This is a genomic window from Pseudomonas putida (assembly GCF_022627325.1).
Taxonomy (GTDB): Bacteria; Pseudomonadota; Gammaproteobacteria; order Pseudomonadales; family Pseudomonadaceae; genus Aquipseudomonas; species Aquipseudomonas putida_X.
The window spans coordinates 515,408-572,732 of record NZ_JAETZZ010000001.1 but is presented as its reverse complement, the minus strand read 5'-3'; the positions used below and the strand labels follow the sequence as shown (position 1 = coordinate 572,732).

The following is a 57,325-nucleotide window of genomic DNA, read 5'->3' as shown; positions in this document are numbered from 1 at the left end:
AACCTGCCCAGCGTGCTGATCGGCGCGCTGTCGATCGAGGCCAGCGAGGCGCAGGGTGTGGTGCGCGAGGCGATGATCTATGCCAACGTGATCGGCTGCGACCTGGGGCCGAAGATCACCCCGATCGGCAGCCTGGCTACGCTGTTGTGGCTGCATGTGCTGGCGCGCAAGGGCGTGAGCATCGGCTGGGGGTATTACTTCAAGGTAGGGGTGCTGTTGACGGTGCCGGTGCTACTGGTGACCTTGGCAGCGTTGGCGTTGCGCCTGAGCCTGTGAAAACGCTGTCGCCGTCTATCCTGACCAGGTGACTGTGCGGCGCACGCAGGTCGAACAACGCCCCCCGCGGGATGGGATGTTGGGACCCCGATTGCGTCGGTCGCGTGCACGCCATATCGACCAATGGGGGGACATGCCATGTGCGGACGCTTCGCCCAGTATCAGGGCCAGGCCGATTACCTGCGTGAACTGGCGGCCGGGCAGGAGGTGATAAGCGGTTACGACAACGTGCCCATTGGCCGTTACAACGTGGCCCCTGGCAGCCGCGTACTGGTTATGCACAACCCGGGCAATGGCCTGCGCATCGACCCCTGCCATTGGGGTTGGGCACCGTTCTGGGCCAAGGGCTCGCAACCTGCGCCGACTAACGCACCGGTAGAAGCCGTGACCACCGGCACGTTTCTCAAGGCGTTCTGGCCTCAAGGGCGGGCACTGGTCATGGCCGACGGCTGGTATGAATGGGTGAGCGACCCGCACGACCCCGAGCGCAAGCAGCCCTATTTCATTCGCCTGCAAAGCCAGGCACCGATGTTCATGGCTGCGCTGGCTCAGGTACGTGCAGGATCGGAGCCGAACGAAGGGGATGGGTTCGTCATCGTGACCGCAGCGAGTGAAGCGGGAATGGTCGACAGCCACGACCGCCGGCCATTGGTACTGGCGCCGGCGGATGCATGGACGTGGATCGACCTGCAAGTGCCTGCCGAGGAGGCCGAGCGGCTGGCACGGGAGCGGTGCCTGCCGGTGGAGGCCTTTGAATGGTTTGCGGTAGGCAAGGACGTGTCGGATGAGCGTGATGAAGGGCCGCAGTTGATCGTGATGCAGGCCTGAACAGAATGCGGGCCGCCTAGACCTGCAATTCCACCTCCGGTTTCTGCTCCAGCAGCGACCAACCGCCCTGCCCGTCCACTTCCAGCCTGTGGGTATGGAACCCGGCCAACGTGCTGCGATGGCCGACACTCACCAGCAAGGTCTGCGGCATCTCATTGCGCAGCAGCGAATACAACGCATGTTCCAAGCCTTCATCCATCGCCGAGGTGGATTCGTCGAGGAACACCACCTGCGGCCGGTTGAACAGCACCCGCGCAAACGCCAGCCGCTGCTGCTCACCCACCGACAGGATATGCGACCAGTCGCAACTGACCGCCAGCCGCTCAGCCAGGTGGGCCAGGTTGACCTGGCGCAGCGCCTGCTGCATGCGCACTTCGTCCTCAGGCTTGCTGTCGGTTGGGTAGGCGATGGCGGTCCGCAGGTCGCCCAGGGGCAGGTACGGGCGCTGCGAGAGGAACAGCGCCTCGGTAACGGTGGGCCGCCTGACCTCACCCTCGGCGTACGGCCAAAGCCCGGCCAAGGCGCGCAGCAAGGTGGTTTTACCACTGCCCGAAGGGCCTTTGATCAGCAGCGCCTGGCCGGCCTGCAGGCGCAAGTCGAGGTCGGCGATCAGCGCGTAGCCATCGGGGCGCATCACCTGCAACCTCGAGATATCCAGGGCATGCGCCTGCTGCTGGGTGCTGACCCGCGGCAACGTGCTGGCCTGCTGATTGGCATCGAGAAAACCGGTCAGACGGTCGAGCGTGGCGCGGTACTGGGCAAAAGTGTCGTAGGACTCACGGAAGAACGACAGCGCATCCTGCACCTGGCCAAACGCTTGGGAGGTTTGCATGACATCGCCCAGCTTGATCGCGCCACTGAAGAAGCGCGGTGCCTGGAGGATGAACGGGAACACCACTGCCACCTGGCTGACGCCCAGGTTGAAACCGCTGAACTTCAGGTTCCGGAACACCAGTGCCCAGACATTGACGATCAATGCCCCGAAGCGCCCCAGCAAGGTCCCCCGCTCCACGTGCGCACCCTGGTAGAACGCGATGTTCTCAGCGTTTTCCCGCACGCGCATCAGCGCATAACGGAAGTTGGCGGTGAGTTTTTCGTTGAGAAAATTCAGGCGGATCAACGGCTGTCCGAGGCGAAAGGCAATCCAGGTGGCGATCAGCACGTAGACATAAACGGCGAACACCATGGCCCGGGGGATTTCCACACCCGCTACCGCCAGCGGCGCCGACAGGCCCCAGAGGATGGCGGTGAAGGCCACCAGCGACACCAGCGCGCTGACCGCGCCCAGCGCCAAGGTTACCGAGTGGGTGACGAAGGCGGTGACGTCCAGTTCGATGCGCTGGTCGGGGTTGTCTACAGGCTCGGCGAGAAACTGGCCGCGGTAATAGGCGTCACCGTGCAGCCAGTCATTGGTCAGGCGCTCGGTCAGCCAGACCCGCCAGCGGATGCTGAACGCCTCAGTCACGTAGAAGGTGAACAGTGAACGAAGCACGTGAAGGGTGGCCAACACCGCGAACACGCCCAGCAAGTACCAGAAGGCGGTCTGGTCGAGGGCCTGCAGGGCACTGTAGAAGCCGTTGTACCAGAACGAGAACAGCACGTTCATGCGTACCGAAAACAGGGTCAGCACCAGCAGTGCGGCAAACACCAGCAACGGCCGCCAGCTGCGCCTGAAGCTGAAATAGGGCCCGGCAAGCTGCCAGAACTGGCTGCCCCAGCGCGTGTAGCGCACAGCCAAGGCAGCGGCGGCAGTGAAGCCGATCAGGGTGATGAGTGAAGCGATTGCAAGCCAGCTCAGGCTCTCTTGCAGGGCCTGGTGCCAGTTCATGTCCATGGTGCGTACCCGTGACGAGTGTTTCCGCGAGCGTAGCATTGCGCAGGCAGTCGTCAGGCATTCATGACGGACATTTCATGTTGTCGGCACTGCCCCTATCACCGGCAAGCCGGCCCCCCCAGGGGTGCAGGCGCTTGCTAGCGACGGGGCCGCGCAGACGAACGCTAAGCCAAGGCTTCCATCACCTTGGGGTCCAAGCCCTCACCGGCATGGGCCTGGGCCCATTCCCCCAACTGCCTGCGCATCGCTGGGGTCCAGAAGTTCTGCAAGTGCTGCTGCACCCCTTTCACCGCCAACGCATGATCAGGCTCGCTGTCGAAGTAATGAGCAATCTGGTTGGCCATCTTGACCAGGTTTTCGCTGCTCATCGGCGCACCTCGGCCTGTTCAGGCTTGCCGGCCGTGCGCCGCTCCTTGAGCAGGCGCCGCTGTTCATCGCTGAAGTCCTGGTAGCGCTTTTGCCACTGCGACGGGTGGAACACCTTGACCACCTCCACCGCCGTTACCTTGTATTCCGGGCAGTTGGTGGCCCAGTCGGAATTGTCGGTGGTGATCACGTTAGCGCCGGACTCGGGGAAGTGGAAGGTGGTGTACACCACCCCCGGTGCCACACGCTCACTGATTTTGGCGCGCAGTACCGTCTGCCCTGCACGGCTGCCGATGCCGACCCAATCGCCGTCATGGATGCCGCGGCTTTCGGCGTCAGTGGGGTGCAGTTCCAGGCAGTCGGCAGCATGCCAGGCGACGTTGGCGGTGCGCCGGGTCTGGGCGCCGACATTGTACTGGCTGAGAATGCGCCCGGTGGTCAGCAGCAGGGGGTAGCGGCTGTTGACCTTCTCGTCGGTGGGCACATAGCCGGTGAGCATGAAGCGCCCCTTGCCCCGCACGAACTGATCGATGTGCATGGTCGGCGTGCCGTCGGGCGCGGCTTCGTTGCAGGGCCACTGCAGGCTGCCATGGCGGTCGATCTCGGCGTAGCTGACGCGGTGGAAGGACGGCGTCAGGCGGGCGATTTCGTCCATGATCTCGGACGGATGGCGGTAGCTCATCGGGTAGCCCAGGGCATTGGCCAAGGCGACGGTGGCCTCCCAGTCAGCCTTGCCGGCCAGCGGCTGCATCACCTTGCGTACCCGCGAAATGCGGCGCTCGGCATTGGTGAAGGTGCCGTCCTTTTCCAGGAACGAGCTGCCCGGCAAGAACACGTGGGCGAACTTGGCCGTCTCGTTGAGGAAGATGTCCTGCACCACCACGCACTCCATGGCCCGCAGCGCGGCCGTGACGTGCTGGGTGTTGGGGTCGCTCTGGGCGATGTCCTCACCCTGGCAGTACAGCGCCTTGAAGCTGCCGTCCAGCGCCGCTTCGAACATGTTGGGGATGCGCAGGCCCGGGTCGGGCTGCAGGCTCACGCCCCAGGCCTGCTCGAACTCGGCACGCACGGCCTCGTTGGAGATATGCCGGTAGCCTGGCAGCTCATGGGGGAACGACCCCATGTCGCACGAGCCCTGCACGTTGTTCTGCCCCCGCAGGGGGTTTACGCCCACCCCTTCACGGCCGATATTGCCGGTGGCCATGGCCAGGTTGGCGATGCCCATCACCGCGGTGCTGCCCTGGCTGTGTTCAGTCACGCCCAGGCCGTAGTAGATCGCCGCGTTGCCGCCTGTGGCATACAGCCGGGCGGCGGCGCGGATCTGCTCGGCGGGCACGCCGCACACGGGGCCCTGCACTTCAGGGGCGTTTTCCGGGAGGCTGACGAAGTCGCGCCAGCGGGCGAAGGCCTCACCCTCGCAGCGTTCGTCGATGAAGCGCTGGGCCAGCAGCCCCTCGCTAACGATCACATGGGCCAAGGCGTTGAGCATGGCCACGTTGGTACCCGGGCGCAGTTGCAGGTGCAGCTCGGCACGGGCGTGGGGCGAATCCACCAGGTCGATGCGCCGCGGGTCGATCACGATCAGCCGCGCGCCTTGGCGCAGGCGGCGTTTGAGCTGCGAGCCGAACACCGGGTGGGCGTCGGTGGGGTTGGCACCGATCACCAGGATCACGTCGGCCTGCATGACCGAATCGAAACTCTGGGTGCCCGCCGACTCACCGAGGGTCTGCTTGAGACCGTAGCCGGTGGGCGAATGGCACACCCGCGCGCAGGTGTCGACGTTATTGTTGCCAAACGCCGTGCGCACCAGTTTCTGCACCAGGTAGGCTTCTTCGTTGGTGCAACGGCTGGAGGTGATGCCACCGATGGAATCGCGCCCGTACTTGAGCTGGATGCGGCGGAACTCGCTGGCCGCGTAGGTGACGGCCTCATCCCAGCTGACTTCCTGCCACGGGTCATCCAGGTGCTTGCGGATCATCGGTTTGGTGATTCGGTCAGGGTGGGTGGCATAACCCCAGGCGAAGCGGCCCTTGACGCAGGCGTGGCCGTGGTTGGCGCCGCCGTTCTTGTCCGGGACCATGCGGACCAGTTGGTCACCCTTCATTTCGGCACGGAACGAGCAACCCACGCCGCAGTAAGCGCAGGTGGTGATCACCGCGCGTTCCGGCTGGCCGATCTGCACCAGGCTTTTTTCGGTCAGTGTGGCCGTCGGGCAGGCTTGCACGCAGGCACCGCACGACACGCATTCGGAGGTGAGGAAGTTGTCACCACCGGCTGCCGCCACCCGCGACTCGAAGCCGCGCCCGGTGATGGTCAGGGCGAAGGTGCCTTGGATATCCTCGCAGGCACGCACGCAGCGGCTGCAGACGATGCACTTGCTGGGCTCGTAATCGAAGTACGGGTTGGACTCGTCCTTCTGCTCGGCCAGGTGGTTGGCGCCGTCATAGCCGTAGCGCACCTCCCGCAGGCCGACTTGGCCGGCGACCGTCTGCAGTTCGCAGTTGCCGTTGGCCGAGCAGGTCAGGCAGTCGAGCGGGTGGTCGGAAATGTACAGCTCCATGACGTTGCGGCGCAGGTCGGCCAGGCGTGGCGTTTGGGTGCGCACCACCATGCCTTCGCTGACAGGCGTGGTGCAGGACGCCGGGTACCCGCGCATGCCATCGATCTCGACCATGCACATGCGGCAGGAGCCGAAGGCCTCCAGGCTGTCGGTGGCACACAGTTTGGGGATGCTGGTACCCAGCAGGGCTGCGGCGCGCATCACTGAGGTGCCCGCCGGTACGCTGACACTGCGCCCGTCGATATTCAGGCTGATCTGCACATCACTGTGGCGTTCAGGGGTACCCAGATCGGTCTCGGGGTCGAAGTAATTGATCACTGCGCGGCCTCCGTGGTGGTCAGCCCGAAATCGGCCGGGAAGTACTTGAGGGCGCTGGCCACCGGGTAGGCGGTCATACCGCCCATGGCGCACAGCGAGCCGTACTGCAGGGTGTCGCACAGGTCGCGCAGCAGCAGCGCCTGGTCATGGCGCTCGGTGAGGTCGCTGCTGGCAATCAGGCGGTCGACCACCTCCATCCCGCGGGTAGAACCGATGCGGCAGGGCGTGCACTTGCCGCAGGACTCTTCGGCGCAGAACTGCAGGGCAAAGCGCGCCATGCTGGCCATGTTCAAGGTGTCGTCGGCCACCACCACGCCACCGTGGCCCAACATAGCCCCCATGGCGGCGAAGGCCTCGTAGTCCAGTGGGGTGTCAAAGTGACTGGGCGGCACCCAGGCACCCAATGGCCCCCCGACCTGGGCGGCCTTCAGCGGCCGGCCACTGGCGGTGCCACCACCGTAGCCTTCCACCAGGTCCCGCAGGGTCAGGCCGAAGGCGCGCTCTACCAGGCCGCCGTGGCTGATGTTGCCGGCCAGCTGGAACGGCATGGTGCCAAGCGAACGCCCCATACCGAAATCGCGGTAGAACGCCGCACCCTTGGCCAGAATGGTGGGCACCGAAGCCAGGGTGAGCACGTTGTGCACCAGCGTCGGCAGGCCGAACAGGCCCTGCAGGGCCGGTAGTGGCGGCTTGGCGCGGACAATGCCGCGCTTGCCCTCGATAGATTCGAGCAGCGCGGTTTCCTCACCGCAGATATAGGCACCGGCACCCACCCGTACTTCCAGGTCGAAGGCCTGACCGCTAGCGGCCACGTCGGCACCGAGATAACCGGCGTCGCGGGCAATGACCAAGGCCTGATCGAGCACGCGGATCGCGTCGGGGTATTCCGAGCGCACGTAGATATAGCCCTTGTCGGCACCCACCGCGAGGCCGGCGATGACCATGCCTTCGATCAGCAGGAAGGGGTCACCTTCCATCAGCATGCGGTCGGCAAAGGTACCGGAGTCGCCTTCGTCGGCGTTGCACACCACGTACTTCTGCCCTGCCCCGGCGTCACGCACGGTGCGCCATTTGATACCCGCCGGGAACGCTGCACCGCCACGGCCGCGCAGGCCGGAATCGAGCACGGCGGCCACCACGTCGGCGCCGCCCAGCGCAACGGCTTGCTCAAGGCCGGCAAAGCCGCCGTGGGCGCGGTAGTCATCCAGGGACAATGGCCGGGTGATGCCGGCGCGGGCGAACAGCAGACGTTGCTGGGTCTTGAGGTAAGGGAGCGCTTCCACGGGCCCGAGCGCCAGCGAATGGCTGCCGGGGTCGGCCGCCAATGCATCGAGCAGCGCAGGCACATCCTCAGGGGTGATCGGGCCGAAGCCTTGCCGCCCATCAGCGCGCTCGTACTCTACCAGTGGTTCGAGCCAATACAGGCCACGCGAACTGGTGCGCTGAATGTCCAGCGCCACCTGCCGTTGCTCAGCCTCGCGCAGCAACGCCTCGACAACCTGGTCGGCACCCACGGCGCGGGCCACCGAGTCGCAGGGGATGAACAGCTTCAGCATGCTGTGTCCTCCAGGCAACCGTTGACCAGCGCGCGCAGGCGCTCAGGGGTCAGGCGCGCATGCACCTGGCCATCGAGTTCAAGGGCCGGCGAGCAGGCGCACGCGCCCAGGCAGTACACCGGGCGCAGGCTGATGGCGCCGTCGGCGCTGGTGCCATGGTCGTCCAGTGCCAGCTGTGCACGCAGCTGTGCGGCCAGTGCCTCGCTGCCACGGCTCTGGCACGATTCGGCGCGGCACAAACGCAGGGTATGGCGTGCCGGCGGCGCGGTACGGAAATCGTGGTAGAAGCTGATCACCCCGCGCACCTCGGCCAGGCTGAGGTTGAGGGCATGGGCAATGTCGGCGACGGCGGCATCAGGGATGAAACCGATGCTTTCCTGCACGGCATGCAGGATCGGCAAGAGTGCACCAGGGGTGTCCTGGTGGCGGCTCAGGATATCGTGGATAACGGGCAGGTGAAGCAATTGATCAGGCATACAGCGGACCTCGGCATCACGGCCCCCGCCAGATTGTTGTAGTAGGCAGGTGACCGGCGTGTTCTGCTGCGGCACACCGCCCACGTCACGGTCGCGTGGTTGTCGGTGGCCTCCTTGCCGCTGGCCGTGCGTCTGCGCGCACTGGGCTCAAGGGCATTTCACAAGCATGGCACTTGTGGCGCCGAACGGATGCACGCGAACGACCAGGCGCATCCTGAAACCGACCAGAGGGGCGGTCAGCCCAAAACTACATGCGGCAAGAAGCGTGAACTGTCCTTGGTGATCAGCGAATCATCTTCACGAATGCCAAGCCCTGAGGCCTTGTCGCCGATCACCCACGAACCAATCAGCGTGTAACTGTCTGCGAACTTCGGCAAAGGTGCAAAAGCCTGCAGAATATAGGGCGCATCGTCATAGGGCCCGTCTGCAAAGACCCGCCGCCCATCCTCGGTGTGGATATCCACGTTGGCGCCCTCACGGGAGAAGTACGGCTTGCGCACCCAGCCCTTGGGCACCCGGGCCTGTGGATTGTCGTCGACAAAGGCCGGCAGCAGGTTCGGATGGCCTTCGAACCACTCCCACAATAACGGCAGGATGCCTTTGTTGGAGATCAGTGCCTTCCAGGGCGGCTCGACAAACTGCGTGTCGCAGCCGGTAATCGCCTGGCCGAAATCCTCATGGAAGATATGCTCCCACGCATGCAGCTTGAACAGGCGCTGGATGGGCTGGCTTTGGAGGTCGACGAACCGGCCATTGTCGTGCAGGCCAATGTCTTCCAGGTCAATATGCCGCGTGCGGACACCCGCATGCTCGGCCATCCTGCGCAGGAAATCAGTGGTGCCACGGTCCTCCAGCGAGCCTGAGATGGTCGAAAAATAGAACGTCCCCTGCCCCGGCATCGCCGCAAACGCCTGCACCAGGTCTTCGGCCAGGGTATTGAACTGGCTGGCGTGCGCAGGCAACAGCCCGCGCGCTATCTGCTCCTCCAGCCAGATCAGCTGGAAGGCGGCCGCCTCGTAAAGTGAGGTTGGCGTATCGTAATTGGCTTCGATGAGCTTCGCCGGGCCATTGCCGTCGTAACTGAAGTCAAAGCGCCCGTACAGGTGCGGCTGTGCCTGCTTCCAGGACCTACGCACCAGGTCGAAGAATGCCGGTGGGATGGCCAGGCGGGCCATGAGCGCTTCGCTGTCGACGATGCGCCCGACCGCTTCCAGACACAGGGCGTGCAGCGCTTCGGTCGGCGCTTGCAGGTCTCGAACCACCTGAGCTTCGCTGAATTGGTAGTAGCCGCTCTCGTCCCAGTAACGCTGGCCTTCGATGGTGTGGAAGGCGAAACCCTCACGCTCGGCAGTCGCGCGCCAGTCGGGGCGCTCTGCCAGCTCTACCTTGCGCATGCTCACCCCCCGAAAAAGCTACCGGACTTGCCACTCCAGCCGCTACGGGCTGTGGCCTGGCTGCCAAAGCCACCCCGGGTGATCGACCCTGATGAGGCTGCGTGAGGATCCTTGCGACTCCACCTGCCGCCACCGCCGGACGAACCTGCGCTGCTTTGTTCATCCTCCCTGGCACGCTGGATTTCACCCAAGGCCCCATTGTGCAGCCCAGGGCGCGTTGCACTGCCGTTGGCGTACACAGGCTGTGCGCGGAAACGACGGTCGCGGCTCCGGGCCTGCCCGAGCAGCATACCGGCCACCGCGGCGCTGGCAATATGCCCATAGCCCCCACCCTGAGCGTAGCCAGCATCCAGTTGTGACTGGGTCACCTCAACGGCACTTTCCAGCTCGAACCCGTTCATGCGGGGCATGTAGCGCCCATCGACGGTGGTCAGGCAATTGTCTGCACCGAACTGCGCCTCACACGCGCTCTGGAACGCGAACGTTGGCGCCTGGCGAAGGTAGTCGTTGTGCGCCTGCTGGTAGGCGTCGGTACAGACAGCGATGGGCATATAGTCATTTACGCAGGCAGCAACGGTGTCGTAATTGGTCTTTTGGCTGACCGTATACAATTCTTCCTGCGGACCACAGGCCGTCAGCGCCAGTGGTAACGAACCGGCCAGTACCAGCTTGAAGGAACTGCGTTTCATCGGCGATTTCATTGGCACCCTCCTGCTCAGGCCGAAGGTGTCATGCAGGCCGAGTTCAGAAAGCCGACGCTGATGGCCACGCTTGCGGCGTAGATGGCAGCTGCAAGCTCGCCCTGGGCGATGCGCTGGGACAGGCCACGCAGCACCAGGCTGGTCAGGCCGAAGGCGATCAACTGCACCACCGCTGCGATCACCACCCAGGCGACAAAGTCGAGAATGCTGACGCTGTAGGCGATGATGTTGCTGGCCGGCAGCGAAAAACCGATCAGCGAACCACCCAGAGCAATAGCGGCTGCAGGGTTGTTCTGGCGGATCAGGGCGAACTCGCGGTGCGGCGTAAGGCGGGTGTAGATGAACTGGAACAGCCAGAACATCAGCAGGGCCACACTGATATAGAGGATGAAGCCAGTCACCGCCGTGGCGTTGAGGGACAGGCGCAAAGCGTCGAGCATGGGAAATCCTTGTCAGGTTATGTGAAAGTCCGTGGGGAATAGGGTCACACCCAGCGAGGTGGTGTAGGTAAGCGCACCGTACTCATCTTCTTCGACCGACAGCAGCAGAAATTCGCGCCGGTACGGCAAACCGGTGTCACGGGCATAGAGCATGCACAGGTGCTGGATGCGGTACCGTGCTTCGGGGCTGGTAACCGCCTCGCACAGCGCAACCCATTCGGCGAGCCCCGCTTCGCGACCCCATTGCCGGGAATACAAATTACCTTCGTGTTCGAAGATCGGCATGCCGGCCTTTGCTGCGCTACCGGTCAGGCTTTGCAGGTGCTCCTGGTCATTGACGGCGACTGCGCTGTGGTAGCCGAACAGCACGATATCGCCCGGTTCGGCGCCGTTCATCAGCACCTGTAACCAGTAGTCTTGGTTGTCCAGGTAAAAACGCACCAGGCGCACCGATTGGCCGAGGTCGACCTCGCCAACGGCCCAGACTGTTTCCGGGCCAGGTACCTGCAGCGCTGAGATGCCGTCCAGCAACGGTTTCAGTGAAGGGGCAGGTGTGAAGGTGCTGCCACTGCGCAGGCCAAATGGCAGGCTGGCCTGGTGTAAAAGCGACATAGAAAGCTCCCTGGGGTCGCGGCTATCCTTGCTGAGGGCGGCACATTAGCGGGTTTCAGTGCCAAGACCAAGGCTGACCCTGTGAGGAGGTTTGACGCTCGTGATGCGTGGGGCCTACTGGTCTCATCGCTGGGTAGCGGTCAAATCCAAGTTCGGGCTTGCAGGCCCGGCCGCAGTTTTTGCAGCGGCCCAGCGAGACTAGGGAGCTCGGATTTCCATTGCAATGGGTCAAGGGTGCTGAAAGGGTGATTCAGAAACGGACTACAAGCCAGCATCCCGTATCTGTAGGAAACCGTTAAAAACCATCCTGCGGGAAGACGGGCAGAGACCTTTCATATTGTTAACTCACGCTTTCCGCGCCCCTCACTTGCCTAGGAACAGGCGAACATCCAGCGCTCTTGGTAAACTAGGACATCCTTTTTATGAGGCTGGTATTGACGGGGTAGCTCACCGCCACATCGGCCTTGTTCCTTGCTTGTATTCCTTGCCATTTTTTTCGGTGCTGCTCAGGTGAATGAGGCTGATTCACAGCAAAAGCCCGAACAAATTGGTATAAAAATGCGTAGACCTGAATGCTCCTAGATACTGCAACCCCACAAACTTCTCGCCCTGAGCCTTCCCGCCGCTTCAGCGTTGCGCCGATGATGGACTGGACCGACCGCCACTGCCGGTTCTTCCTGCGCCTGCTATCCCGGCACACCTTGCTCTACACCGAAATGGTCACCACCGGTGCCCTGCTGCACAACGACGCGCACCGCTTCCTGCGCCACGATGTGTCCGAACATCCGCTTGCCCTGCAGCTGGGCGGCAGTGTGCCGGCCGACTTGGCGGCCTGCGCGCGCCTGGCCGAACAAGCGGGCTACGACGAGGTGAACCTCAACGTCGGCTGCCCCAGCGATCGGGTGCAGAACAACATGATCGGCGCTTGCCTCATGGCCCACCCGGCGCTGGTGGCCGATTGCGTCAAGGCCATGCGTGATGCGGTGTCGACGCCGGTGACGGTGAAGCACCGCATTGGTATCAATGGCCGTGACAGCTATGCAGAACTGTGCGACTTCGTCGGGCAGGTACGGGACGCCGGGTGTCGCAGTTTCACCGTGCATGCGCGCATCGCGATTCTCGAAGGGCTTTCGCCCAAGGAAAACCGTGAGATCCCGCCGCTGCGCTACGACGTGGCTGCGCAGCTGAAAGCGGACTTTCCGGACCTTGAGATCGTGCTCAACGGTGGCATCAAGACCTTGGCCGAGTGCCAGATGCACCTGGAGACGTTCGATGGGGTGATGATGGGGCGCGAGGCGTACCACAACTCGTATGTGCTGGCTGAGGTGGATCAGCTGCTATTTGGCAGTGCTGCGCCGGTGGTCAGCCGTAGCGAGGCGATGGCGCAGTTGCGGCCGTATATCGTGGCGCATATGGAAAGTGGCGGTGCGATGCATCACGTCACCCGGCATATTCTGGGGTTGGGCCAGGGCTTCAAAGGGGCGCGGCGGTTCCGGCAGTTGCTGTCGGCGGATATTCACAAGGCGCCTGAGCCGCTGGCGGTGTTCGACCAAGCGGCGGAGTTGTTGCAGGGGCGGTAAGGTGGCCTGGCGGGCCCTATCGCCGGCAAGCCGGCTCCCACCGGGACCGTGCAGTTTTCGAGCGCTGCGCTGTAACTGTGGGAGAAAATGGATTGAAGCCCAGATGCCATTCAGTCGAGCGATTTGCGGCCCATCGCCGGCAAGCCGGCTACCACAGATCGCGGGTGAAGCTTTCAAGGTGATGGGGAACCTCGTGCTGGCGGGTGACTCGAATCATCACCCAGACAATTCGCCACCGCCCCACTGGCCCCTTGAGCGGCCGTCGGGGCTCGGGTAATGTCGAGACATCGCACAGGACAGAGCACGCCATGACTTCCAAGCTGGAACAACTCAAGCAGTTCACCACCGTGGTCGCCGACACCGGGGACCTGGACGCCATCACCCGCCTCAAGCCGGTCGATGCCACCACCAACCCGTCGTTGCTGCTCAAGGCTGCCGCCATCCCGGGCTATGCCGACCTGCTCAAGCAGGTCAAAAGCGATGCCAAGGGCAATGTCGACCTGGCGTGCGACAAGTTCGCCGTGGCGGTGGGCGCGGGCATTCTGAAAGTGATCCCTGGGCGCATCTCCACCGAAGTGGATGCACGCCTGTCGTTCGACGAACCGGCACTGCTGAGCAAGGCCCGCCAACTGATCGAGCTTTACCAGGCCGCCGGCATCTCCAAAGACCGCGTACTGATCAAGCTGGCCTCCACCTGGGAAGGCATTCGCGCCGCCGAGCAGCTGGAGAAGGAAGGCATCCAGACCAACCTGACCCTGCTGTTCTCCTTCGCCCAGGCACAGGCGTGCGCCGATGCCGGGGTGTTCCTGATTTCCCCGTTCGTGGGCCGTATCTATGACTGGTACAAGAAGAGCACCGGCCAAGAGTACGTGGGCGCCGATGACCCGGGCGTCCAGTCGGTCACACGCATCTACAACTACTACAAGGCCAACGGCTACGACACCGTGGTCATGGGCGCCAGCTTCCGCAACATCGGCCAGATCGAGCAACTGGCTGGTTGCGATCGCCTGACCATCAGCCCGGAGCTGCTGCAGCAACTGAGCGATGACCAGGGCGAGCTGCCGCAGGTACTCAAGCCGGGCAATGCCGGCGAGGCCAAGCAGGTGCTCAGCGAAAGCCAGTTCCGCTGGGCGATGAACGAAGACGCCATGGGTACCGAGAAACTGGCCGAGGGCATTCGCCAGTTCGCCCGTGACCAGGAGAAGCTGGAAAAGCTGATGGCTGACAAAGCCTGATACATTTTAGGTTTGCCAGGCGGGCGGTGAATGTTCAGCATTTTCCGCCCGCTTTGCTTTAGCCTTGCAACAAGCGTTCTGAATTCAAGGGCCTGTTCGCGACGGTTCGCAGTGACTGGGCCGATTAGCCACCAGAGCTGTCCATGACTTCCTCCCTTTTGCCCCTTGTTCTCGCCGGCCCTGTACTGCGCCGCCTGGAGCCTCAGCGCCTGGCCATCTGGCTGGTCGGCAGCCAACCCTTGCAGCTCGCGTTCACCTTGGACGGCGCGGCCAAGGTGGATTGCCAGGTCGTACCGATCGGCGAGCATGCCTTTATCCACCTGTTGGACATCGACTTTGCCCAACCGCTGCCCTGCAACGTCGAACTCGAATACGACCTGCTGATCGACGGCCAAGGTATCGCTGACTGGGCGCCGCACCTGCTCTACCCAGGCCGCCAGCGGCCAAGCCTGGTGCTGCGCGACCGCCTGGACCAGTTGCTGCACGGCTCTTGCCGCAAACCGCACCACCCCGCTGCCGATGGCCTGCTCTGCGCAGACAGGCTGCTACAGGCCTGTACGCGCCCGGAAGAGCGCCCGGCCGTGCTGTTGATGACCGGGGACCAAGTCTACGCCGATGATGTAGCAGGGCCGATGCTTCGGGCCATTCATGCGCTGATCGAGCGCCTAGGCCTGTTCGATGAACACCTGGACGGCGCAGTCGTGGCCGACAGCAAGTCGCTGTATGACCACCCGGCCAGCTATTACCATCGTGCCGACCTGCTGCCGGCCCAGGAACGTAACGAAACCCTGCGCGAGCGATTCTTCGGCGGCAAGCGCAAACCCATCTTCTCCTCAAGCAATGCCGACAACCATCTGGTGACGTTCGCCGAGGTCATGGCCATGTACCTGCTGGTCTGGTCACCCACCCCTTGGCAACTGGTAGCGCTCGACATGCCTGCGGGCCTTGCCGACCCGCACCAGGCGCGCTACCGCAAGGAACTGCCGCTGATCCGGGCGTTCGCCGACAACCTGGGCCAGGTGGCGCGGGTGATGGCGCACTTACCTTGCCTGATGATCTTCGACGATCACGACATCACCGATGACTGGAACCTGTCGGCGCAGTGGGAAGAAACAGCCTACGGCCACCCATTCTCGCGACGCATCATCGGCAATGCCCTGCTCGGCTACCTGCTGTGCCAGGCCTGGGGTAACGACCCGCAAGGCTGCAAGGCGATGGTCGGGCAGTGCCAGGCGCTGGCCAGCCCACAACTGGACAGCCAGCAACACGACCACCTGATCGGTGAACTGCTGCGTTTTCAGGGCTGGCAGTTCAACCTGCCGAGCAACCCGCCCCTGCTTGTGCTGGACACCCGCACCCGGCGCTGGCGCAGCGAAAGCGACCTGGCCAAGCCTTCCGGCCTTCTGGACTGGGAGGCGTTGTGCGAACTGCAGCAAGCGTTGCTCGACCACCCTTCGGCGATCATCGTGTCACCGGCGCCGATCTTCGGGGTAAAGCTGATCGAGACGGTGCAGAAAGTGTTCAGCTGGCTGGGCCACCCGCTGCTGGTAGATGCCGAGAACTGGATGGCCCACCGCGGTGCCGCCCAGGTGATCCTGAATATCTTCCGCCACTCGCGCACGCCGGGGCACTACGTGATCCTGTCAGGGGACGTGCATTATTCGTTCGTGTACGAGGTGCTGATTCGTCAACGCCAGCGCAGCCCGCACTTGTGGCAGGTCACCAGCAGCGGGATCAAGAATGAATTCCCACGCCGCTTGCTGGACGTGCTGGACCGGCTCAACCGCTGGCTTTACTCGCCGCGCTCGCCGCTGAACTGGTTTACCCGGCGGCGCGAGATGGAGGTGGTGCCGCGCACGCCCAGCCAGAGCAAGGCAGGGGAACGCCTGTGGAATGGGGCGGGGCTGGGGCAGGTGTTCTTCGATGAGCAGGGGCGCCCGGCACGGGTGTTTCAGCTCGATGCCAAGGGGGGTGAGGCTACGGAGTTTGCGCGGCCGGACTAGCTGATGCGGCCCTGTGGCGGGTTACCCGCCAAGGGCCCAGGCAGCCGCCAGGTCAGGATCGCTCCAGCGCATTCACCAAGTCATGGAAGGCTTCACGGTTGGAGTCATTCAGGCCCATCAGAATCTTGTGCGCCTCCAGCACCTTGGAGCGCACCACCTCTTCGTTCTGGTCCTGGGATGGCAGGTCGGTCAGGCATTCCGGGCAAGGCACCGGGCGATCGACGATGTTGAACACTTGATCGAAGCCCATCGATTGCAGCAGGCGCGAAATATCCGGGTTGGTGGTGACTACGGTCGGCAGCAGGCCGACCTTCTGCCGCGACAGGATCGACAGCTTGGCCAGCAGCCCCAGGGTGGTGCTGTCGATGCTCTCGGTTTCGGTGAGGTCGATGACGATGGCCGAGAAATTCAGCGCGGTGAAGATTTTCTCGATCGTCGCATCCAGTGCCGAACACAAGGTCAGGCGCACTTCACCGACGAATTTCAGCACGAAGGTACCGCTTTGCTCGGCGAACTGGATTCTACCGGTACTCATTGAAGGTTCCTGCTTAACACCAATAGGGCGATATCATCCGGCATCTCCCCAAGCGTAGCCAATCCAAATCGTTGGCGCAGCCCATCCAGGCTACCACCCGCTGCCTTGACGATCTCCGGCAAGGCGGCTTCTTTATCTTTGAGCGTGTCCCCTGGCAAAAGGTCCAGGATGCCGTCTGACATCAGTGTCAGGCTGAACTGCGGGGGCAGTTCCATCACCAGGTCCTGGTAGGTGGCCTCATCGAACAGGCCCACCGGCAGGCCACGGCCTTCCAGGTAGCGGGCCTGGCCTGGGGTATACAGCACCGGCAGCGGCAAATGGCCGCCCACGGCATAGGTCAGCAGGCCGGTTTCTTCATCGATCACACCACCGACCATGGTCACGTGCTTGCCCAGCTTACAGTTGATCAGGCCACGGTTGATATGGCTGAGCACTTGCGAAGGCTTGAATTCACGCAGCTTGCTGCTGCGCTTGAATTCGAACATCAGCCGGGTGGTCATGAACTTCAGCAGCACGGTGACGAACGCCGACGACGCGCCATGCCCGGAGACATCGGCAAGGTAGAAGGCAATACGCCGTTCATCCACGCGGAAATAGTCGGCGAAGTCGCCAGACAGGTACAGCGACGGGATGATCTGGTGCTCGAAGGCGAACTCCCCGGCAACCCAGGGGCTCTCTGGCAGCATGTTCATCTGCACCTGACGACCGGCAGTCTGGTCCTCCTGCAACAGGTGCAGGCTGGCCTCCAGTTCCCGGTTGGCTGCCTCGAGCTTGTCGCGGTAACGCTGGTTTTCCACTACCAGACGCGAACGATCAAGCGCACGGCGCACCGAATGTTCGAGCACGGCAAGGTCTTCCAGCGGCTTGATCAGGTAATCGGCAGCGCCCAGGCGCAAGGCCTCGACCGCGTCGCTCATCACGCCAGCACCCGATACCACGATCACCGGCAACTGCGGCGCCCGCTCACTGACCTGGCGGATCAGCTCAAGGCCGCCCATCTGCGGCATGCGCAGATCGCAGATCACGAGGTCGGGCTGGTGTTCTTCAAAGACCTGGAGCCCCTGCTGGCCATTACCGGCCTGGAGGACGCTGAAGCCACTGTCTTCCAGATAGGCGGCGAGGCTCGCACGGACCACGTCGTCATCATCGATGATCAGCAGCGTTGCACTGATTTTCTGCATGTGGGCGAACGGCGCCGATTTAGGTTGGTGCAGGGGCGTCTGCAAGGCTGACATCCGACTGCTGGAATACTCTGCGGTGACACTCTACTTGAGTTGTAGGCCAAGAAGACGGCCCAGGCAACCGGCAGAGGTACTGTCTAAGGCGCAGACGGTACTCCCATCCGCCAGGCGTTTCAAGCATGCGCGGGTCGAGTTCGGTGCTCTTTACAGGCGAAATCACCGAGAGTTATAAGAAAGCGACCTGTGCAACCCGATGAGAAGGATGCAGCATGCCCACCACGCCCTCCAATCACAGCGAGAAACGCGACTTCATTCGCATGCGCATCGACACCGAAGTCCGCCTGCTGCATGCCGGCCAGGTGATCGCAGCGGTATGCCTGGACCTGTCCAGCAGCGGCATGCAGGTGCAGGCGCCGCAGCGTTTTCAAGTAGGCGACACCCTGGAGGTCCGGATCGATTCCGACCACCCTGCCCTCAAGGGCCTGCATGCCAGCGCCGAAGTGGTGTGGATTGCCGACCAACCCGGCGGGCAGCAGAAATTTGGCCTGCGCATCTTGGCCATGCATTGATCTGTTACGAAAAAGGCGAGCCAGAGGTTGGTGCCGATACTCGCTGCCCGGGCTATTGCAGCGCTGCTGTGGGGCTGCTGCGCAGCCCAATCGCCGGCAAGCCGGCTCCCACCACGACCGTGCAGTGCTTCAGGCCTGCGCTTTAGCTGTGGAAGCCATTGTCTTGCTCAACTTGTAAAGCTGCCGCGATTCCTGTGTGAGCCGGCTCGCCGGCGATGGGGCCGCACAGCGGCCCCAGTGCCCCTCGGCTGACAGCCATCACCCGATGGTCGCCAACCTCGTGTTCCTCAATCAAAAATCGTCTTCGACCTCGCCATCCTTGACCTTGAACTCGCGGTTCTGCAGGTAGGCATTGCGAATGAAGATGTACTTGTCGCCCTGAATCAGCTTTTCAGCCGACAAAAGGCTGGCCCGGGTATCGACCACATCCAGGGCAAAGATCGAGTTGCGGGTCGGCACATGGTCGATGTAGCGGTACGGCTTGGTGTAGCCGTCCGGGTATTTCGCCAGGCCATCGCGAACGGTGCTCGGGCCCAACAGCGGAATGACGATGTACGGACCGCTGGGCAAACCCCAGTAACCGAGCGTCTGGCCGAAGTCTTCGTCGCTGCGCTGCAGGCCCATCTTGGTGCCCACATCGAAAAAGCCGCCCAGGCCGAAGGTGGTATTGACTATCAGCCGCGCCGTATCAACGCCGGCCGCATGCGGCTTGAGCTGCAGCACATTGTTGGCCAGGTTGGTGACATCGCCCAGGTTGCGGAAGATATTGTGGATGCCATCTTCGAGGAACTGGGGGGTGACAGCCTGGTAGCCCTGGGCCAATGGCTTGAGGGCATAGGTGTCGAGGATATCGTTGAAGCGGAAGATCGGCCGGTTGACCGCCTCCCAGGGATCGTCCTCGGTGGCCGCCTGGGTAGCCGCCACAGGCGCCAGCAGCAAGCTGGCACAGACACAGGCCTGGGTGACTCGCTCGATCACACCGGCACCGATCCTACGCATAGATGTCTCTCCATCGAATTTCTCGGCCGCTGGCGCAACGCATGCGCCGCAGGTAAGGCGGCAGTATAGAGGCTTGCGCGCTGATAAACACCCTTACACAGTTTTCCTAAATAATTGTGAGCAGTTACTACAAGTCACAGAGACGTAACAATCGCTGGCTAGCCTGCGGCATATTTGGGGAGGTTTACATGCATGATGCACCTGCCTTCACCGCTGTGCTGTTCGGCCTGCGTGGTTGCCTGGTCCAGGCTGCCAATGGCAACCCCTCACCCGCACCCGGCGCCCTCGACACCCTGGCTGGCCTGCGCCGCAACCAGGTGCCATGCATCTGGCTCGATGACCTGAGCAGCCCACAGGGCAAACGCCTGGCCAGCGTGCTGCCGGACTGGTTACCGGGGCACACGGCCAATGGCGTGCGATGGCCGGCGCCCAATGCCTGCTGGCAGGCGCTGATGGCGCTGGACAGCCAACGCCTGGACGGCTGCGTATTGGTCAGCGGCGAGCCGCGGCTGTTGCAATCGGGCCTCAACGCCGGGCTGTGGACAGTCGGCCTGGCCGCCTGCAGCCCATCCTGCGACCTCGGCTCGCAGCAATGGCAAGCCATGACCCCACAGCAGCAGGAGCTGGCACGGGGCAAGGCCACGCTGGAGCTGTTCCGTCTGGGCGTGCACTCGGTGATCGACCACCTCGAAGCGCTAGACACCTGCCTGACCGACATCGCCCAGCGCCGCGGAAAGGGTGAAAAACCCTGATACAGCAGCGTTGACACGGATCATGCAAAGCAACAGCGGGTGGATTACGCTAGAAGACAGGTGCGAACCTTTGCCGCTTCGCTGAGGTCCATGCCTTGCCAAGCCATTGATGGAGAACAGCCAATGCCTGCCCGCGAATTGCAAGAGCGCCTGAACAGCTTGCGCGAGCAACTGGATCGAAACGTACCGCTTACCGATGAGGAGCTGGCCGCGCTGCATGAGGAAGCCAGACAGATCGAGGCGCAACTGAAGCTTGAAGAAGCCACACCAGACAACAACCTGGTCGATGGTGTGAACCTGGCCATAGAGCGTTTCGAGGCCGAGCATCCCGACCTCACCGCCACCCTGCGCAGCATCGCCAACTCGCTGCACAGTATGGGGATCTGAAACGGCAAGGGGCCGCTTCGCCCCCCATGCCGGCAAGCCGGCTGCCACAGATGCTGCGCCACCGTTCAGAGCGGCGCTGTGCCTGTGGCAGCTGGCTTGCCGGCGATGGGGCGCGAAGCGGCCCCAATCACTCGAACCTTACTGGCGCACCAGGCGCACGTTCTCAGGGCTGATCACCCCGGTGCTGCGGTATGGGTTGATATCCAGCCCGCCACGCCGCACATAGCGTGCATAAACCGTCAAATGCTCCGGCTCAAGCAGGTTCTTGAGGTCCAGGTAGATCCGCTCTACACACTGCTCATGAAAATCGGCATGCTGGCGGAAGCTGATCAGGTAGGTCAGCAGGCTCGCATGGTCCAGCGCCCTGCCGTTGTACTCGACCACCACACTGCCCCAATCCGGCTGGCCGGTTACCGGGCAGTTCGACTTGAGCAAGTGACTATGCAGGGTTTCTTCCACCACCCGCTCGGGGTTGCAGCGCAGCAACTCTGGTTGCGGCTGCTCGTAGTTATCGATGGTCACATCCAATGCATCGATGCACTGCCCCGGCAGCGCCACCACGCCTTGCGCCTCTACTTCTGCCAAGGTGCGCACCTGCACGCTCACAGGCTTGCCAGCGGCGGCCGACAGGTCCTTCGCTAGGCATGCCTGCAACTCGCCGAGGGTGGCGAACACCGTCTGGTTCAGTGAGTTCAGGTAGAGCTTGAACGACTTCGATTCGATGATGTTCGGCGAATCGGCAGGGATGGCGAACTCCCCTATCGCCACCACGGGCTTGCCGGACGGCAACAGCCAGGACAGCTCGAAGCAGTTCCAGTAATCCACCCCGTGCCACGGCAGGGTCTGGGCGGTCACACCCAGCTCGGCCCACTTGGCCGTGCGCGGGATAGGGAAGAGCAACGAAGGTGTGTAGGTGGCAATGTATTCGCTGGATTTGCCCAGCGGGGAATGTTCGGCGGCGGGATGCATGGAAACTGACCTGAAGGTTCGGAAATGCCCTTAGTCTACCGGTTTTACAGCCCGCCTTGGAGCGCCAGTCACTCGATGGTCAATGGCCCGACCATGCCGGCCTGGTAATGCCCAGGTACGTTGCAGGCGAATTCGATGGGCGCCGACTGGCGGAAGGTCCAGGTCAACTCGGCGCGCTGGCCGGGCTGCACCAGGACTGTGTTGCCAGCATCATGGCCGTGAGCACCATGGTCCACCTGGCCGTGGCCCGTCCCTTCGTGATTCATGCCAGCGGTGAACAGCTTGCCTTGCATGGCGATCATTTCTTTCTGGTGCTGGGCGTGCATGGCCTTGTCGCCCAGGTTGAACTCATGGGGCAGCTTGCCCTCGTTGATCAGGACGAACCGTACCGTCTCACCCGCCTTGACGTGCAGGTTGGCGGGCTCGAAGGCGATGTCTTTGAGCACAACTTCGACCGTGCGTGTGGCCTTGGCCGCCGGGGCCGGCTCGCCGAAGGCGAAGCTTTTGCCGGTGTCGGCGAGGGTGGGCAGGCTTACCAGGGCAAGCGCAGCGGCGATGAACAGGCGTTTCATGATGACTCCAGACTTGCAGCGGATATAAGGCCACTTTAGAAGGGGCTGACTGGCAGCGACCTGACGGCAAGATTACAACTTTGTCAGTTTGGGCGACGGCCGAGATAGTCACGTATCATTTCAGCCCTTACACCGCCCATCTGGACGCCGCATGAAACTGCTGATTGTCGAAGACCAGGCCCGCACCGGCCAGTACCTGAGCCAAGGCCTCAGCGAAGCCGGCTTCGCCACCGAGCTGGTCGCAGACGGCGAAACCGGGCAGCACCTGGCGCTTACCGGCGACCACGACCTGCTGATCCTCGATGTGATGCTCCCGGGTCGTGACGGCTGGCAAATCCTCCAGGCGGTGCGCCAGGCGGGCCTGGACACGCCGGTGCTGTTCCTGACTGCTCGCGACGCAGTGGAGGACCGTGTGCACGGCCTGGAGCTGGGTGCCGACGATTACCTGGTCAAGCCTTTCGCCTTTTCCGAACTGCTGGCCCGGGTTCGCAGCCTGCTACGCCGCGGTGCCAGCCCCAGCCAAGAGACACACCTGGCCTTGGCCGACCTGCGCCTGGACGTGTTCCGCCGCCGGGCAGAGCGCGCCGGCCAACGCATCGACCTGACCGCCAAGGAGTTCGCCCTGCTTGAATTGCTGCTGCGTCGGCAAGGCGAAGTGTTGCCCAAATCGTTGATCGCCTCGCAAGTGTGGGACATGAATTTCGACAGCGACACTAACGTCATCGAGGTCGCCATCCGCCGCCTGCGCCTGAAAATCGACGACCAGCACCGCAACAAGCTGATTCACACCGTACGCGGCATGGGTTATGTGCTCGAAGAGCGCCACGACTGATGCGCAGGCTTTCCCTTGGCAGCCGCCTGGCCCTGTTGTTCGCCGCGTGCACCGCTGCCGTTTCGCTGGGGGCGGGGCTGCTGTTCAACCGTGCCAGCGAGCAACATTTCGTCGAGCTGGACCAGCAACTGCTCGAATCACGCCTGTCGCTGTTACGCACCCGGCTTTCCGGCCTGCAACGCCCTGCCGACCTGCACGCGCAGCTGGCAGCCCTGCGCCACGAGCTCAGCCACCAGGCCGACCTGGCCTTGCGTATCAATGGCAGCGATGGCAGCCCTTGGTACGCCAGCCGCCGCGCGCTGCCAGACGCGCCGGCCAACCCCGGGCTGGCAACGCTCCATGCCGACGGTATCGACTACCGCAGCCTGGCCGTGCCGCTCAACGACAGCGCCCGCCTTACGCTGTTTCTCGACATCACCCATCACCAGCATTTTCTGCAGGGCATGCAACGCCTGATCTGGTTCACCGTCGGCCTGTCCGCGCTGGCCACGGCACTGCTTGGCGCCTGGGCCGCGCGCCGCGGACTGAAGCCATTACGGCAGATGGGCCAGGTGGCCGCCAGCGTGTCAGCACGCTCGCTGACCACCCGCCTGCCGGTGGCGCAGCTGCCGGAAGAACTGGCAGAACTGGGCACTACCGTGAACGCCATGCTGCAGCGCCTGGATGACGCCTTCCAGCGCCTGTCGGCGTTCTCGGCCGATATCGCTCACGAGCTGCGCACGCCGCTGTCAAACCTGCTGACCCACACCCAAGTCACCCTCACCCGCCCACGCAGCCTTGAGCAGTACCGCGAAGCACTGCACGGCAACCTCGAGGAGGTGCAGTGGATGGCGCAGATGATCAACGACATGCTTTTCCTGGCCAAGGCCGACCATGGCTTGCTGGCACCAGGGCAGGCAATGCTGATGCTGCATGACGAGGTGGACGCGCTGCTGGAGTATTACGCGCCCCTCGCCGAAGACAACGCAGTGCAGCTGCTGCGTGAGGGTGAGGCGACGCTGAAGGGCGACCGGCATATGCTGCGCCGGGCACTGTCCAACCTGCTCGATAACGCGCTGCGATTTACCCCGACAGGCGGGCAGATATGCGTGACGCTGGGGCCTGGTGGACAGGTGTGCGTGGCCAATACCGGCAAGCCGATCGAGGCGGCTTCATTGCCCAGGCTGTTTGACCGGTTTTATCGGGTGGACCCAGCGCGCCGCGAGGGCAGTAGCGAACATGCCGGGCTGGGCCTGGCAATCACCCGGTCGATCATCCAGGCCCATGGCGGGAGCATCCGGGCACAGTGTGACAACGGTTGGACGCGGTTTTTGATCGCGTTCAGCGAGCCGCTATAGAGATCGGGGGCGCTTTGCACCCCCATGATCTCAGTGACCGATCAGCCCGCCAGGCCGATCGCCGGCTGCACCTGCGAAGCGCGGTATGCCGGATAGATGGTCGCCAGGAAGCTCATCACCAGCCCGGCGGTGCAGATGATCGCCACATCCCCCCACTGCAACTCGGAAGGCAGACTGCTGATGAAGTACACATCCGAGGTGAAGATGTGCTGCCCGCTCACCCGCTCCAGCCAGCCGACGATCTGGCTGACATTGAACGCAGCGATCACCCCGAGCACGCCGCCGATCACTGTGCCGACAATACCGATCAGGCTGCCCTGAACCATGAAGGTGCCCATGATCTGCGCCGGGGTAGCCCCCAGGGTGCGCAGGATGGCGATGTCCGGCCCCTTGTCGTTCACCACCATCACCAGGGTGGCGATGATGTTGAACGCCGCCACGGCGATGATCATCAGGAGCAGCAGGCCGATCATGGTCTTTTCCATCTTCATGGCACTGAACAGGCTGCCCTGGGTGTGCGACCAGTCATCGGCGCGGTAGGCATCGCCCAGGCTGGCAGCAATGGCCTTGGACACTTGCGGCGCGGCATACAGGTCGTGCAGCTTGAGGCGCACGCCCTGTACCTGGCCGGGCGCCCAGCGCTGCATCTCGCCGGCGTCGGCCACATGCATGTAAGCCTGCGAACCGTCCAGCTCGGCACCCACCTTGAAGATGCCGACCACGGTCAGGCGCTGCATGCGCGGGGTGATGCCACCCGGCTCCTTGCTGATTTCCGGCACGATCAGGGTCAGTTTGTCGCCGGTATTGAGACGGAACCGGCGCGCAGTCAGCTCGCCGATCACCACCCCGTACTCACCCGGCTGCAGGGCCTGCAGGCGCCCCTGCACGATGTGCTGGCCGACGATCGAGACCTTGCCTTCTTCGGCCGGGTCTATGCCGCTGACCTGGATGGGCTGCATTGCACCTTTGTAGGAGAGCATGCCCTCCATCTCGGTGATCGGCGCAACCGCCATCACGGCTGGGTTTTGCAGTGCTGCATCGGCAGCCTTGCGCCAGTCGTCCAGCGGCTGCACGCCGAGGATGCTGGCGTGTGGCACCAGACCGAGGATGCGCGAGCTCATCTCGCGCTGGAAGCCATTCATCACCGACAGCACCACGATCATCGCCAGCACGCCCAGGGACAGGCCGATCATCGAGGTCATCGAGATGAACGAGATGAAATGGTTGCGGCGCTTGGCACGGGTGTAGCGCGCACCGATGAACAAGGGCAAGGGTCTGAACATGTAAAACACCCACTGAAAAAGTTGCGGGGCGGCTCAGGCCACCCCGTGCACGCGGCTCAGATCGCCACCAGATGACCGTCGTCGAGTTTCAGCACACGGTCCATCTGCCGTGCCAGGTTGAGGTCGTGGGTCACCACCAGAAATGCCGTGCGCGAGGCGCTGGACAGTTCCTGCATCAACTCCTGGATGCCTTGGGCGGTGTGGTGGTCGAGGTTGCCGGTCGGTTCATCGAGCATGACCAGGCCCGGCCGGTTGACCAGCGCGCGGGCAATGGCCACCCGTTGCCGCTCACCCCCCGACAGCTCGGCCGGCTTGTGGTGCAGGCGGTGGCCCAGACCGACACGCTTGAGCAGTGCCTCGGCGCGCTCACGGGCCTCGGGGATCGCGGTGCGCCCGATCAGCAGCGGCATGCACACGTTCTCCATGGCGGTGAACTCGGGCAGCAGGTGGTGGAACTGGTAGACAAAGCCCAGCTCGCGGTTGCGCAGCAGGCCGCGGGCCCGCTCGCCAAGCGCCGACAGCTCTTCACCGGCCAGCCAGACGCTGCCTTGGGTCGGCCGATCGAGGCCGCCCAGCAGGTTGAGCAAGGTGCTCTTGCCCGAACCGGAACTGCCGACGATGGCCACCCGCTCCCCGGCGTGCAGCTCGAGGTTGAGCCCGGCCAGCACTTGCACCGACTCCGGGCCCTCGTCGTAGGACTTGCCCAAATTGCGGCAACTCAGAACGGCTTTATCACTCATGCGCGACTCACTCATAACGTAGCGCCTCTGCAGGCTGGGTGCGGGCCGCACGCCAGGCCGGATACAGGGTGGCGAAGAAACTCAGGACCAGCGCCGCACCGCAGACCATGTACACGTCCTGGGCCTGGATCTGCGAGGGCAGGTAATCGATGAAATACACATCAGCGTTGAGGAACTTGTGCCCGATCAATTTCTCGATGCCGGCAATCGCCGCGCTGACGTTGAGCGCAGCGAGGATACCGACCACGGCTCCGATCAGGGTGCCGATCACGCCGATCACCGTGCCCTGAACCATGAAGATGGCCATGATCTGCCCGGGGGTGGCGCCCAGGGTACGGAGAATGGCGATGTCACCGCGCTTGTCGTTGACCACCATGACCAGGGTGGAAATGATGTTGAACGCCGCCACCGCGACGATCAGCAGCAACAGCAGGCCGATCATGGCTTTTTCCATGCGGATCGCCTGGTACAGGTTGCCGTGGGTGCGGGTCCAGTCGCGGCTGTAGTACTCCTGCTCACCCAACTGCTGGGCGATGCTCCAGGCCACACGCGGGGCCTGGAACAGGTCGTCGAATTTCAGGCGCAGGCCCTGTACCTGGTCCGGCTTCCAGCGGTGCAGGCGGGACAGGTCGGCAATGTTGGTCAGGCCCAGGTAACCGTCGATCTCGCCAGCGCCAACGTGGAAGGTGCCGACCACGGTGAAGCGCTTCATGCGTGGGAACATGCCGGCGGGGGTCACGCTGACCTCCGGGGCGACGAAGGTCAGCTTGTCGCCGATGGCCACGCCCAGCTTGGCGGCCGCCTTGTCGCCGATCATGATGCCCCACTCGCCCGGCGCCAGTTGGTCGAGGCGGCCTTGCTGAATGAAGTTGTCGATGATCGACACCTCACGCTCGCGGGCTGGGTCGATACCGTTGAGCAGCACCTTCTGCACCTTGCCATCGTGGGTCAGCAGGCCCTGCATCTGGGTATAGGGCGCCACCGCCAGCACCTGCGGATTCTGCTTTACTTGTTGGGCAAGGGCAGGCCAGTCGTTGATCGGCTGGCCGCTCTCAAGCGTGGCGTGAGGGACCATGCCCAGCACGCGGGTACGCATCTCGTGGTCGAAACCGTTCATGACCGAGAGCACCACGATCATCACCACCACGCCCAGGGCGAGGCCGATCATCGAGGTCAGGGAAATGAACGAGACGAAGTGATTACGGCGCTTGGCACGGGTGTAGCGCGTACCAATGAATGCGAAAAGAGGTCTGAACATGTCGGGGCTTGTTCGGATGAAAGGGAACGTCCTTGTGGCGAGGCGCCTGCGGCGGCTTTACACTCGGACCACCGCCGCTACCATGGGTTCGCCATGACGACATTAGACGAAGAAGATCGCCGCGAATACTACCGCATCGAAGATCGGATCGCACTGGAAATCAGCCCCCTGAGCGCGGCCGAAGCCCTTGAGCCAGAACTGTTGCAGGATGATTCACCACTGTTCAACCTGCTCAGCGAGCTGCACCTGTCCGACTTCGAGTCCCAGCACCTGCTGCGTCAGTTGAGCGAAAAGGACCGCACCCTGGCGGCGTTCCTGCGGGCGCAGAACAAGCGCCTGGACTTGCTCAGCGCGGTGGTCGCGCAAACCCTGATCGGCGAGATCGGCCAGCCCCAGCGGGTGATCATCTCCGAAGGTGGCATCGAGTTCGCCCAAGCCCAGCAAATCGCCCCTGGCACCCGGGTCAAAGTGAAGATGGTGTTGATGCCCCGCGCCCACGGCCTGCTGCTGCGCGGCAAGGTCACCCACTGCGACCCGCGCGCCGATGGCAGCTTCGAACTGGGTACCGAATTCACCGACATGACCGATGCCCAGCGTCAGTTGCTGGCACGCTACATCCTGCAGCGCCAACAGCAACAACGGCGCCAGCAGCTGGAACAGGGCGACCCTGCCTCCTGAGCCTTTTCATTTTTGACCTGAAGGAACGAACGTGACCCTCATTTATGGCCACCGCGGCGCCAAGGGCGAAGCGCCCGAGAACACCCTGCACAGTTTCCGTCAGTGCCTGTCCCACGGCGTCACCCGCTGCGAGCTTGACCTGCACCTGTCGGCCGACAATGAGCTGATGGTCATCCACGACCCTACCCTCAAGCGCACCACGGGCCGGCGCGGCAAGGTTGTGGAACACCCGGCAGCCGATCTGGTCACCTACGATGCGCGCAGGGGCGGCCCGGGCCATGTGCAGCCCTGCCCTATCCCACGGCTGGAAGAACTGTTCGAAAAATGCCCCTTCGAGCACTGGCAACTGGAGGTCAAGAGCGCCTCGCGGACCCGGGCCGCCAGCACGGTGCTGGCGATTCGGGAACTGGCACAGCAGTACGGCCTGCTGGACAAGGTGACCATCACCTCGAGCTCGCGGGAAGTACTGGGCGCTGCGCTGGAACTGGTGCCTGACGTGAAGCGCGGCCTGGTCGCCGAGTACGCCTGGCTCGACCCGCTGAAGGTCGCGCAGAACTATGGCTGCGATCTGCTGGCATTGAACTGGACACTGTGCACGCCCGAGCGCCTGCTCAAAGCACAGGGCCAGGGTTTGCATGTATCGGTGTGGACGGTCAACGAGCCGGCACTGATGCGCCGGCTCGCTGATTTTGGCGTGGACAGCCTGATTACAGACTTTCCCGGTTTGGCCAAGACCACCCTCGGGTAGGGCTGAAATCGGTCTCCCCGACCGGCTCAGGCCACCGGCCGGAGCCGCTCAAAAAAGCCGGTTCAGGCCGTCATAGGCAGCTACCCGATAGGCTTCGGCCATGGTCGGGTAGTTGAACGTGGTGTTGACGAAGTACTTCAGGTTGTTCAGCTCGCCCGGCTGGTTCATCACCGCCTGGCCGATGTGGACGATTTCCGAAGCCTGGTAGCCGAAGCAGTGCACGCCGAGGATTTCCAGGGTCTCGCGGTGGAACAGGATTTTCAGCATGCCTTGCGGCTCGCCGGCGATCTGTGCACGCGCCATGCTCTTGAAGAAAGCCTTGCCCACTTCGTATGGCACTTTGGCCTGGGTCAGCTCCTGCTCGTTCTTGCCAATCGAGCTGATCTCCGGAATGGTGTAGATGCCCGTCGGCACGTCGTTGACGAAACGCCAGCTGCCGTTGTCGACGATGCTGCCTGCTGCCGAGCGGCCCTGGTCATGGGCGGCACTGGCCAGGCTCGGCCAGCCGATCACGTCACCGGCACCGTAGATGTTCGGCACGCTGGTGCGGTAGGCCTCGTCGACTTCGATCTGGCCACGGCTGTTGACCTTGATGCCGATGTTCTCGAGGCCCAGCTTGTCGGTGTTGCCGGTACGGCCGTTACACCACAGCAAGGCGTCGGCCTTGATCTTCTTGCCAGACTTCAGGTGCAGGATGACACCGTTGTCCAGGCCCTCGACCCGCTCGTAGTCTTCGTTGTGGCGCACGGTGATGTTGTTGTTGCTGAAGTGGTAGCTCAGCGCCTGGGAAATTTCCGAATCCAGGAAGCTCAGCAGCTGGCCGCGGTTGTCGACCAGCTCGACCAGTACCCCCAGGCCGCTGAAGATCGAGGCGTATTCGCAGCCAATCACGCCGGCGCCGTAAACGATCAGTTTGCGCGGGGTGTGGCTGAGGCTCAGGATGGTGTCGCTGTCATAGACACGCGGGTGGTGGAAGTCGATGTCGGCCGGGCGGTACGGACGCGAGCCGGTGGCGATGATGATGTGCTTGGCGTTGAGCTTTTCCACCACGCCATTGGGGCAGACCACTTCGACGGTCTGCTCGTCGGCGAAGCTGCCGGTGCCGAAGAACAGGTCGACGCGGTTACGGGCGTAGTAGCCGGTACGCGAAGCGACCTGCTTGGCGATCACTTTCTCGGCGCTTTTGAGCACGTCCGGGAAAGAGAACCAACGTGGCTCGCCGATGGCACGGAACATCGGGTTGGTGTTGAACTGCATGATCTGCCGCACCGAGTGACGCAGTGCCTTGGACGGGATGGTGCCCAGGTGGGTGCAGTTGCCACCGACCAGGCGACGGCTGTCGACCATCGCCACCTTGCGCCCTGCTTTGGCGGCGTTCATTGCCGCACCTTCTCCGGCCGGGCCGGAACCCAACACCACTACGTCGTAGTTGTAGACAGCCATGCGTACTCCTTCAGAACTGGCCCGCTGGCCATGGTCGCCGCGGGACTCGATCATGCCGCCGGGGCGCCATGAGAAAATTCGGGTGCAGTCTAATCAAGCGTGAACGCCGCGCACATTAACCCTTGGTCGCGTCGTAGGCCAATTTTGCCTGCACTACATGTGCATACACCGATTCCCTGGCAGCTACCTTCCCTGCTTGCGCTTTCACCTGCCTTTGAGCGCCCGCTGGTAAGCGGGCGTAGCTCGGGAGACGAAGCCACCCTCTGCCCGAGTCACCAATACCGCCGCCAGGTCATGAGCGATGGCGAAATCCCAGCCGCGCTCCGGCCCGAGGATCAGCAACAGGGTCGAATAGCCGTCGGCCTGCAGCGCCGAGGCATCGAGCACGGTGACGGCAGCCAGGTCATGAGCGACCGGGCGCCCGAGACGGGCATCGAAGGTGTGCGAATAGCGCCGGCCATTCTGCTCGAAATAGTGCCGATAGTCACCCGAGGTCGATACACCCAGGCCATCGACCGGTATCACCTGGCGGGCGATCTGGCGGTCCTCGCGGGGCAATTCCAGGGCGATGCGCCAGAGGCTGCCGTCTGGCTTGCGGCCCACCGCCTTGAGCTCGCCGGTCACTTCGGCGATGAAGCTGGCGATACCCATGGCACGCAGGCGCGCGGCAATCAGGTCCACGGCGTGGCCAGCAGCGATGCTGTTGAAGTCCAGTTGCACCGGGGCATCCTTGCACAATGCCTGGCCCTCGACGCGCAAGTGCTGGTAGCCCACACGCAGGCGGGCAGTGGCCAATGCCTGCGCTTCTGGCACCTGTTCATGGCGGGCCTGAGGGCCAAAACCCCAGAGGTCGAGCAGCGGTTCGACAGTGAGGTCGAAAGCGCCATCGGTTTGTTCGGCCAGGTGCTGGCCGAAGGCGACCAGCTCGAGCATGTCTGAGGGCAAGGCCAGGCACCGGTTGGCGGGGAGCTGATTGAACTGGCTCACCGCAGAGTCGCCGCGGTAGGTCGAGTAGTGTTGATCTATGTCCTGCAGGATCGTTTCCACCGCCGCCTGTACCTGGACAGGTGCGGGCCCGCCTGCCTCGCGGACGTACTGGATGCTGTAGCTGCTGCCCATGGCAGGGCCGCCGAGGCGCTCCAGGGTCGGGCCTTGGTTACAGGCGGTCAGCAGCATCAGGATGAACAGCAGGGCTATGCGCAAAAGTCGGGTTCTCGGTTGCCTGCACCGGCTTCATGGCCCGTAACAGGCTTACCAATGGATTGGGCGCCAGTGCTCCAGCCGTGGAGCTGGCCGGGGATGAGGCCATTACAGACACAGTAGAGGCCGGTTCGGTTCAGCAGGCCAAAAAAAACGGGAACCCGAAGGTTCCCGTTTTTTCATTGCCTTACAAGCGAATTAGCGTGGAAACGCAGGCGGGTTCACACCAGCCATGTCTTCCATCACGCGAACCACCTGGCAGCTGTAACCGAATTCGTTGTCGTACCAGACGTACAGGACAACGCGGTTATCGTTGGCGATGGTGGCTTCAGCGTCAACCACACCCGCGTGGCGCGAGCCTACGAAGTCGGTGGAAACCACTTCCTGCGAGCTGACGTAATCGATCTGCTTGTGCAGCTCCGAGTGCATGGCGGTCTGGCGCAGGTACTCGTTGATTTCGTCGCGGTTGGTGGCCTTTTCCAGGTTCAGATTCAGGATGGCCATCGACACGTTCGGTGTCGGTACGCGAATGGCGTTGCCGGTCAGCTTGCCCTTGAGCACTGGCAGCGCCTTGGCGGCAGCGGTGGCAGCACCGGTTTCGGTGATGACCATGTTCAGCGGCGCGGCGCGGCCACGACGGCTGCCCTTGTGGAAGTTGTCGATCAGGTTCTGGTCGTTGGTGAACGAGTGAACGGTTTCGACGTGACCATTGACGATGCCGTACTGGTCGTTGATGGCCTTGAGCACCGGCACGATGGCGTTGGTGGTGCACGAAGCTGCCGAGATGATCTTGTCCTCGGCGGTGATGTCACCGTGGTTGATGCCGTGCACGATGTTCTTCAGCGCGCCCTTGCCAGGTGCGGTGAGGATCACGCGGGCAGCGCCCGGGCAGGCCAGGTGCTGACCGAGGCCGTCGGCATCACGCCATACGCCGGTGTTGTCGACGATCAGAGCGTTTTCGATGCCGTACTGGGTGTAATCGACTTCGCTCGGGTTCTTGGCGTAGATGATCTGGATCAGGTTGCCGTTGGCAGTGATGGTGTTGTTGGCTTCGTCGATGGTGATGGTGCCATCGAACGGGCCGTGCACCGAGTCACGGCGCAGCAGGCTGGCGCGCTTGACCAGGTCGTTTTCGGCACCCTTGCGCACAACGATGGCACGCAGGCGCAGGCCGTCGCCACCACCGGTCTTCTCGATCAGGATGCGCGCCAGCAGGCGGCCGATGCGGCCGAAACCGTACAGGACAACGTCGGTACCCTTGCGCGCGGATGCATTCTGCTGGCCCACGACCTCGGCCAGTTCTTCACGCACGAACTGCTCGGCGGTCTTGCCATTGCCTTGCTGTTTGAACTTGTTGGCCAGCTTGCCCAGGTCGACCGAAGCGGCGCCCAGTTTCAGCTCGCTCATGGCTTTGAGCAGGGGGAATGTCTCGTGGACGGACAGTTCGGTTTCGTCGGTCTGACGGTGACGCGCAAAGCGGTGGGCCTTGAGGATCGAGATAACCGAACGGTTGATCAGGCTGCGGCCATAGATCGAGCTCACCACGTTGTTGTTGCGGTAGAGCTGACCGATAAGCGGGATCATCGCTTCAGCCAGAGCTTCACGATCGATCCACTCACCAAGACACTGGTCGGGCTTCTGAGTCACGGGAACCTTCCACATGTAGGGGGAGAAAAAAGGGGCTACATTATGACGCCCCAACGCGTAACCGGCAATGAGCGCCTGTCGTGGCAGCCAAAGCCCGTGCTCATGCCCTTTCCGAGCCTGACAGCACGCACCGGCACCGGTACAATCGGTCTCTTTGCCGCAACGCTTGGAGTGCAATCTCCCGTGTCAGTTCTGCGCCTACCGCAAATGTCGGCCACGGCCGGCAAACAAACCTGGGGCAACCTGCCCGGTGCCGCCCTCAGCCTTGCCATCGCCGAAGCCGCCAGCAGCGCTGGCCGCTTCACCCTGCTGCTGACGGCCGACAGCCAGGCTGCCGACCGTCTGGAGCAGGAGCTGCGCTTCTTCGCCCCCGGCCTTCCGGTACTGCCGTTCCCGGATTGGGAAACCCTGCCCTACGACCTGTTCTCACCGCACCAGGACATCATTTCCCAACGCATCTCCAGCCTCTACCGGTTGCCGGAGCTGAGCCATGGCATCCTCGTGGTGCCGATCACCACGGCCCTGCACCGCCTGGCCCCAACGCGCTTTTTGCTCGGCAGCAGCCTGGTGCTGGACGTCGGCCAGACCATCGACGTAGAGCAGATGCGCTCGCGCCTGGAGGCCACGGGCTATCGCTGCGTCGACACGGTCTACGAGCATGGCGAGTTCGCCGTGCGCGGCGCGCTGATCGACCTGTTCCCGATGGGCAGCAAGCTGCCCTATCGCATCGACCTGTTCGACGACGAGATCGAGACCCTGCGCACCTTCGACCCGGAGACCCAGCGCTCGATCGACAAGGTGGACTCGATCCGCCTGCTGCCAGCACGCGAATTCCCCATGCAGAAAGAGGAAGTGACACGCTTCAAGGCGCGCTTCCGTGAGCGTTTCGATGTCGACTTCCGCCGCAGCGCGATCTTCCAGGACCTGGCCAGCGGCATCATTCCCGCCGGCATCGAGTACTACCTGCCGCTGTTCTTCGAAGAAACCTCGACCCTGTTCGACTACCTGCCAAGCGACACCCAGGTGTTCTCGCTGCCGGGCGTGGAGCAGGCTGCCGAGCACTTCTGGAACGACGTGCGCGGCCGTTACGAAGACCGCCGCGGCGACCTGAGCCGTCCACTGCTGCCGCCTTCTGAGCTGTTCCTGCCGGTGGAGGACTGCTTCGCCCAGCTCAAGCAATGGCCGCGCGTGGTGGTCAGTGCCGAGGATCTCGAGCCTGGCGTCGGCCGCGAGCGCTTCCCCGCTCGCACCCTGCCCAACCTGGCCATCGAAGCCAAAGCCAACCAGCCGCTGGCGGCGTTGTCCGACTTCCTCGACCAGTTCGACGGCCGGGTGCTGTTCACCGCCGAGTCGGCGGGCCGTCGCGAGGTGCTGCTGGAGCTGCTCGAGCGCCTTAAACTGAGGCCGCAGACAGTCGAGAGCTGGGCCGACTTCATCACCGGCAGCCAGCGCCTGGCGATCACCATCGCGCCACTGGATGACGGCCTGCTGCTCGAAGACCCGGCCGTCGCCCTGGTGGCCGAAAGCCCGCTGTTCGGCCAACGCGTGATGCAGCGCCGGCGCCGCGACAAGCGCGGCGAGGCCGCCAATGATGCGGTGATCAAAAACCTGACCGAGCTGCGCGAAGGCGCGCCGGTGGTGCACATCGACCATGGCGTGGGCCGCTACCTGGGCCTGGCCACCCTGGAAATCGACGGCCAGGCCGCGGAGTTCCTGACCCTGGAATACGCCGAGGGCGCCAAGCTCTATGTCCCGGTGGCCAACCTGCACCTGATCGCCCGCTACACCGGCAGCGATGATGCCCTGGCACCGCTGCACCGGCTGGGCTCTGAAGCCTGGCAAAAAGCCAAGCGCAAAGCCGCCGAACAGGTCCGCGACGTGGCCGCCGAGCTGCTCGACATCTACGCCCGCCGCGCCGCTCGCAAGGGCTACGCCTTCGCCGACCCGGCGGCCGACTATGCCACTTTCAGCGCCGGCTTCCCCTTCGAGGAAACCCCCGACCAACAGAACGCCATCGAAGCCGTGCGCGCCGACATGCTTGCCGCCAAGCCAATGGATCGCCTGGTGTGCGGCGACGTCGGCTTCGGCAAGACCGAGGTGGCGATGCGCGCGGCCTTCATCGCCGTGCACAGCGGCCGTCAGGTCGCGGTGCTGGTGCCTACCACCCTGCTTGCCCAGCAGCACTACAACAGCTTCCGCGACCGCTTCGCCGACTGGCCGGTGACGGTCGAGGTGATGAGCCGCTTCAAGTCGGCCAAGGAAGTGGCCAGTGCTGCAGCGGACCTGGCCGAAGGCAAGATCGACATCCTGATCGGCACGCACAAGCTGCTGCAGGACGACGTGCGCTTCAAGGACCTTGGCCTGGTGGTGATCGACGAAGAGCACCGCTTTGGCGTACGCCAGAAGGAGCAGCTCAAGGCCCTGCGCAGCGAGGTGGACATCCTCACCCTGACCGCCACACCGATTCCGCGAACGCTGAACATGGCCGTGGCCGGCATGCGCGACCTGTCCATCATCGCCACGCCGCCGGCAAGGCGCCTGTCGGTGCGCACCTTCGTCATGGAGCAGAACAACAGCACGGTCAAAGAAGCCCTGCTGCGTGAACTGCTGCGCGGCGGCCAGGTGTACTACCTGCACAACGATGTAAAAACCATCGAAAAATGCGCCGCCGACCTTGCCGAACTGGTGCCCGAAGCGCGCATCGGCATCGGCCACGGGCAGATGCGCGAGCGCGAGCTGGAACAGGTGATGAGCGACTTCTATCACAAGCGCTTCAACGTGCTGATCGCCTCGACCATCATCGAGACCGGCATCGACGTGCCCAGCGCCAATACCATCGTCATCGAGCGCGCCGACAAGTTCGGCCTGGCCCAGCTTCACCAGTTGCGTGGCCGGGTCGGCCGCAGCCACCACCAGGCCTATGCCTACCTGCTGACACCGGCGCGCCAGAAAGTGAGCGCCGACGCCGAGAAACGCCTGGAAGCCATTGCCAACACCCAGGACCTGGGCGCCGGTTTCGTGCTGGCCACCAACGACCTGGAAATCCGCGGCGCCGGCGAGCTGCTGGGCGAAGGCCAGAGCGGGCAGATCCAGGCCGTGGGCTTTACCCTTTACATGGAAATGCTCGAACGCGCGGTCAAGGCCATTCGCAAGGGCACTCAGCCGAACCTGGAGCAGCCGCTGGGCGGCGGCCCGGAAATCAACCTGCGCCTGCCGGCACTGATCCCCGAGGACTACCTGCCCGATGTGCACGCGCGGCTGATCCTCTACAAGCGCATCGCCTCGGCGGCTGACGAAGAGGGCCTCAAGGACCTGCAAGTGGAGATGATCGACCGCTTCGGCCTGCTGCCCGAGCCGACCAAGAACCTGATGCGCCTGACCCAGCTCAAGCTGCAGGCGGAAAAGCTCGGCATCAAGAAAGTCGATGCCGGCCCGAACGGCGGCAAACTCGAGTTCGAGGCCGAAACCCCGGTCGACCCGCTGACCCTGATCAAGCTGATCCAGGGCCAGCCCAAACGCTACAAGTTCGAAGGTGCAACCCAGTTCCGCTTCCTGGTACCGATGGAGCGGCCCGACGAACGTTTCAACACTCTGGAGGCGCTGTTCGAGCGCCTGACACCACAGACAGCCTAAGGAAGATCCATGCGTGCCATCCGTTGCCTGACCTTGTTGCTTGCGCTGTTCGCGCCGGCTGCCTTCGCTGAAGGCCTTTATCAGGTGGAAATGATGCTTGTGCGGCAGAACAGCGTGCCGGCCTTCACCAGCCCGTACGCGCCCGAGGACTGGAGCGCCGGCGCCCAGCCCCTGGAAAAGAGCGCCGAACGCCCACTGGCGCTGGAAGATGAAGCCACCCGCCTGCAAGCCACGGCCGACTACACCGTGCTGCTGCACAAGGCCTGGCAGCAGCAGGTCGGCAACGCGCCAAGCCGCATCGCCCTGGCTGATGGCCAGGAGCAGTTCGGCCATTTCCCGATCGAAGGCAACCTGAGCATCACCGAAGGGCGCTTCATCGCCGTGGAGGCCAACTTCTGGGTCAACCAGCTCGACAGCAATGGCAATGTGCTCAAGAGCGAGCAGTTCAAACAGAGCAACAGCACCATCAAGGGTGGCCAGCTGACCTTCCTCGATGGCGGCCACCTGGCGGTGCTGCTGAAGATCACCCCGCCAGGCACTCGGAAGATGCCGGTGATGGACCCGGAGCTGATGGAGCAGTGATGTGAGTGATGGCGACGCACGGCAACTGCTCAGAGACTACCCGGACTGGGTCGATTGCTTCGACGCTGGCGCATTGTCCCGAGGCCGTAAATATGCAGCGCAGGAACGCACGCGCATCCTTTCGGTGAAGGGCCATAGCATCGAGGCAATGTGCAAAGGCTCGGCAGGCCAGGTTTACCATCAGGACATCAAGCTGGCGCTGAGTCGCGGTGAGCTGCGCGTCTTCGGGGGCTGCTCCTGCCCGGTAGGGTCAGATTGCAAGCACTGCGTCGCCGCGTTGCTGCAACTGGAGCTCGAAGGCAGAGCGCTCGACGGAGCCGCCAGTGCAGAACACGCTGCGCTGTCGCTGCCGCCCGACCTGAACCTGTGGGTGCAGGGGCTCGAATCGCCTTCCCAGGCTGCAACCGCCAGCGAGCCTGCACGCAAAGGCCCGGCGATCTACTACCGCATTCACAGGGACCGCGAACATTTTCAGCTCGAGCCAATAAAGGGCACGCCGCAAACCGACGGTACGCTGAAAGTCGGCCGCATCACCTCGATGCCAGAGATGATCTACTACACCCCCCGTTACGTCACCCAGGACGACGCCCGGCTGTTACGCCTGATCGATGCCCGCAGCAAAACGATCACGCCCGTGGCGCAACTGGAAGGCAAGCAAGGTGCGGAGCTTTTCAGCTACGCCCTGGCCACCGGGCGCCTGTTGTATGAAGACGACCCCGCGCCGTTGCATGCCGGACCACAACGGCGTGCCGAGTTCCGCTGGGTCAGATTGGACAACGGCAGCTACAGGGGCGCCTGGCACCATGACCAGCACCTGCCGCTGCAGGTACTGCCCATCGAGCCATTGCACTACATCGACCCACATTCGCATCAGACCGGCGAACTGCAGCATGACCTGGACCCTTTCATCGCTAGCCAGCTCGCTCGCGCGCCGACCGTACCTGAACACCTGGTAGTACCTTTGAGTCATCGATTGAACGCCTTGAACCGGCAGGTCCCCACCCCCACCGCCGTGACCACCGAACAGATCGACAACATTCAGCCCAAGGGCCGGCTGACCCTGGGCAGTCTTGAATTCAGCGCCTACATGCCCAAGACCGGGCGCATGCAGCGCCAGATGCAACACCGCGCCGCCCTCGCGTTCGACTACGATGGGCTGCGCGCCAGTGGCAGCGACGACAAGCCATTGACCCGACTGGTGGATGCCACCAGCCAGCGCATCCGCCGCCAGCGCGCGGCCGAGCAGGCGCTGCGCAAGGTGCTGCGCGAGCTGGGCTTCAAGCCCGCCACCCGCCAGAGCAAAGCGCTGCCGGACAGCGCGGGCGAAATGCTGCAGTTGCCCGACGACGAAGCCTGGCTGCGCTTCGCCCGCGACGGCCTGCCGCGCCTGCGCGAGGCGGGCTGGGAGGTCGACATCCACCGCGACTTCGCCTTCAACCTGCATGAAGTGGATGACTGGTACGCCAGCATCGACGAAGCGCCCGGCCACGAATGGTTCGACCTGGAGCTGGGCATCGTCGTCGAAGGCGAGCGCCACAGCCTGCTGCCGATCGTGCTGCAGCTGCTGCGCAGCAACCCCGAGCTGCTACGGCCCAGCGAGCTGGCCCGACGCAGCGACGACGAGCACCTGCTGATCGACCTCAATCGCGGCCGGCTGGACGCCCCAGCGCTGCGCGTCGCCCTGCCCTACGGGCGAATCAAGTCGGTCATGGGCACCCTCGGTGAACTGTACCTGCACGAGGACAACGTCGGCACCACCTTGCGCCTGGACCGCGCCGACGCGGCACGCCTGAACGACATCGAACATTTGCCCTTGCACTGGGAAGGTGGCGCCCATGTGCGCGACCTGGGCCGGCGCCTGCGCGATGCCCGCGACCTGCAGATCACGCCGCCCGCAGCGCTCAACGCCACCTTGCGCCCGTATCAGCAACAGGGCCTGAACTGGTTGCAGGCCCTGCGCGAAATGGGCACCGGCGGCATCCTTGGCGACGACATGGGCCTGGGCAAGACCTTGCAGGCCCTGGCCCACCTGCTGCTGGAAAAGCAGAACGGGCGTCTCGCCGACCCTGCCCTGGCAGTGATGCCGACCAGCCTGGTGCCCAACTGGCTCGACGAGGCCCAACGCTTCGCGCCTGGCCTGCGCGTCCTGGCCTTGCACGGCCCCGGGCGCAGCAAGCATTTCGCCAAGCTGCACGAATACGACCTGGTACTGACCACCTACGCCCTGGTGCCGCGCGACCTGGAGCACCTGCGCGCGCAGCAGTGGAGCGTGCTGGTGCTGGACGAGGCGCAGAACATCAAGAGCAGCACCAGCAAGGCCGCCCAGGCCGTCTGCGAGCTGCAGGCCAACCAGCGTGTGTGCCTGACCGGCACGCCAATGGAAAACAACCTGGGCGAGCTGTGGTCGATCTTCCACTTCCTCATGCCCGGCTGGCTGGGCGAGCTCAAGCGCTTCAACCAGGATTACCGAACGCCTATCGAACGCCACGGCGACACCGAACGGCTGGCGCATCTGGTCACCCGCATCCGCCCGTTCCTGCTGCGCCGCACCAAGGAGCAGGTAGCGACCGAATTGCCTCCCAAGACCGAAATGGTCCACTGGGTCGAACTCAGCGACGCCCAGCGTGATACCTACGAGGCCGTGCGCGTGGCGATGGACAAGAAAGTGCGCGACGAAATCGCCCGCAATGGCGCGGCACGCAGCCAGATCGTGATCCTCGATGCCCTGCTCAAGCTACGCCAGGTGTGTTGCGATTTGCGCCTGGTCAAAGGGGTCGAGACCAAGGGCAATCAGGCTGACAAGGGCAAGCTCGGCGCGCTGCTGGACATGCTCGAAGAACTGCTCAGCGAAGGCCGCCGGGTGCTGCTGTTCTCTCAGTTCACCTCGATGCTGGCATTGATCGAACAAGAGCTGCACAAGCGCAAGATCCGCTACAGCCTGCTCACCGGCGACACCCGTGACCGGCGCACACCGGTGCAGCAGTTCCAGCAGGGCGACAGCGAAGTGTTCCTGATCAGCCTCAAGGCCGGCGGCGTGGGGCTGAATCTGACCGCTGCCGACACCGTGATTCACTTCGACCCGTGGTGGAACCCGGCCAGCGAGAACCAGGCGACCGACCGCGCCTACCGCATCGGCCAGGACAAGCCGGTGTTCGTGTTCAAGCTGATCACGCGCGGCACGGTTGAAGAGAAGATACAGCACCTGCAGCAGGAAAAAGCAGCCCTGGCGACAAGCTTGCTCGATGGTGCAGAGGCTGGGCAGTGGCGCCTGGGGGATGAAGAAATCGAGGCGCTGTTTGCCCCGCTGCCTGCAAAGCGCGGGCGCTAGCAGCCAGCCCTGGCGGCTGCGCGGACAAGCCCCACAGGACCTTCACTGCTGTGAACAGCAGCGGGATACCTGTGGGGCCGGCACAGTCAATCGACCAATTGTGCCTCGCGCAACGCCGCCAGCGCCTCCAGCCAACGCGGCTGCTGGCGGTAGTCGGTGCGCGCGAAGCCCTGCCCGCGCATACGTGCAATCCGCGGCGACGGCTTGACCTTGAGCCGCTGCGCCGCGCTCAACGCCAGCTCTGCCGCCGCCCGGTCGTTGCACACCAGGCCCATGTCACAACCGGCACTCAGCGCCGCCTCGATCCGGTTAGCCGCATCGCCGACCACATGCGCACCCGCCATCGACAGGTCGTCACTGAAGATCACCCCGTCAAAGCCCAGCTCGCCGCGCAGAATGTCCTGCAACCAACGACGCGAGAACCCGGCCGGCTGATTGTCTACCTGCGGATAGATGACATGCGCCGGCATGACTGCCGCCAGCTGCCCGCTGAGGCGGCTGAACGGCACCAGATCGGCCTGGCGCAGTTGCTCGAGGCTGCGCTCGTCCGTAGGAATGGCCACGTGGGAGTCCGCCTCCGCCCAGCCATGCCCCGGGAAATGCTTGCCACAGGCAGCCATACCCGCTGCATTCATCCCACGGATGAAGGCACCAGCCAGCTGCGTGGCACGTTGCGGGTCGCCCTCGAACGCGCGGCTACCGACCACGGCGCTACGCTGGTGGTCCAGGTCGAGCACGGGGGCGAAGCTCAGGTCCAGGCCAACCGCCAGCACTTCAGTGGCCATCAACCAACCGCACTGCTCGGCGAGGTATTCGGCGTTGGCGTTATCGGCGATCGCGCGCATGGCTGGCAGGCGCACGAAGCCCTTACGCAAACGCTGCACACGGCCGCCCTCCTGGTCGACGGCCAGAATCAGATCGGGGCGAATGGCGCGGATGGACGCGCACAGTTCACGCACCTGGCGCGGGCTGTCGATGTTGCGGGCAAAGATGATCAGGCCAGCCACTTCCGGCTGGCGCAGGAGTTGGCGGTCTTCGGCGGTCAGCCATTTACCGGCGATATCCACCATCAGGGAGCCTTGCAGGCTGACGGTCATAGGCAATCCTTCATTACAGACTTAAAGAAGCCCACTGGGGGCATGCGGCCTCATCGATACGCACCGGGCAATGCACCGGTACGCGTTCGAACAGGCCAAGCAGATCGGTGTTGCGCAGCCGAATGCAGCCATGGGACAGCGGTATGCCCAAGGGTTCCGTGTCGGGCGTGCCATGCAGATAGATAGAGCGGCGGAACGTGTCCACCGCGCCCAGACGATTGACGCCGACCTCGCAACCGCTGAGCCAGAGAATGCGGGTAAGGACCCAGTCACGCCCGGGGTACTGTGCGTGCAACGCCGGCGACCAGACCTCACCGGTCCAGCGCCGCTCGCGCAGCACGGCATTGAGCGGCAAGCCCGCCCCGATCCTCGCGCGCACCTGGTGCAGGCCGCGCGGCGTGCAGCCCGAGCCATTACCCTCACCGGCCCCATTGCGTGCGGTCGACACTGCCAGGCGCAGGCACAACTGCCCCTTGGCGAAGCCATACAGGCGCTGGTCAGCGAGGGAGATGTGCAGCAGATCGAGGTCAGGCATGGGCGCTAGCTTAGCCCAAGCGCCCTGCCCCGCCCAGCCTTCAGGCCTTGGCGGTGGTGCTGCCGGTTTTGCTGCGCGGGCGCAGCTGCGCTGTGGCCATCGCCTCGTCGGTGACACCGCTGTCGGCGCGCATGCCCGCGGCCAGGAACGGTACCATCAGGCGCATGACCTGCTCTATGGAGGTGTTGATACCAAAGTCGGTTTCGGCAATGGCGCGCAATGCCTTGATGCCGGACATGCTGAACGCCGCAGCACCGAGCATGAAGTGCACCCGCCAGAACAGCTCGAGCGGCGGAATGCGCGGCGCGGCTTCATTGACCAGCAACATGTAGCGGCGGAACACCTTGCCATACATGTCTTCCAGGTAGCGCCGCAGGTGCCCCTGGCTCTGGCTGAACGCAAGGCCCAGCAGGCGCATGAAGATCGACAGGTCGTTGTTGCTGCGCGGCTGCACCACCAGCGCCTGCTCCACGAGCATTTCCAGCAGTTCCTCGAGGCTGGGCTTTTGCTCAGGCTTGCCTTGACGACGCTCCAGTTCACGCTCGAGGCTGGCGCAGAAAGGCCCGAGGAAACGGGAGAAGACCGCCTGGATCAGCGCCTTCTTGGAACCGAAATGGTAATTGACCGCCGCCAGGTTGACCCCGGCCTTGCTGGTAATCAGCCGCAACGAGGTTTCTGCGAACCCCCTTTCCGCGAACAGCTGCTCGGCAGCATCGAGAATGCGTTCAACGGTTTCCGATTGGGCCATGACTACTCCGCCAGACAGACAAACAGGTGTTTGAAACATACGTTTCAGGCCTGCTGATGTCAAGGCTAGGTGACTGTGCGGTCGCCATTAGAAAGCGCCGGGCTGCAAGCTGCAAGCGCTATGAGGGATGACGCGCGGCTTTTTCTTGTCGCATTGCGCTTGCAGCGCATCCAGTACTGTATATAATCCCAGTCACTGTATAAAAAGACAGAGCGCCCGCCATGTTGAAACTGACGCCCCGCCAAGCCGAAATCCTGGCCTTCATCAAACGTTGCCTTGAAGACAACGGCTTCCCGCCGACGCGCGCAGAGATCGCTCAGGAGCTGGGCTTCAAGTCGCCCAATGCCGCCGAGGAGCACCTCAAGGCCCTCGCGCGCAAAGGCGCGATCGAGATGACCCCAGGCGCATCCCGCGGCATCCGCATCCCCGGCTTTGAGGCCAAGGCCGAAGAAAACGGCCTACCGATCATCGGCCGGGTCGCAGCCGGTGCACCTATCCTTGCCGAGCAGCACATCGAACAATCTTGCAACATCAATCCATCCTTCTTCCACCCGCGCGCCGACTACCTGCTGCGCGTACACGGCATGAGCATGAAGGACGTCGGCATCTTCGACGGCGACCTGCTGGCTGTGCACACCTGCCGTGAGGCCCGTAACGGGCAGATCGTCGTCGCCCGCATCGGCGATGAAGTGACCGTCAAGCGCTTCAAACGCGAAGGCAGCAAGGTCTGGCTGATCGCCGAAAACCCCGATTTCGCCCCTATCGAAGTCGACCTGAAAGAGCAGGAAATGGTGATCGAAGGCTTGAGTGTCGGCGTTATTCGCCGCTGAACCAGGAGGCGTCATGCAACAGTTCGTCCAAGCACAACAACAGGTACAGCTTCCACTGTTCGAAGCCTTCCTCGCCCAACCGGTCCTGCCAGGCCTGAAGGCCAGCGAACAGGCGCGCAAGAACAGCGAACCGGGCCTGTTCAGTGAACTGTCCCTGCGTGGCGCCCCCGACCATTGCCACACCTTGCTGGCACCGGTGCTCCGCGAACTGAGCGAAGAGCAGGAGGCCCGCTGGCTGACGCTTATTGCACCACCGGGCAGCCTGACCCAGGCCTGGTTGCGCGATGCCGGGCTCAACCGCGAGCGCATCCTGCTGCTGCAGCCGCGCGGCAATCAGAGCCCACTGCAATTGGCCTGTGACGCCCTGCGCCTTGGCCGCAGCCATACCGTGGTCAGCTGGCTTGGCAGCGTCAATGCCACTGCGCGGCAGCAGCTGGTGCGTGCAGCCAATGCCGGAAACGCACAAAGCCTGAACATCCGCCTCGGCTGATGTTCAGGCTTTGCCTGTGACCCGAAACAACCTGGGTATCAGTGAAGTACGCGCGGCCCTTCGTCACGGTCGAGTTCGCCATCCACGAGGCGCCCCGCCATCTGCACGCCCACACTCAGCATGGCCTTGGCAACTTCAACGTGTTGCCCCTGCAGGAATACCTTGGCGTCTTCCGAGAAATCCAGGGTTACCAGGGAGCCTTCATCCTCGGCACGACGCAGTTCGATTCGGCCATCAGGCAACTCGACAATTTCCAGAAAAGACGTAGACATAAAGGGCTGTTCTCCGCGAAAGGCGGGCATTGTACCAGCCAGGGCGAAGATCAGCACTCACTCAACGCGTCACGGAATCGTCTCACCAAGCCTTTCAGGTTGTTGCGCCAGCTTTCCAGATCGTCACGCGACAGCGCAGCCGGCTCGGGTTCGTCGAGGTTGACGGCCAGAATGAGTGGCTGGGTGACATCGGTTTTTGCGGTTTTTTTCGCGACCGGTGGTCGGAACAAATCGGCATAAGCGCTGAGCAGTTGCGCCAGCCAGGTCTCCCGCTGCCTGGACAGCTCCAGCAACTCAGCCACCTCGGGGATGGCGATGTCATTCAGGGCATCATCGGCAAGCAGTTGCTCGACGCTGGACGCCGCTGGCAGGCGGTAGAAGCCACCAATCTCGTGACACAAGCCCAATAACGCACCATACAGGTGGAATAGAGCAGCCTCACGCTCGGCCTGCACAAGGCCTTGTGCATTCATGGCCTGGCTGTCGGCGGCCTTGGCCATGGACTCGAGGGCGAGGCCGGCGAAGAAAAGCTTTTGGTTGGTGCGGGTGTAGAGTTCCTGGGCCATCTCGAGTGACCTCCCTAAGGCTGCAAGGCGAATACCTGCAGTTTCAGGGATCGAGATGTACTTGTCACCCATGAAATGGGGCCGCTAAGCGGCCCCAATCTCGTCGCTGAAACAATCAGCGCTTGTCTTCGACCTTCCAGGCATTGCCGTCGTAGAACGCCTTCCAGCCGGTAGGCTTGCCATCGACCTCGGACTGCACGTATTGCTCCTTGGTCTTGCGGCTGTAGCGGATCACTGCCGGGCGACCTTCCGGATCTTTCTGCGGCGCATCGCACAGGAAGTGGTACTTGGGGTCAATCTCGTGCTTGTGCGGCACGATCTCCATGACCAGCGGTGCACGGGTCTCGCGATTCTTGGGGAACTGGCTGGCGGCCAGGAACAACCCAGAAGCACCATCACGCAGCACATAGGTGTCGTCGACCTTCTCGCACTTGAGCTCTGGCATGTCCACCTTGTCCATCTTGGGTGGAGCCGCCTCGCCGCTCTTGAGCAGCTTGCGGGTGTTCTTGCACGCCGGGTTGGTGCAACCGAAGAACTTGCCGAAGCGGCCGGTCTTGAGCTGCATCTCGCTGCCGCACTTGTCACACTCCAGGCTCGGCCCTTCGTAACCCTTGATGCGGTAACTGCCCTCTTCGATCTCGTAGCCGACGCAATCAGGGTTGTTACCGCAGATATGCAGCTTGTGCTTCTCGTCGAGCAGGTAAGCATCCATGGCCGTGGAGCAGATCGGGCAGCGGTGCTTGCCCAACAGCACGCGCGACTCCGACTCACCTTCGTCATCCGCAGCGATTTCATCGCCCGGCACCAGGTTGACGGTGGCCTTGCAGCGCTCTTTGGGCGGCAGGCTGTAACCCGAGCAACCCAGGAACACGCCGGTGGAGGCAGTGCGGATCATCATCGGACGCCCACATTCCTTGCACGGAATGTTGGTCATGGTCGGCTGGTTGGCACGCATGCCGTGCTCGGCGGACTCGGCCGTCAGCAGCTTCTTGCTGAAGTCGCCGTAGAACTCGTCCAGCACGTTTTTCCAGTCGCGCTCGCCCTGGGCCACGTCATCGAGGTTCTCCTCCATGTCCGCGGTGAAGCCGTAGTCCATCAGGTTGGCGAAGCTTTCCGACAGGCGCTCGGTAACGATGTCGCCCATCTTCTCGGAGTAGAAGCGGCGGTTGTGCAGCGTGACGTAGCCGCGGTCCTGGATGGTGGAAATGATGGCCGCATACGTCGAAGGGCGACCGATGCCGCGCTTTTCCATTTCCTTGACCAGGCTGGCTTCGGTGAAGCGCGCAGGTGGCTTGGTGAAGTGCTGGCTGGGGTCGATCTGGATCAGCTTGAGCGCCTCACCCTGGACCATTTCCGGCAACACGTCATCTTCGCCCGGCTTGCTCTGCTGCGGCAACACACGGGTGTAACCGTCGAACTTGAGGATGCGGCCTTTGGCACGCAACTCGAAATCACCGGCAGCCACGGTCACGCTGGTGGACAGGTACTGGGCAGGCGGCATCTGGCAGGCGAGGAATTGGCGCCAGATCAGTTCGTAGAGGCGCTCGGCGTCACGTTCCATGCCGCTGAGCTTGGTTGGGTGCGTGTTGACGTCGGAAGGACGAATCGCTTCGTGGGCCTCCTGAGCGCCTTCCTTGCTGCCGTACACCAGCGGTGCCTCGGGCAGGTACTGCTTGCCGAACTCGCGCTCGATGTAACTGCGCGCCATGTCCAGCGCGTCGACCGACAGGTTGGTCGAGTCGGTACGCATGTAGGTGATGTAGCCCGCTTCGTAAAGGCGCTGAGCCATCATCATGGTCTTCTTCACACCGAAGCCCAGGCGGTTGCTCGCAGCCTGTTGCAGGGTGGAGGTGATGAACGGTGCCGACGGCTTGCTGCTGGTCGGGCGGTCTTCACGCTTGACCACGCTGTAGCTGGACGCCTTGAGCTTGCTCAGCGCAGCCATGGCCTGGGCTTCGTTCAGCGGCTTGAATGCCTCGCCCTTCTCGCGGGTCACCTCGAAACGCACCTTGGCTTGCTTGGCGGTGCCAAGGTCGGCGTGCACTTCCCAGTATTCTTCCGGAATGAAGGCGCGGATCTCGCGCTCACGCTCGACCACCAGCTTCACGGCCACCGACTGGACACGCCCGGCCGAGAGGCCACGGGCGATCTTGGCCCACAGCAGCGGCGAGACCATGTAGCCCACCACGCGGTCCAGGAAGCGGCGCGCCTGCTGGGCATTGACGCGATCGATATCGAGCTCGCCAGGCTGCGAGAACGCATCCTGGATGGCCTTTTTGGTGATTTCGTTGAACACCACGCGCTTGTAGCGGGTGTCGTCTCCACCGATGGCCTCGCGCAGGTGCCAGGCGATGGCCTCCCCTTCGCGGTCCAAGTCGGTTGCGAGATAGATGGTGTCAGCATCCTTGGCCAGCCGGCGCAACTCGTCGATCACCTTTTCCTTGCCAGGCAGGATCTCGTACTTGGCCTTCCAGCCGTGCTCGGGGTCGACGCCCATGCGCGCCACCAACTGGCGACGGGCCTTTTCTTTGGGCGACAGGGCCGGAGCCTCACCCGCAGCCTTACCACGCTTGGCGGCCGGCTCTTTGCTGGCGCTGGCCGAACCGCTGGTGGGGAGGTCACGGATGTGGCCGATACTCGACTTCACCACGTACTGGTTGCCCAGGTACTTGTTGATGGTCTTGGCCTTGGCCGGGGATTCCACAATGACCAGCGATTTGCCCATGGATCGGAGTATTCCTGAATCTGAAGATGAAGAACGCGTCAGGTGCCGGACGCGGCACCGCTATATATAGTGGCAATAGAGTGAGGTCAAGCGCGGTCGTTCACTCGCGCGCCTTGCCAAGCAGCTCAGGCAACCCTTCTTCGGCCTTGACCAAAGCAAAGCGTGGCACCTGCTCGCCGTCAACCTCGACTGACTCCTGGAACATCGAAAGTGGTCGTACCCAGAAGCTGTAGTCACCATACAGGCATTGGTAGAAAACCATCCACTCTTCGCTTTCGGAGTGCCGTGCGACACTGAAGACACGGTACTCAGGCCCTTTGTAATGCCGGTATACGCCTGGTTGTATCTGCATGTCGCCTTCCCTCTTGAAACAAATTCTGTAAAAAACAAAAGCCGGGGCACAAGGCCCCGGCTGCTGTCCCGCTACGCGATCAGACGCGTTCGAAGACAGTGGTGATGCCCTGACCGAGGCCGACGCACATGGTGGCCACGCCCAACGTACCGCCATTTTGCTTCATGACGTTGAGCAGGGTGCCGGAAATGCGTGCCCCGGAGCAACCGAACGGGTGACCCAAGGCAATTGCGCCGCCGTGCAGGTTAACCTTCTCATCCATCTTGTCGAGCACTTTCAGATCTTTGAGCACGGGCAGGGCCTGTGCAGCAAAGGCTTCATTGAGCTCGATGAAGTCGATATCGGCCATGGTCAGCCCAGCGCGCTTGAGGGCTTTCTGGGTCGACGGCACAGGGCCGTAGCCCATGATCGCCGGGTCAACGCCAGCGACTGCCATGGAGCGGATCACCGCCAATGGCTGGATACCGAGGTCCATCGCGCGCTGGCCGGACATGACGATCATGCACGAAGCGCCATCGGTGATCTGCGACGAAGTACCGGCTGTGACCGTACCACCTTTGGGGTTGAACGCAGGCTTGAGCGATGCCAGGCCTTCAAGGGTGGTTTCCGGGCGAATGGTCTCGTCGAAGTCGAAGACTTTCAGGAAACCGTTCTCGTCATAGCCCTGCATCGGGATGATCTCGTCCTTGAACTTGCCTTCCACAGTCGCTTTGTGGGCGAGCTGGTGCGAACGCAGGCCGAACAGGTCCTGCTGTTCACGGGTGATGCCGTGCATCTTGCCGAGCATCTCGGCAGTCAGGCCCATCATCCCGGAAGCCTTGGCAGCGTGCAAGGACAGGTGCGGGTTGGGGTCCACGCCATGCATCATGCTGACGTGCCCCATGTGCTCGACACCACCGACCACGAACACGTCGCCGTTGCCGGTCATGATCGCCTGGGCGGCGGTGTGCAGCGCGCTCATCGACGAGCCGCACAGGCGGCTGACGGTCTGGGCGGCCGAGGTGTGCGGGATCTGGGTCATCAACGACGCCATGCGGGCGATGTTCCAGCCCTGTTCCAGGGTCTGGTTGACGCAACCCCAGATCACGTCCTCGACTTCTTTCGGGTCGACCTTGCCATTGCGCTCCAGCAGCTTGCTGATCAGGTGCGCAGACATGTCTTCAGCACGGGTGTTGCGGTGCATGCCACCCTTGGAGCGGCCCATCGGGGTGCGACCGAAGTCGACAATCACCACGTCTCTTGGATTGAGGCTCATATCAATAATCTCGCTCTACTCTCTCAAAGGCGTTGGCTGCTCAGCTGAAGAAGCGCTGGCCGTTCTTGGCCATTTCGCGCAGCTTCGCGGTCGGGTGGTACAGCGGCCCCAGATCGGCGTACTGGTCGGCCAGGGCAACGAATTCGGCCACACCGATCGAATCGATGTAACGCAGCGCACCACCACGGAACGGAGGGAAACCAATGCCGTATACCAGGCCCATGTCCGCTTCGGCAGCGGTTTCGACGATGCCGTCTTCCAGGCAGCGCACGGTCTCCAGGCACAGCGGGACCATCATCCAGTTGATGATGTCTTCGTCAGTGACTTCACGCTGCTCGAAGACGATCGGCTTGAGCACATCGAGCACGGTGGCGTCGAACACCTTCTTCGGCTTTCCACGCTTGTCGGTTTCGTAGGCATAGAAACCCTTGCCGTTCTTCTGGCCCAGACGATTGGCCTCATACAGGGCGTCGACAGCCGAGCGGCGCTCGTCCTTCATGCGGTCCGGGAAGCCTTCGGCCATCACATCGCGGCCGTGGTGGCCGGTGTCGATGCCGACCACGTCCATCAGGTAGGCCGGGCCCATCGGCCAGCCGAACTTCTCCATGACCTTGTCGATGCGCACGAAGTCGACACCGGCGCTGACCAGCTTGGCAAAGCCACCGAAGTACGGGAACAGCACGCGGTTGACCAAAAAGCCCGGGCAATCGTTGACCACGATCGGGTTCTTGCCCATCTTCTTGGCGTAGGCCACGGTGGTGGCAACCGCCACTTCACTGGACTTTTCGCCACGGATGACTTCGACCAGCGGCATCATGTGCACCGGGTTGAAGAAGTGCATGCCGACGAAGTTCTCGGGGCGCTTGAGCGCCTTGGCCAGCAGGTTGATGGAGATGGTCGAGGTGTTGGACGCAAGGATCGCATCCTCTTTCACCTGGCCTTCCACTTCAGCGAGCACTGCCTGCTTGACCTTGGGGTTCTCGACCACGGCCTCGACGACGATGTCGACGTTGGCGAAATCACCGTAGGACAGTGTCGGGCGAATGGCGTTGAGTGCCTCGGCCATTTTCGCCGGGGTCAGGCGGCCTTTTTCGACGCGGTTGCCGAGCAGCTTGGACGCCTCGTTGAGGCCCAGCTGGATGGCTTCCTCGCGGATGTCCTTCATCAGGATCGGGGTACCCTTGACCGCCGACTGGTAAGCAATGCCGCCACCCATGATGCCAGCGCCGAGCACGGCAGCCTGTTTGACATCGTGAGCGATTTCGTCGTGAGCCTTGGCTTTGCGCTTGAGTTCCTGATCGTTCAGGAACAGGCCGACCAGGCTTTGGGCAACCGAAGTCTTGGCCAGCTTGGCAAAGCCTGCTGCCTCGACCTCCAGCGCCTTGTCGCGACCGAAGTTGGCAGCCTTCTGGATCGACTTGATGGCTTCGACGGGCGCTGGGTAGTTCGGGCCGGCTTGGCCAGCCACGAAGCCCTTGGCAGTCTCGAAGGCCATCATCTGCTCGATGGCATTGAGCTTGAGCTTTTCCAGCTTGGGCTGGCGCTTGGCCTTGTAATCCAACTCACCACTGATAGCGCGCTTGACCAGGTCCAGGGCACCCGCCTGCAGCAGCTCAGGGGCAACCACAGCATCGACGGCACCGACCTTCAGGGCGTCTTCAGCACGGTTTTCCTTACCGGCGGCAATCCACTCGATGGCATTGTCCGAACCGATCAGGCGCGGCAGGCGCACGGTACCGCCGAAGCCTGGGTAGATGCCCAGCTTGACTTCCGGCAGGCCGATCTTCGCGGAGGTGGACATGATCCGATAGTCGGCCGCCAGGCACATTTCCAGGCCACCGCCCAGGGCGATGCCGTTGATGGCGGCAACGGTCGGCACTTCGAGGTCTTCGAACGCGTTGAAGATGCGGTTGGCTTCCAGATTGCCGGCAACCAGTTCGGCCTCGGGCAGCTTGAAGTTATCGACGAACTCGGTGATGTCGGCGCCGACGATGAACACGTCCTTGCCGCTGGTGACGATCACGCCCTTCACCGAGGCGTCGGCCTTTATGGCTTCGACGGCTTGGCGCAGCTCGTCCAGGGTCAGGCGATTGAACTTGTTGACGGACTCACCCTTGAGGTCGAACTTCAGTTCGACGATGCCGCTTTCAAGAGCCTTAACCGTGATGGCTTTACCTTCGTAAATCATCAACTGATCTCCACGATATGGAAGCTGAACTGTACACGCCGATCGCTGGTGGAAAAGCAGCGCTTCGCTGCTTCTGCCCAGGCACACCCGTCAGCGCGCTAGTCGGGATTCTGGATGAGCGATGTGACATACAAACGCTCAATTCATACGCCCGTTTGATTTGGGTATGCACACATTCTCCGAAAAGGTCGGCGTTGTCAAATGCTTACAGGCACCGTGAAAATGCGACTTTCCGGTCATTTTGTAGGGTGTGGGTGTAAATCATGGTGACAGTGATCACTGATCATTCATGTCAGCGATTGACCACAAAAAGGAGGCCATTGCTTTTTTTTTGGCTACACAGCGCCGCAGGATGGCTACACTGCCACTTGCTTGAAGAAATTCCCGGCCTGCCTGGCCTTTTCTGCGCAGCAGAAACGACAAAGCGGCAACCTGGCATTCACCCCTTGCGGGCGGGTGCCAGGTTGCCGCTTTGTCGTTCAAGGGAGGTCAGGCGAGGGTTTCAAACGCGTAGGCAATATCCTGCAACACAGATTTGTCACCTCGCTCGCTCCAGTAAAGCGCGAGCATGCGCTTGTCGGCCTCGACCTTGTAGACGGTGCCCGGCAGCCGCGAGAAAACATCATTCAGGCGCGTTACCTCACACACTTCACGCCACTGGTTGCACCACACACCCGGGCTGACTTGCCAGTAGCACCAGCTGTCTTCATGCCCACGCCTGCGCGCCCGATGGTACTGCGGGCAAGGGCTGGGCGGCTCTTTTTCCAGCCAGTGCGGCCACTGCTGCGGCGCCAGTTGCATGGCCAGCCCCATGCGCCGCGCCTCCAGGCGCAGGCTCATCTGCTCACCTTGCTTGCGCGACTGACGCAGCCAGGCGAAAGGGCTGAGAATCAGCGCAAGGATTGACACCACCAGCAATACCGTCATATCTGTAGATCCCATAAAGCGTTGCAAATGAGCGGGTTACTCAGTTTCACGCAACACCCGCCCGAAGCGACCATACTTCTACTATCGCGATTGTCAGGAGTACAGCTCATGCCTTACCAACATCTTCTGGTCGCCGTCGACCTCACCGAAGAGTGCGACCCGGTGATCAAGCGTGCCATGAAGCTCGCCGACCCCACACACGCCAAGGTCTCGCTGGTCCATATCGTCGAACCCATGGCCATGGCCTTTGGCGGTGACGTGCCAATGGACCTGTCGCAGTTGCAGCAGCAACAGTTCGATCAGGCCAAGGAGCGTATGGACCGCCTGTTCAACAAGTACCCCGAGATCAATCGCGGTGATTCTCACCTGACCTATGGCCAACCGCGCCAGGAGATCCACCAGCTCGCCAAGGAGCAGAACTGCGACCTGATCGTGGTGGGCAGCCACGGCCGCCATGGCCTGGCGTTGTTGCTGGGCTCAACGGCCAACGACGTACTGCATGGGGCGCCGTGCGATGTACTGGCGGTGCGGTTGCAGAAGAAGGAATGACCCAGCCTGGCTGGCCTCATCGCCGGCAAGCCGGCCCCCACAGGATCTCCACCGTTCGCAAGAACAGTGGCTACCCTGTGGGGGCCGGCTTGCCGGCGATGAGGCCGGGACTGGCTTAACCTTCCAGCTCGGCCCAGCGCTCTACCAAGGCATCCAGTTCGCCCTGCATCTGCTCCAGCTTGGCCAGCACCGCTGAGGTTTCCTCGATCGGCCGCTGATAGAAGCCTGGGGCGTTGACTTCCTCCTGGGCCACCGCCATTCGCTGCTCGATCGCATCAATTTGCCCAGGCAGCATCTCCAGTTCCCGCTGCAGCTTGTAGCTGAGCTTCTTCTTCGAAGCATCCGCTGCCACCGGGGCTGGCGCCGGCGCCACCTGCTCGTCCTGTTTCTGGACCACGGCACTGTTGAGCTCGGACTTGCCACCCTTGCTCTCGGTCACGCCCAACAGCTTTGGCGAACCGCCCTGGCGGATCCAGTCCTCGTAGCCACCCACATATTCACGCACCTTGCCCTCGCCTTCGAACACCAGCGTGCTGGTGACGACGTTGTCGAGGAAGGCCCGGTCGTGGCTGACCATCAGCACGGTGCCCTTGTAATTGCACAGCACCTCTTCAAGAAGCTCGAGGGTTTCCACATCCAGGTCGTTGGTCGGTTCGTCCAGTACCAGCAGGTTGGCCGGCTTGCTGAACAGTTTGGCCAGCAGCAGACGCGCCCGCTCACCGCCCGACAGCGCCTTGACCGGTGTGCGAGCACGCTGGGGGCTGAACAGGAAATCGCCCAGGTAGCTGAGCACATGCCGGTTCTGGCCGTCGATTTCAATGAAATCGCGGCCCTCGGCCAGGTTATCGATCACGGTTTTTTCCAGATCGAGCTGGTGGCGCATCTGATCGAAGTAGGCGACTTCCAGTTTGGTGCCGCGCTCGACCTTGCCCGACGTAGGCTCCAGGCCACCGAGCATCAGCTTGAGCAGCGTGGTCTTGCCGGTACCGTTGGCGCCCAACAGGCCAATGCGGTCCTGACGCTGCAGGACCATGGAGAAGTCCTTGACCAGCAGTGGCCCCCCAGCGTGGTGGAAGCTGACATTCTCCAGCACCATCACCTGCTTGCCGGATTTCTCTGCGGCCTCGATCTGGATGTTCGCCTTACCCTGACGGTCACGCCGCTCGCTACGCTCGACACGCAACGCCTTGAGTGCGCGCACCCGGCCTTCGTTGCGGGTACGGCGGGCCTTGATGCCCTGGCGGATCCACACCTCTTCCTGGGCAAGACGCTTGTCAAACAGTGCGTTGGCGGTCTCTTCGGCGGCCAGCGCAGCTTCCTTGTGCACCAGGAAGCTGGCGTAGTCACCGTTCCAGTCGATCAGCCCACCACGGTCCAGTTCGAGGATGCGGGTTGCCAGGTTCTGCAGGAATGAACGGTCGTGAGTAATGAACAGCACCGCCCCGTTAAAACCACGCAGGGCCTCTTCGAGCCAGGCGATGGCGCCGATGTCCAGGTGGTTGGTCGGCTCGTCGAGCAGCAGCAGGTCGGGTTCGGACACCAGCGCCTGCGCCAGCAGCACGCGTCGACGCCAGCCACCGGACAGCTCGGCCAGGGTTTTGTCGGCAGGCAGCTGCAGGCGGCTCAGGGTGCTTTCCACCACCTGCTGCAGGCGCCAGCCGTCACGGGCTTCGAGCTCGTGCTGAACATGCATGAGTTTTTCCAGGTCATCATCGCCCTGGATGTTCTGGCTGAGGTGGTGGAATTGGGCAAGCAGTTCACCAACGCCGTCCAGGCCAGCGGCCACCACGTCGAAAACAGTCCGCTCGTCAGCCACTGGCAGTTCTTGCGGCAGCTCGCCGATCTTCAGGCCAGGGGCGCGCCAGATTTCACCGTCGTCGCCCTTCTGCTCGCCCTTGACCAGGCGCAGCATGCTCGACTTGCCGGTGCCGTTGCGGCCGATGATGCACACCCGCTCGCCACGGGCGATCTGCCAGGACACTTTGTCCAGCAGCGGCATCGCGCCGAATGCGAGGGACACATCGCTGAATTTGAGCAGGGTCATGTTCGTCTCCAGAAAGCGGGCGCGCATTCTACCTGAGTTGGCCCGTTCCAGCATTAAGTTGCCCGCGCTGCCAGGGCATTGCGACATCCGGTCGGTCTTAACGCCTTGATACAAGCACAGTGCTTTCACCCGCTGCCGGCAAACAGCTAAGCTAGAACAATAGCTTCCAACAGTGTTGGCTCCGCCGTCACTTTCCCATGGTTCAACTGCCCGGACGTATCATGCGCAGCCGCCTGTTACAGATTGCTTCCTGCCTGCTGCTTACCGCCGCCACCGCCAGCGCGGCGCAGGCCATCGACCTCTCTCAGCAACGTCAGTACTACGACGAGGCCAAGCGTGCCTTGGCCAAGGGCGACAAAGGCCCGTACTTGCGCTATGCCCAGGCCCTGCGCGACTACCCGCTGACGCCCTACCTGGCCTACGACGAACTGACCGCTCGGCTGAAAAGCGCCAGCAACCAGGAAATCGAAGCGTTTCTGGCCAAACATGGCGACCTTCCCCAGGCCAACTGGATGAAACTGCGCTGGTTGCGCTGGCTGGCCGAACGCGGCGAGTGGGACACCTTCGTCAAGTACTACGACCCCAAGCTCAACTTCACCGAACTGGACTGCCTCAACGGCCAGTATCAACTCAGCCACGGCCTGCGCGCCGAGGGTTATGCCAGCGCCGAGAAACTGTGGAACGTAGGCAAGTCGCAACCGGCCGCCTGCGACGCCCTGTTCGGCATGTGGGCCGCCGAAGGTCAGTTGACCGAGGCCAAGCGCTGGAACCGCGCCAAACTGGCAGCCCAGGCGCGCAACTATGCCCTGGCCAACAGCCTGGTCAAATCCCTGACCACGCTCGGCCCGCAAGGCCGCCTGCTGGTCGATGTCGCGCAAAAACCCGAATTGCTCAACCAGCCATCGCGCTTCACACCGGTCAACGAGGCGATGTCCGATGTAGTGAGCCTGGGCTTGCGCCGCCTGGCTCGCCAGAACCCTGAGCGGGCCATGGCCCTGCTCGACGACTACGCCCAGCGCATGCATTTCTCCAGCGACGAGAAAGTGGCCATCGCCCGTGAAATCGGCCTGACCCTGGCACGCCGCTATGACCCGCGTGCCCTTGACCTGATGACCCGCTATGACCCAGAGCTGCGGGACAACACCGTCACCGAGTGGCGTCTGCGCCTGCTGTTGCGCCTGGGCCGCTGGGAAGACGCCTACGAACTGACCAAGCGCCTGCCGCAAGACCTGGCCAGCAGCAGCCGCTGGCAGTACTGGCAAGCGCGCAGCCTGGAACTGGCCCAGCCAAACAACCCGCAAAGCCTGCTGCTGTACAAGAACGTGGCGCGCGAACGGGACTTCTACGGATTCCTCGCGGCCGACCGGGCGCAAACCCCTTACCAGCTCAACAACAAGCCACTGGTGCTGAGCCCGCAACTGGTGCGTAAGGTACGCAATACGCCGGGCATCCAGCGCGCCTTGGAATTCCATGCCCGTGGCCAGATCGTCGACGGCCGCCGCGAGTGGTATCACGTCAGCCGCCACTTCAGCCGCGACGAAATGGTTGCCCAGGCGCGCCTGGCCTATGACCTGCGCTGGTACTTCCCGGCCATTCGCACCATCAGCCAGGCCAAGTACTGGGATGACCTGGACATCCGCTTCCCGATGGCCCACCGCGACACGCTGGTACGCGAAGCCAAGGTGCGTGGATTGCACTCAAGCTGGGTGTTCGCAATCACCCGCCAGGAAAGTGCCTTCATGGAGGATGCGCGCTCCAGTGTAGGTGCCAGTGGTCTCATGCAGTTGATGCCGGCCACAGCCAAGGAAACCGCGCGCAAGTTCAGCATTCCGCTGGCGTCGCCGCGCCAGGTGCTCAACCCGGACACCAACATTCAGCTGGGCGCAGCTTATCTG

At 63.1% G+C, this 57,325-nt stretch carries 50 protein-coding genes (2 of these 50 cut by a window edge); 19 read left to right on the top strand and 31 right to left on the bottom strand.

Annotation, left to right across the window (positions count from 1 at the left end; genetic code table 11):
* Positions 1-276 carry the 3' portion of an arsenic transporter gene (locus JNA92_RS02570; protein ID WP_241803199.1) on the top strand. The gene continues 1,008 nt to the left of window position 1, outside the view, so the window shows 276 of its 1,284 coding nt (coding positions 1,009-1,284); its start codon lies beyond the left edge, outside the window; it ends in the stop codon at positions 274-276.
* Positions 277-414: 138 nt separating this feature from the next.
* Positions 415-1,104, top strand: coding sequence for an SOS response-associated peptidase family protein (locus JNA92_RS02565; RefSeq protein ID WP_241803198.1), 690 nt, complete (start codon positions 415-417; stop codon positions 1,102-1,104).
* A 16-nt stretch (positions 1,105-1,120) separates the two neighbouring features.
* Here the strand turns inward: JNA92_RS02565 and JNA92_RS02560 are convergent, their stop codons facing one another.
* The 9 genes from JNA92_RS02560 to JNA92_RS02520 form a co-directional block, all read right to left on the bottom strand.
* Positions 1,121-2,938 carry an ABC transporter ATP-binding protein/permease gene (locus JNA92_RS02560; protein ID WP_241803197.1) on the bottom strand — a complete coding sequence of 606 codons (1,818 nt, stop codon included), beginning with the start codon at positions 2,936-2,938 and terminating at the stop codon, positions 1,121-1,123.
* Positions 2,939-3,102: 164 nt separating this feature from the next.
* Positions 3,103-3,306, bottom strand: a complete 204-nt coding sequence (locus tag JNA92_RS02555) for a formate dehydrogenase subunit delta (protein ID WP_241803196.1) — start codon at positions 3,304-3,306, stop codon at positions 3,103-3,105.
* Positions 3,303-6,182: a formate dehydrogenase subunit alpha gene (gene fdhF / locus JNA92_RS02550; protein ID WP_241803195.1), complete on the bottom strand. Its 2,880-nt coding sequence runs from the start codon at positions 6,180-6,182 to the stop codon at positions 3,303-3,305. Before fdhF ends, JNA92_RS02555 begins: the two co-directional genes overlap by 4 nt.
* Positions 6,179-7,738: a formate dehydrogenase beta subunit gene (locus JNA92_RS02545; RefSeq protein ID WP_241803194.1), complete on the bottom strand. Its 1,560-nt coding sequence runs from the start codon at positions 7,736-7,738 to the stop codon at positions 6,179-6,181. The genes fdhF and JNA92_RS02545 overlap by 4 nt, the downstream gene beginning before the upstream one ends.
* Positions 7,732-8,214 (bottom strand): formate dehydrogenase subunit gamma, encoded by a 483-nt coding sequence (locus JNA92_RS02540; RefSeq protein WP_241803193.1) that lies wholly within the window; start codon positions 8,212-8,214, stop codon positions 7,732-7,734. Before JNA92_RS02540 ends, JNA92_RS02545 begins: the two co-directional genes overlap by 7 nt.
* Positions 8,215-8,450: 236 nt before the next feature.
* Positions 8,451-9,608 (bottom strand): glutathionylspermidine synthase family protein, encoded by a 1,158-nt coding sequence (locus JNA92_RS02535; RefSeq protein WP_241803192.1) that lies wholly within the window; start codon positions 9,606-9,608, stop codon positions 8,451-8,453.
* A gap of 2 nt (positions 9,609-9,610) precedes the next feature.
* Entirely contained in the window at positions 9,611-10,297 is a 687-nt protein-coding gene (locus JNA92_RS02530) for a DUF1190 domain-containing protein (protein ID WP_241803191.1), read from the bottom strand.
* A gap of 26 nt (positions 10,298-10,323) precedes the next feature.
* Positions 10,324-10,749: a DUF350 domain-containing protein gene (locus JNA92_RS02525; protein WP_241803190.1), complete on the bottom strand. Its 426-nt coding sequence runs from the start codon at positions 10,747-10,749 to the stop codon at positions 10,324-10,326.
* A 12-nt stretch (positions 10,750-10,761) separates the two neighbouring features.
* Positions 10,762-11,361: a DUF2491 family protein gene (locus JNA92_RS02520; protein ID WP_241803189.1), complete on the bottom strand. Its 600-nt coding sequence runs from the start codon at positions 11,359-11,361 to the stop codon at positions 10,762-10,764.
* A 572-nt stretch (positions 11,362-11,933) separates the two neighbouring features.
* On the opposite strand from JNA92_RS02520, the gene dusA reads away from it, so the two are divergent.
* The 3 genes from dusA to JNA92_RS02505 all read left to right on the top strand — a co-directional run bounded on the left by dusA (position 11,934) and on the right by JNA92_RS02505 (position 16,179).
* Positions 11,934-12,941, top strand: coding sequence for a tRNA dihydrouridine(20/20a) synthase DusA (dusA, locus tag JNA92_RS02515; RefSeq protein ID WP_241803188.1), 1,008 nt, complete (start codon positions 11,934-11,936; stop codon positions 12,939-12,941).
* 308 nt (positions 12,942-13,249) lie between these two features.
* Positions 13,250-14,176 (top strand): transaldolase, encoded by a 927-nt coding sequence (gene tal / locus JNA92_RS02510; RefSeq protein ID WP_241803187.1) that lies wholly within the window; start codon positions 13,250-13,252, stop codon positions 14,174-14,176.
* 143 nt (positions 14,177-14,319) lie between these two features.
* Positions 14,320-16,179, top strand: a complete 1,860-nt coding sequence (locus tag JNA92_RS02505) for an alkaline phosphatase D family protein (protein ID WP_241803186.1) — start codon at positions 14,320-14,322, stop codon at positions 16,177-16,179.
* A 52-nt stretch (positions 16,180-16,231) separates the two neighbouring features.
* Here the strand turns inward: JNA92_RS02505 and rssC are convergent, their stop codons facing one another.
* Both rssC and rssB read right to left on the bottom strand, forming a co-directional pair.
* Positions 16,232-16,714, bottom strand: coding sequence for an anti-sigma factor antagonist RssC (gene rssC / locus JNA92_RS02500; protein ID WP_039602918.1), 483 nt, complete (start codon positions 16,712-16,714; stop codon positions 16,232-16,234).
* Positions 16,711-17,895: a two-component system response regulator RssB gene (rssB, locus tag JNA92_RS02495; protein ID WP_241803404.1), complete on the bottom strand. Its 1,185-nt coding sequence runs from the start codon at positions 17,893-17,895 to the stop codon at positions 16,711-16,713. The genes rssC and rssB overlap by 4 nt, the downstream gene beginning before the upstream one ends.
* Before the next feature lie 269 nt (positions 17,896-18,164).
* Between rssB and JNA92_RS02490 the strand changes: the two genes are divergently transcribed.
* Positions 18,165-18,464, top strand: a complete 300-nt coding sequence (locus tag JNA92_RS02490) for a PilZ domain-containing protein (RefSeq protein WP_241803185.1) — start codon at positions 18,165-18,167, stop codon at positions 18,462-18,464.
* Positions 18,465-18,755: 291 nt separating this feature from the next.
* Here JNA92_RS02490 and JNA92_RS02485 read toward each other — a convergent pair whose 3' ends face one another.
* On the bottom strand, positions 18,756-19,463 hold the full coding sequence (locus JNA92_RS02485; RefSeq protein ID WP_241803184.1) for an MlaA family lipoprotein: 708 nt from the start codon (positions 19,461-19,463) through the stop codon (positions 18,756-18,758).
* A gap of 188 nt (positions 19,464-19,651) precedes the next feature.
* Here JNA92_RS02485 and JNA92_RS02480 point away from each other — a divergent pair, with 188 nt between their 5' ends.
* The gene (locus tag JNA92_RS02480) at positions 19,652-20,215 is read left to right on the top strand and encodes a phosphonoacetaldehyde phosphonohydrolase-related protein (protein WP_241803183.1); all 564 of its coding nucleotides are present in this window, start codon (positions 19,652-19,654) and stop codon (positions 20,213-20,215) included.
* Between the two features lie 123 nt (positions 20,216-20,338).
* A complete protein-coding gene (locus tag JNA92_RS02475) occupies positions 20,339-20,602 on the top strand; it encodes a DUF4404 family protein (protein WP_241803182.1) in 264 nt (87 codons plus the stop codon).
* Positions 20,603-20,740: 138 nt separating this feature from the next.
* On the opposite strand, the gene queF is transcribed toward JNA92_RS02475, so the two are convergent.
* Both queF and JNA92_RS02465 read right to left on the bottom strand, forming a co-directional pair.
* The gene (gene queF, locus JNA92_RS02470) at positions 20,741-21,571 is read right to left on the bottom strand and encodes an NADPH-dependent 7-cyano-7-deazaguanine reductase QueF (protein ID WP_241803181.1); all 831 of its coding nucleotides are present in this window, start codon (positions 21,569-21,571) and stop codon (positions 20,741-20,743) included.
* 68 nt (positions 21,572-21,639) lie between these two features.
* Positions 21,640-22,143 carry a cupredoxin domain-containing protein gene (locus JNA92_RS02465; RefSeq protein ID WP_241803180.1) on the bottom strand — a complete coding sequence of 168 codons (504 nt, stop codon included), beginning with the start codon at positions 22,141-22,143 and terminating at the stop codon, positions 21,640-21,642.
* Between the two features lie 151 nt (positions 22,144-22,294).
* On the opposite strand from JNA92_RS02465, the gene cinR reads away from it, so the two are divergent.
* A complete protein-coding gene (cinR, locus tag JNA92_RS02460) occupies positions 22,295-22,975 on the top strand; it encodes a two-component system response regulator CinR (protein ID WP_241803179.1) in 681 nt (226 codons plus the stop codon).
* Positions 22,975-24,312: a heavy metal sensor histidine kinase gene (locus JNA92_RS02455; RefSeq protein ID WP_277817990.1), complete on the top strand. Its 1,338-nt coding sequence runs from the start codon at positions 22,975-22,977 to the stop codon at positions 24,310-24,312. The genes cinR and JNA92_RS02455 overlap by 1 nt, the downstream gene beginning before the upstream one ends.
* A 41-nt stretch (positions 24,313-24,353) precedes the next feature.
* Here JNA92_RS02455 and JNA92_RS02450 read toward each other — a convergent pair whose 3' ends face one another.
* Genes JNA92_RS02450 through JNA92_RS02440 form a run of 3 tightly spaced genes read right to left on the bottom strand, consistent with a single transcriptional unit; the run spans position 24,354 to position 27,593 of the window.
* Positions 24,354-25,595 carry a lipoprotein-releasing ABC transporter permease subunit gene (locus JNA92_RS02450; RefSeq protein WP_241803178.1) on the bottom strand — a complete coding sequence of 414 codons (1,242 nt, stop codon included), beginning with the start codon at positions 25,593-25,595 and terminating at the stop codon, positions 24,354-24,356.
* 56 nt (positions 25,596-25,651) lie between these two features.
* Complete coding sequence (lolD, locus tag JNA92_RS02445) at positions 25,652-26,335, bottom strand: lipoprotein-releasing ABC transporter ATP-binding protein LolD (protein ID WP_172655298.1); 684 nt, start codon at positions 26,333-26,335, stop codon at positions 25,652-25,654.
* Between the two features lie 7 nt (positions 26,336-26,342).
* Positions 26,343-27,593 (bottom strand): lipoprotein-releasing ABC transporter permease subunit, encoded by a 1,251-nt coding sequence (locus JNA92_RS02440; RefSeq protein WP_241803177.1) that lies wholly within the window; start codon positions 27,591-27,593, stop codon positions 26,343-26,345.
* A 93-nt stretch (positions 27,594-27,686) separates the two neighbouring features.
* Between JNA92_RS02440 and JNA92_RS02435 the strand changes: the two genes are divergently transcribed.
* Together JNA92_RS02435 and JNA92_RS02430 are read left to right on the top strand one after the other, a co-directional pair.
* Positions 27,687-28,271, top strand: a complete 585-nt coding sequence (locus tag JNA92_RS02435; RefSeq protein ID WP_115275403.1) for a PilZ domain-containing protein — start codon at positions 27,687-27,689, stop codon at positions 28,269-28,271.
* A 31-nt stretch (positions 28,272-28,302) separates the two neighbouring features.
* On the top strand, positions 28,303-29,019 hold the full coding sequence (locus JNA92_RS02430; RefSeq protein WP_241803176.1) for a glycerophosphodiester phosphodiesterase: 717 nt from the start codon (positions 28,303-28,305) through the stop codon (positions 29,017-29,019).
* Positions 29,020-29,067: 48 nt separating this feature from the next.
* Here the strand turns inward: JNA92_RS02430 and sthA are convergent, their stop codons facing one another.
* From sthA to JNA92_RS02415, 3 genes are all read right to left on the bottom strand, one after another.
* On the bottom strand, positions 29,068-30,462 hold the full coding sequence (gene sthA, locus JNA92_RS02425) for a Si-specific NAD(P)(+) transhydrogenase (RefSeq protein WP_241803175.1): 1,395 nt from the start codon (positions 30,460-30,462) through the stop codon (positions 29,068-29,070).
* A gap of 204 nt (positions 30,463-30,666) precedes the next feature.
* The gene (locus tag JNA92_RS02420; protein WP_241803174.1) at positions 30,667-31,665 is read right to left on the bottom strand and encodes an FAD:protein FMN transferase; all 999 of its coding nucleotides are present in this window, start codon (positions 31,663-31,665) and stop codon (positions 30,667-30,669) included.
* 195 nt (positions 31,666-31,860) lie between these two features.
* Positions 31,861-33,324, bottom strand: coding sequence for a glyceraldehyde-3-phosphate dehydrogenase (locus tag JNA92_RS02415; RefSeq protein ID WP_241803173.1), 1,464 nt, complete (start codon positions 33,322-33,324; stop codon positions 31,861-31,863).
* Between the two features lie 168 nt (positions 33,325-33,492).
* On the opposite strand from JNA92_RS02415, the gene mfd reads away from it, so the two are divergent.
* From mfd to JNA92_RS02400, 3 genes are read left to right on the top strand one after another with little or no spacing between them, the layout of a single operon-like run.
* On the top strand, positions 33,493-36,942 hold the full coding sequence (gene mfd, locus JNA92_RS02410) for a transcription-repair coupling factor (RefSeq protein WP_241803172.1): 3,450 nt from the start codon (positions 33,493-33,495) through the stop codon (positions 36,940-36,942).
* Positions 36,943-36,951: 9 nt separating this feature from the next.
* Positions 36,952-37,524 (top strand): CsiV family protein, encoded by a 573-nt coding sequence (locus JNA92_RS02405; RefSeq protein WP_241803171.1) that lies wholly within the window; start codon positions 36,952-36,954, stop codon positions 37,522-37,524.
* A gap of 1 nt (position 37,525) precedes the next feature.
* Positions 37,526-40,852: an SNF2-related protein gene (locus JNA92_RS02400; RefSeq protein ID WP_241803170.1), complete on the top strand. Its 3,327-nt coding sequence runs from the start codon at positions 37,526-37,528 to the stop codon at positions 40,850-40,852.
* 86 nt (positions 40,853-40,938) lie between these two features.
* Here JNA92_RS02400 and nagZ read toward each other — a convergent pair whose 3' ends face one another.
* From nagZ to JNA92_RS02385, 3 genes are read right to left on the bottom strand one after another with little or no spacing between them, the layout of a single operon-like run.
* Entirely contained in the window at positions 40,939-41,937 is a 999-nt protein-coding gene (nagZ, locus tag JNA92_RS02395) for a beta-N-acetylhexosaminidase (protein WP_241803402.1), read from the bottom strand.
* A 25-nt stretch (positions 41,938-41,962) separates the two neighbouring features.
* The gene (locus tag JNA92_RS02390; protein WP_241803169.1) at positions 41,963-42,484 is read right to left on the bottom strand and encodes a L,D-transpeptidase; all 522 of its coding nucleotides are present in this window, start codon (positions 42,482-42,484) and stop codon (positions 41,963-41,965) included.
* A gap of 40 nt (positions 42,485-42,524) precedes the next feature.
* Positions 42,525-43,232 carry a TetR/AcrR family transcriptional regulator gene (locus JNA92_RS02385; RefSeq protein ID WP_039601793.1) on the bottom strand — a complete coding sequence of 236 codons (708 nt, stop codon included), beginning with the start codon at positions 43,230-43,232 and terminating at the stop codon, positions 42,525-42,527.
* Between the two features lie 221 nt (positions 43,233-43,453).
* On the opposite strand from JNA92_RS02385, the gene lexA reads away from it, so the two are divergent.
* Together lexA and sulA are read left to right on the top strand one after the other, a co-directional pair.
* The gene (gene lexA / locus JNA92_RS02380) at positions 43,454-44,062 is read left to right on the top strand and encodes a transcriptional repressor LexA (protein WP_012313564.1); all 609 of its coding nucleotides are present in this window, start codon (positions 43,454-43,456) and stop codon (positions 44,060-44,062) included.
* Between the two features lie 13 nt (positions 44,063-44,075).
* Positions 44,076-44,552, top strand: coding sequence for an SOS-induced cell division inhibitor SulA (sulA, locus tag JNA92_RS02375; protein WP_241803168.1), 477 nt, complete (start codon positions 44,076-44,078; stop codon positions 44,550-44,552).
* Between the two features lie 38 nt (positions 44,553-44,590).
* On the opposite strand, the gene JNA92_RS02370 is transcribed toward sulA, so the two are convergent.
* The 7 genes from JNA92_RS02370 to JNA92_RS02340 form a co-directional block, all read right to left on the bottom strand.
* Positions 44,591-44,824: a hypothetical protein gene (locus JNA92_RS02370; protein ID WP_241803167.1), complete on the bottom strand. Its 234-nt coding sequence runs from the start codon at positions 44,822-44,824 to the stop codon at positions 44,591-44,593.
* A 50-nt stretch (positions 44,825-44,874) separates the two neighbouring features.
* Positions 44,875-45,390, bottom strand: a complete 516-nt coding sequence (locus JNA92_RS02365) for a DUF6586 family protein (RefSeq protein ID WP_241803166.1) — start codon at positions 45,388-45,390, stop codon at positions 44,875-44,877.
* A gap of 115 nt (positions 45,391-45,505) precedes the next feature.
* Positions 45,506-48,115: a type I DNA topoisomerase gene (gene topA, locus JNA92_RS02360; RefSeq protein WP_241803165.1), complete on the bottom strand. Its 2,610-nt coding sequence runs from the start codon at positions 48,113-48,115 to the stop codon at positions 45,506-45,508.
* Between the two features lie 100 nt (positions 48,116-48,215).
* On the bottom strand, positions 48,216-48,467 hold the full coding sequence (locus JNA92_RS02355; protein WP_241803164.1) for a DUF1653 domain-containing protein: 252 nt from the start codon (positions 48,465-48,467) through the stop codon (positions 48,216-48,218).
* A gap of 79 nt (positions 48,468-48,546) precedes the next feature.
* Positions 48,547-49,722 carry an acetyl-CoA C-acyltransferase FadA gene (fadA, locus tag JNA92_RS02350; protein ID WP_003248768.1) on the bottom strand — a complete coding sequence of 392 codons (1,176 nt, stop codon included), beginning with the start codon at positions 49,720-49,722 and terminating at the stop codon, positions 48,547-48,549.
* A gap of 40 nt (positions 49,723-49,762) precedes the next feature.
* Positions 49,763-51,910: a fatty acid oxidation complex subunit alpha FadB gene (fadB, locus tag JNA92_RS02345; protein WP_241803163.1), complete on the bottom strand. Its 2,148-nt coding sequence runs from the start codon at positions 51,908-51,910 to the stop codon at positions 49,763-49,765.
* Between the two features lie 489 nt (positions 51,911-52,399).
* The gene (locus JNA92_RS02340; RefSeq protein WP_241803162.1) at positions 52,400-52,837 is read right to left on the bottom strand and encodes a hypothetical protein; all 438 of its coding nucleotides are present in this window, start codon (positions 52,835-52,837) and stop codon (positions 52,400-52,402) included.
* Between the two features lie 108 nt (positions 52,838-52,945).
* On the opposite strand from JNA92_RS02340, the gene JNA92_RS02335 reads away from it, so the two are divergent.
* A complete protein-coding gene (locus JNA92_RS02335) occupies positions 52,946-53,386 on the top strand; it encodes a universal stress protein (RefSeq protein WP_241803161.1) in 441 nt (146 codons plus the stop codon).
* A 115-nt stretch (positions 53,387-53,501) separates the two neighbouring features.
* On the opposite strand, the gene JNA92_RS02330 is transcribed toward JNA92_RS02335, so the two are convergent.
* Positions 53,502-55,430 (bottom strand): ATP-binding cassette domain-containing protein, encoded by a 1,929-nt coding sequence (locus tag JNA92_RS02330; RefSeq protein ID WP_241803160.1) that lies wholly within the window; start codon positions 55,428-55,430, stop codon positions 53,502-53,504.
* 221 nt (positions 55,431-55,651) lie between these two features.
* On the opposite strand from JNA92_RS02330, the gene JNA92_RS02325 reads away from it, so the two are divergent.
* A protein-coding gene (locus tag JNA92_RS02325) for a transglycosylase SLT domain-containing protein (protein WP_241803159.1) crosses the window boundary here: on the top strand, positions 55,652-57,325 show its 5' portion. 255 nt of this gene lie beyond the right edge of the window; only the first 1,674 of its 1,929 coding nucleotides appear in the window; the start codon lies at positions 55,652-55,654; its stop codon lies beyond the right edge, outside the window.

Bases quoted from the DNA above. Each gene is read 5' to 3' on its own strand.
- JNA92_RS02565 (WP_241803198.1), top strand. From the start codon at position 415: ATGTGCGGACGCTTCGCCCAGTATCAGGGCCAGGCCGATTACCTGCGT.
- JNA92_RS02560 (WP_241803197.1), bottom strand. From the start codon at position 2,938: ATGGACATGAACTGGCACCAGGCCCTGCAAGAGAGCCTGAGCTGGCTT.
- JNA92_RS02555 (WP_241803196.1), bottom strand. From the start codon at position 3,306: ATGAGCAGCGAAAACCTGGTCAAGATGGCCAACCAGATTGCTCATTAC.
- JNA92_RS02545 (WP_241803194.1), bottom strand. From the start codon at position 7,738: ATGCTGAAGCTGTTCATCCCCTGCGACTCGGTGGCCCGCGCCGTGGGT.
- JNA92_RS02540 (WP_241803193.1), bottom strand. From the start codon at position 8,214: ATGCCTGATCAATTGCTTCACCTGCCCGTTATCCACGATATCCTGAGC.
- JNA92_RS02535 (WP_241803192.1), bottom strand. From the start codon at position 9,608: ATGCGCAAGGTAGAGCTGGCAGAGCGCCCCGACTGGCGCGCGACTGCC.
- JNA92_RS02530 (WP_241803191.1), bottom strand. From the start codon at position 10,297: ATGAAACGCAGTTCCTTCAAGCTGGTACTGGCCGGTTCGTTACCACTG.
- JNA92_RS02525 (WP_241803190.1), bottom strand. From the start codon at position 10,749: ATGCTCGACGCTTTGCGCCTGTCCCTCAACGCCACGGCGGTGACTGGC.
- JNA92_RS02520 (WP_241803189.1), bottom strand. From the start codon at position 11,361: ATGTCGCTTTTACACCAGGCCAGCCTGCCATTTGGCCTGCGCAGTGGC.
- dusA (WP_241803188.1), top strand. From the start codon at position 11,934: ATGCTCCTAGATACTGCAACCCCACAAACTTCTCGCCCTGAGCCTTCC.
- tal (WP_241803187.1), top strand. From the start codon at position 13,250: ATGACTTCCAAGCTGGAACAACTCAAGCAGTTCACCACCGTGGTCGCC.
- JNA92_RS02505 (WP_241803186.1), top strand. From the start codon at position 14,320: ATGACTTCCTCCCTTTTGCCCCTTGTTCTCGCCGGCCCTGTACTGCGC.
- rssC (WP_039602918.1), bottom strand. From the start codon at position 16,714: ATGAGTACCGGTAGAATCCAGTTCGCCGAGCAAAGCGGTACCTTCGTG.
- rssB (WP_241803404.1), bottom strand. From the start codon at position 17,895: ATGCAGAAAATCAGTGCAACGCTGCTGATCATCGATGATGACGACGTG.
- JNA92_RS02490 (WP_241803185.1), top strand. From the start codon at position 18,165: ATGCCCACCACGCCCTCCAATCACAGCGAGAAACGCGACTTCATTCGC.
- JNA92_RS02485 (WP_241803184.1), bottom strand. From the start codon at position 19,463: ATGCGTAGGATCGGTGCCGGTGTGATCGAGCGAGTCACCCAGGCCTGT.
- JNA92_RS02480 (WP_241803183.1), top strand. From the start codon at position 19,652: ATGCATGATGCACCTGCCTTCACCGCTGTGCTGTTCGGCCTGCGTGGT.
- JNA92_RS02475 (WP_241803182.1), top strand. From the start codon at position 20,339: ATGCCTGCCCGCGAATTGCAAGAGCGCCTGAACAGCTTGCGCGAGCAA.
- queF (WP_241803181.1), bottom strand. From the start codon at position 21,571: ATGCATCCCGCCGCCGAACATTCCCCGCTGGGCAAATCCAGCGAATAC.
- JNA92_RS02465 (WP_241803180.1), bottom strand. From the start codon at position 22,143: ATGAAACGCCTGTTCATCGCCGCTGCGCTTGCCCTGGTAAGCCTGCCC.
- cinR (WP_241803179.1), top strand. From the start codon at position 22,295: ATGAAACTGCTGATTGTCGAAGACCAGGCCCGCACCGGCCAGTACCTG.
- JNA92_RS02455 (WP_277817990.1), top strand. From the start codon at position 22,975: ATGCGCAGGCTTTCCCTTGGCAGCCGCCTGGCCCTGTTGTTCGCCGCG.
- JNA92_RS02450 (WP_241803178.1), bottom strand. From the start codon at position 25,595: ATGTTCAGACCCTTGCCCTTGTTCATCGGTGCGCGCTACACCCGTGCC.
- lolD (WP_172655298.1), bottom strand. From the start codon at position 26,335: ATGAGTGATAAAGCCGTTCTGAGTTGCCGCAATTTGGGCAAGTCCTAC.
- JNA92_RS02440 (WP_241803177.1), bottom strand. From the start codon at position 27,593: ATGTTCAGACCTCTTTTCGCATTCATTGGTACGCGCTACACCCGTGCC.
- JNA92_RS02435 (WP_115275403.1), top strand. From the start codon at position 27,687: ATGACGACATTAGACGAAGAAGATCGCCGCGAATACTACCGCATCGAA.
- sthA (WP_241803175.1), bottom strand. From the start codon at position 30,462: ATGGCTGTCTACAACTACGACGTAGTGGTGTTGGGTTCCGGCCCGGCC.
- JNA92_RS02415 (WP_241803173.1), bottom strand. From the start codon at position 33,324: ATGTGGAAGGTTCCCGTGACTCAGAAGCCCGACCAGTGTCTTGGTGAG.
- JNA92_RS02405 (WP_241803171.1), top strand. From the start codon at position 36,952: ATGCGTGCCATCCGTTGCCTGACCTTGTTGCTTGCGCTGTTCGCGCCG.
- JNA92_RS02390 (WP_241803169.1), bottom strand. From the start codon at position 42,484: ATGCCTGACCTCGATCTGCTGCACATCTCCCTCGCTGACCAGCGCCTG.
- JNA92_RS02385 (WP_039601793.1), bottom strand. From the start codon at position 43,232: ATGGCCCAATCGGAAACCGTTGAACGCATTCTCGATGCTGCCGAGCAG.
- lexA (WP_012313564.1), top strand. From the start codon at position 43,454: ATGTTGAAACTGACGCCCCGCCAAGCCGAAATCCTGGCCTTCATCAAA.
- sulA (WP_241803168.1), top strand. From the start codon at position 44,076: ATGCAACAGTTCGTCCAAGCACAACAACAGGTACAGCTTCCACTGTTC.
- JNA92_RS02370 (WP_241803167.1), bottom strand. From the start codon at position 44,824: ATGTCTACGTCTTTTCTGGAAATTGTCGAGTTGCCTGATGGCCGAATC.
- JNA92_RS02365 (WP_241803166.1), bottom strand. From the start codon at position 45,390: ATGGCCCAGGAACTCTACACCCGCACCAACCAAAAGCTTTTCTTCGCC.
- topA (WP_241803165.1), bottom strand. From the start codon at position 48,115: ATGGGCAAATCGCTGGTCATTGTGGAATCCCCGGCCAAGGCCAAGACC.
- JNA92_RS02355 (WP_241803164.1), bottom strand. From the start codon at position 48,467: ATGCAGATACAACCAGGCGTATACCGGCATTACAAAGGGCCTGAGTAC.
- fadA (WP_003248768.1), bottom strand. From the start codon at position 49,722: ATGAGCCTCAATCCAAGAGACGTGGTGATTGTCGACTTCGGTCGCACC.
- fadB (WP_241803163.1), bottom strand. From the start codon at position 51,910: ATGATTTACGAAGGTAAAGCCATCACGGTTAAGGCTCTTGAAAGCGGC.
- JNA92_RS02340 (WP_241803162.1), bottom strand. From the start codon at position 52,837: ATGACGGTATTGCTGGTGGTGTCAATCCTTGCGCTGATTCTCAGCCCT.
- JNA92_RS02335 (WP_241803161.1), top strand. From the start codon at position 52,946: ATGCCTTACCAACATCTTCTGGTCGCCGTCGACCTCACCGAAGAGTGC.
- JNA92_RS02330 (WP_241803160.1), bottom strand. From the start codon at position 55,430: ATGACCCTGCTCAAATTCAGCGATGTGTCCCTCGCATTCGGCGCGATG.